This window comes from Vibrio ouci (assembly GCF_004551525.1).
In the GTDB taxonomy this organism is placed as follows: Bacteria; Pseudomonadota; Gammaproteobacteria; order Enterobacterales; family Vibrionaceae; genus Vibrio; species Vibrio ouci.
Genome location: NZ_SATR01000003.1, coordinates 1 through 57,671 on the forward strand (window position 1 = coordinate 1; position 57,671 = coordinate 57,671).

51 protein-coding genes, 1 tRNA gene, 1 rRNA gene and 1 riboswitch (1 of these 54 running past the window's edge) are annotated in these 57,671 nt (G+C 47.0%); of the genes, 30 read left to right on the top strand and 23 right to left on the bottom strand.

The window, feature by feature from the left end; genetic code table 11:
• Window positions 1-24: 24 nt before the first annotated feature.
• The 3 genes from rrf (at window position 25) to ELS82_RS02870 (ending at window position 1,332) form a co-directional block, all read left to right on the top strand.
• Window positions 25-141, top strand: a 5S ribosomal RNA gene (gene rrf, locus ELS82_RS02860).
• A 70-nt stretch (window positions 142-211) separates the two neighbouring features.
• A tRNA-Ser gene (locus ELS82_RS02865) sits at window positions 212-302 on the top strand.
• A gap of 142 nt (window positions 303-444) precedes the next feature.
• Window positions 445-1,332 carry a LysR family transcriptional regulator gene (locus ELS82_RS02870; RefSeq protein ID WP_134834154.1) on the top strand — a complete coding sequence of 296 codons (888 nt, stop codon included), beginning with the start codon at window positions 445-447 and terminating at the stop codon, window positions 1,330-1,332.
• Between the two features lie 73 nt (window positions 1,333-1,405).
• Here ELS82_RS02870 and add read toward each other — a convergent pair whose 3' ends face one another.
• The 6 genes from add to glnA form a co-directional block, all read right to left on the bottom strand.
• Complete coding sequence (add, locus tag ELS82_RS02875; RefSeq protein WP_134834155.1) at window positions 1,406-2,410, bottom strand: adenosine deaminase; 1,005 nt, start codon at window positions 2,408-2,410, stop codon at window positions 1,406-1,408.
• A gap of 98 nt (window positions 2,411-2,508) precedes the next feature.
• Entirely contained in the window at window positions 2,509-5,049 is a 2,541-nt protein-coding gene (gene gepA / locus ELS82_RS02880) for a phosphodiesterase GepA (RefSeq protein WP_134834156.1), read from the bottom strand.
• Between the two features lie 161 nt (window positions 5,050-5,210).
• Window positions 5,211-6,617: a nitrogen regulation protein NR(I) gene (gene glnG / locus ELS82_RS02885; protein WP_134834157.1), complete on the bottom strand. Its 1,407-nt coding sequence runs from the start codon at window positions 6,615-6,617 to the stop codon at window positions 5,211-5,213.
• A 35-nt stretch (window positions 6,618-6,652) separates the two neighbouring features.
• Entirely contained in the window at window positions 6,653-7,699 is a 1,047-nt protein-coding gene (gene glnL / locus ELS82_RS02890) for a nitrogen regulation protein NR(II) (protein WP_053438683.1), read from the bottom strand.
• Between the two features lie 102 nt (window positions 7,700-7,801).
• Window positions 7,802-8,350, bottom strand: coding sequence for a DUF4124 domain-containing protein (locus ELS82_RS02895; RefSeq protein ID WP_134834158.1), 549 nt, complete (start codon window positions 8,348-8,350; stop codon window positions 7,802-7,804).
• Between the two features lie 129 nt (window positions 8,351-8,479).
• Window positions 8,480-9,889 carry a glutamate--ammonia ligase gene (glnA, locus tag ELS82_RS02900; protein ID WP_134834159.1) on the bottom strand — a complete coding sequence of 470 codons (1,410 nt, stop codon included), beginning with the start codon at window positions 9,887-9,889 and terminating at the stop codon, window positions 8,480-8,482.
• 475 nt (window positions 9,890-10,364) lie between these two features.
• Between glnA and typA the strand changes: the two genes are divergently transcribed.
• On the top strand, window positions 10,365-12,194 hold the full coding sequence (typA, locus tag ELS82_RS02905; RefSeq protein ID WP_134834160.1) for a translational GTPase TypA: 1,830 nt from the start codon (window positions 10,365-10,367) through the stop codon (window positions 12,192-12,194).
• Window positions 12,195-12,268: 74 nt separating this feature from the next.
• Here the strand turns inward: typA and ELS82_RS02910 are convergent, their stop codons facing one another.
• Together ELS82_RS02910 and ELS82_RS02915 are read right to left on the bottom strand one after the other, a co-directional pair.
• The gene (locus ELS82_RS02910) at window positions 12,269-12,793 is read right to left on the bottom strand and encodes an AAA family ATPase (RefSeq protein WP_134834161.1); all 525 of its coding nucleotides are present in this window, start codon (window positions 12,791-12,793) and stop codon (window positions 12,269-12,271) included.
• A 9-nt stretch (window positions 12,794-12,802) separates the two neighbouring features.
• Window positions 12,803-13,444 (bottom strand): DUF2959 domain-containing protein, encoded by a 642-nt coding sequence (locus ELS82_RS02915; protein ID WP_053438688.1) that lies wholly within the window; start codon window positions 13,442-13,444, stop codon window positions 12,803-12,805.
• Window positions 13,445-13,506: 62 nt separating this feature from the next.
• Here ELS82_RS02915 and ELS82_RS02920 point away from each other — a divergent pair, with 62 nt between their 5' ends.
• From ELS82_RS02920 to ELS82_RS02930, 3 genes are read left to right on the top strand one after another with little or no spacing between them, the layout of a single operon-like run.
• Window positions 13,507-14,424 carry a virulence factor BrkB family protein gene (locus ELS82_RS02920; protein WP_134834162.1) on the top strand — a complete coding sequence of 306 codons (918 nt, stop codon included), beginning with the start codon at window positions 13,507-13,509 and terminating at the stop codon, window positions 14,422-14,424.
• Window positions 14,396-14,830: a D-aminoacyl-tRNA deacylase gene (gene dtd / locus ELS82_RS02925; RefSeq protein WP_134834163.1), complete on the top strand. Its 435-nt coding sequence runs from the start codon at window positions 14,396-14,398 to the stop codon at window positions 14,828-14,830. Before ELS82_RS02920 ends, dtd begins: the two co-directional genes overlap by 29 nt.
• A 46-nt stretch (window positions 14,831-14,876) precedes the next feature.
• Window positions 14,877-15,812, top strand: coding sequence for a bifunctional GNAT family N-acetyltransferase/hotdog fold thioesterase (locus tag ELS82_RS02930; protein WP_134834164.1), 936 nt, complete (start codon window positions 14,877-14,879; stop codon window positions 15,810-15,812).
• Here the strand turns inward: ELS82_RS02930 and ELS82_RS02935 are convergent.
• The 4 genes from ELS82_RS02935 to hslR all read right to left on the bottom strand — a co-directional run bounded on the left by ELS82_RS02935 (window position 15,770) and on the right by hslR (window position 21,103).
• Window positions 15,770-17,728, bottom strand: coding sequence for an AsmA family protein (locus tag ELS82_RS02935; protein ID WP_134834165.1), 1,959 nt, complete (start codon window positions 17,726-17,728; stop codon window positions 15,770-15,772). The two genes, ELS82_RS02930 and ELS82_RS02935, sit on opposite strands and share 43 nt — an antisense overlap.
• 114 nt (window positions 17,729-17,842) lie before the next feature.
• Window positions 17,843-19,474 carry a phosphoenolpyruvate carboxykinase (ATP) gene (pckA, locus tag ELS82_RS02940; protein WP_134834166.1) on the bottom strand — a complete coding sequence of 544 codons (1,632 nt, stop codon included), beginning with the start codon at window positions 19,472-19,474 and terminating at the stop codon, window positions 17,843-17,845.
• A 337-nt stretch (window positions 19,475-19,811) separates the two neighbouring features.
• On the bottom strand, window positions 19,812-20,687 hold the full coding sequence (hslO, locus tag ELS82_RS02950; RefSeq protein WP_134834167.1) for an Hsp33 family molecular chaperone HslO: 876 nt from the start codon (window positions 20,685-20,687) through the stop codon (window positions 19,812-19,814).
• Between the two features lie 29 nt (window positions 20,688-20,716).
• Entirely contained in the window at window positions 20,717-21,103 is a 387-nt protein-coding gene (gene hslR / locus ELS82_RS02955; RefSeq protein ID WP_134834168.1) for a ribosome-associated heat shock protein Hsp15, read from the bottom strand.
• A gap of 270 nt (window positions 21,104-21,373) precedes the next feature.
• Here hslR and gspC point away from each other — a divergent pair, with 270 nt between their 5' ends.
• Genes gspC through ELS82_RS03015 form a run of 12 tightly spaced genes read left to right on the top strand, consistent with a single transcriptional unit; the run spans window position 21,374 to window position 32,576 of the window.
• Complete coding sequence (gspC, locus tag ELS82_RS02960; RefSeq protein WP_134834169.1) at window positions 21,374-22,270, top strand: type II secretion system protein GspC; 897 nt, start codon at window positions 21,374-21,376, stop codon at window positions 22,268-22,270.
• A 39-nt stretch (window positions 22,271-22,309) separates the two neighbouring features.
• Window positions 22,310-24,337: a type II secretion system secretin GspD gene (gene gspD / locus ELS82_RS02965; RefSeq protein ID WP_134834170.1), complete on the top strand. Its 2,028-nt coding sequence runs from the start codon at window positions 22,310-22,312 to the stop codon at window positions 24,335-24,337.
• Window positions 24,337-25,827, top strand: coding sequence for a type II secretion system ATPase GspE (gspE, locus tag ELS82_RS02970; RefSeq protein WP_134834171.1), 1,491 nt, complete (start codon window positions 24,337-24,339; stop codon window positions 25,825-25,827). Before gspD ends, gspE begins: the two co-directional genes overlap by 1 nt.
• The gene (gspF, locus tag ELS82_RS02975; protein ID WP_134834172.1) at window positions 25,827-27,053 is read left to right on the top strand and encodes a type II secretion system inner membrane protein GspF; all 1,227 of its coding nucleotides are present in this window, start codon (window positions 25,827-25,829) and stop codon (window positions 27,051-27,053) included. The genes gspE and gspF overlap by 1 nt, the downstream gene beginning before the upstream one ends.
• 37 nt (window positions 27,054-27,090) lie before the next feature.
• Window positions 27,091-27,534 carry a type II secretion system major pseudopilin GspG gene (gene gspG / locus ELS82_RS02980; RefSeq protein WP_134834173.1) on the top strand — a complete coding sequence of 148 codons (444 nt, stop codon included), beginning with the start codon at window positions 27,091-27,093 and terminating at the stop codon, window positions 27,532-27,534.
• A 24-nt stretch (window positions 27,535-27,558) separates the two neighbouring features.
• Complete coding sequence (gene gspH, locus ELS82_RS02985) at window positions 27,559-28,143, top strand: type II secretion system minor pseudopilin GspH (RefSeq protein ID WP_167489208.1); 585 nt, start codon at window positions 27,559-27,561, stop codon at window positions 28,141-28,143.
• Entirely contained in the window at window positions 28,130-28,486 is a 357-nt protein-coding gene (gspI, locus tag ELS82_RS02990) for a type II secretion system minor pseudopilin GspI (RefSeq protein ID WP_053438700.1), read from the top strand. The genes gspH and gspI overlap by 14 nt, the downstream gene beginning before the upstream one ends.
• Window positions 28,473-29,123 carry a type II secretion system minor pseudopilin GspJ gene (gspJ, locus tag ELS82_RS02995; protein ID WP_134834175.1) on the top strand — a complete coding sequence of 217 codons (651 nt, stop codon included), beginning with the start codon at window positions 28,473-28,475 and terminating at the stop codon, window positions 29,121-29,123. Before gspI ends, gspJ begins: the two co-directional genes overlap by 14 nt.
• Entirely contained in the window at window positions 29,116-30,129 is a 1,014-nt protein-coding gene (gspK, locus tag ELS82_RS03000; RefSeq protein ID WP_134834307.1) for a type II secretion system minor pseudopilin GspK, read from the top strand. Before gspJ ends, gspK begins: the two co-directional genes overlap by 8 nt.
• A complete protein-coding gene (gene gspL, locus ELS82_RS03005) occupies window positions 30,095-31,306 on the top strand; it encodes a type II secretion system protein GspL (RefSeq protein ID WP_134834176.1) in 1,212 nt (403 codons plus the stop codon). The genes gspK and gspL overlap by 35 nt, the downstream gene beginning before the upstream one ends.
• A 9-nt stretch (window positions 31,307-31,315) precedes the next feature.
• On the top strand, window positions 31,316-31,807 hold the full coding sequence (locus ELS82_RS03010; RefSeq protein WP_134834177.1) for a type II secretion system protein M: 492 nt from the start codon (window positions 31,316-31,318) through the stop codon (window positions 31,805-31,807).
• 4 nt (window positions 31,808-31,811) lie between these two features.
• On the top strand, window positions 31,812-32,576 hold the full coding sequence (locus ELS82_RS03015; RefSeq protein ID WP_134834178.1) for a type II secretion system protein N: 765 nt from the start codon (window positions 31,812-31,814) through the stop codon (window positions 32,574-32,576).
• A 61-nt stretch (window positions 32,577-32,637) separates the two neighbouring features.
• On the opposite strand, the gene envZ is transcribed toward ELS82_RS03015, so the two are convergent.
• Window positions 32,638-33,945 (bottom strand): two-component system sensor histidine kinase EnvZ, encoded by a 1,308-nt coding sequence (gene envZ / locus ELS82_RS03020; protein ID WP_134834179.1) that lies wholly within the window; start codon window positions 33,943-33,945, stop codon window positions 32,638-32,640.
• Between the two features lie 81 nt (window positions 33,946-34,026).
• A complete protein-coding gene (gene ompR / locus ELS82_RS03025; RefSeq protein ID WP_004410902.1) occupies window positions 34,027-34,746 on the bottom strand; it encodes an osmolarity response regulator transcription factor OmpR in 720 nt (239 codons plus the stop codon).
• Between the two features lie 175 nt (window positions 34,747-34,921).
• Between ompR and greB the strand changes: the two genes are divergently transcribed.
• Window positions 34,922-35,398: a transcription elongation factor GreB gene (greB, locus tag ELS82_RS03030; protein ID WP_134834180.1), complete on the top strand. Its 477-nt coding sequence runs from the start codon at window positions 34,922-34,924 to the stop codon at window positions 35,396-35,398.
• Between the two features lie 65 nt (window positions 35,399-35,463).
• Here greB and ELS82_RS03035 read toward each other — a convergent pair whose 3' ends face one another.
• Window positions 35,464-37,335: a putative ATP-dependent zinc protease gene (locus tag ELS82_RS03035; RefSeq protein ID WP_134834181.1), complete on the bottom strand. Its 1,872-nt coding sequence runs from the start codon at window positions 37,333-37,335 to the stop codon at window positions 35,464-35,466.
• A 271-nt stretch (window positions 37,336-37,606) separates the two neighbouring features.
• Between ELS82_RS03035 and ELS82_RS03040 the strand changes: the two genes are divergently transcribed.
• The gene (locus ELS82_RS03040; RefSeq protein WP_134834182.1) at window positions 37,607-39,928 is read left to right on the top strand and encodes a Tex family protein; all 2,322 of its coding nucleotides are present in this window, start codon (window positions 37,607-37,609) and stop codon (window positions 39,926-39,928) included.
• Window positions 39,929-40,025: 97 nt separating this feature from the next.
• On the opposite strand, the gene ELS82_RS03045 is transcribed toward ELS82_RS03040, so the two are convergent.
• Together ELS82_RS03045 and bioH are read right to left on the bottom strand one after the other, a co-directional pair.
• A complete protein-coding gene (locus ELS82_RS03045; protein WP_004410896.1) occupies window positions 40,026-40,496 on the bottom strand; it encodes a hypothetical protein in 471 nt (156 codons plus the stop codon).
• A gap of 125 nt (window positions 40,497-40,621) precedes the next feature.
• Window positions 40,622-41,413 (bottom strand): pimeloyl-ACP methyl ester esterase BioH, encoded by a 792-nt coding sequence (gene bioH / locus ELS82_RS03050; RefSeq protein WP_134834183.1) that lies wholly within the window; start codon window positions 41,411-41,413, stop codon window positions 40,622-40,624.
• 57 nt (window positions 41,414-41,470) lie between these two features.
• Between bioH and ELS82_RS03055 the strand changes: the two genes are divergently transcribed.
• The 4 genes from ELS82_RS03055 (at window position 41,471) to cysQ (ending at window position 44,396) form a co-directional block, all read left to right on the top strand.
• Complete coding sequence (locus ELS82_RS03055; RefSeq protein WP_134834184.1) at window positions 41,471-42,169, top strand: phosphoribosyltransferase family protein; 699 nt, start codon at window positions 41,471-41,473, stop codon at window positions 42,167-42,169.
• 86 nt (window positions 42,170-42,255) lie between these two features.
• The gene (nfuA, locus tag ELS82_RS03060) at window positions 42,256-42,843 is read left to right on the top strand and encodes a Fe-S biogenesis protein NfuA (protein WP_053438711.1); all 588 of its coding nucleotides are present in this window, start codon (window positions 42,256-42,258) and stop codon (window positions 42,841-42,843) included.
• 122 nt (window positions 42,844-42,965) lie between these two features.
• Entirely contained in the window at window positions 42,966-43,511 is a 546-nt protein-coding gene (nudE, locus tag ELS82_RS03065) for an ADP compounds hydrolase NudE (protein ID WP_004410889.1), read from the top strand.
• Between the two features lie 57 nt (window positions 43,512-43,568).
• Complete coding sequence (gene cysQ / locus ELS82_RS03070) at window positions 43,569-44,396, top strand: 3'(2'),5'-bisphosphate nucleotidase CysQ (RefSeq protein WP_053438712.1); 828 nt, start codon at window positions 43,569-43,571, stop codon at window positions 44,394-44,396.
• A gap of 191 nt (window positions 44,397-44,587) precedes the next feature.
• Here cysQ and recG read toward each other — a convergent pair whose 3' ends face one another.
• The 5 genes from recG to gmk all read right to left on the bottom strand — a co-directional run bounded on the left by recG (window position 44,588) and on the right by gmk (window position 51,036).
• Window positions 44,588-46,666 carry an ATP-dependent DNA helicase RecG gene (recG, locus tag ELS82_RS03075; protein WP_134834185.1) on the bottom strand — a complete coding sequence of 693 codons (2,079 nt, stop codon included), beginning with the start codon at window positions 46,664-46,666 and terminating at the stop codon, window positions 44,588-44,590.
• A gap of 453 nt (window positions 46,667-47,119) precedes the next feature.
• Window positions 47,120-47,803: a tRNA (guanosine(18)-2'-O)-methyltransferase TrmH gene (trmH, locus tag ELS82_RS03085; protein ID WP_134834187.1), complete on the bottom strand. Its 684-nt coding sequence runs from the start codon at window positions 47,801-47,803 to the stop codon at window positions 47,120-47,122.
• A 74-nt stretch (window positions 47,804-47,877) separates the two neighbouring features.
• A complete protein-coding gene (gene spoT, locus ELS82_RS03090) occupies window positions 47,878-50,004 on the bottom strand; it encodes a bifunctional GTP diphosphokinase/guanosine-3',5'-bis pyrophosphate 3'-pyrophosphohydrolase (RefSeq protein WP_134834188.1) in 2,127 nt (708 codons plus the stop codon).
• A gap of 39 nt (window positions 50,005-50,043) precedes the next feature.
• Entirely contained in the window at window positions 50,044-50,316 is a 273-nt protein-coding gene (gene rpoZ / locus ELS82_RS03095; protein ID WP_004410883.1) for a DNA-directed RNA polymerase subunit omega, read from the bottom strand.
• A 96-nt stretch (window positions 50,317-50,412) separates the two neighbouring features.
• Window positions 50,413-51,036, bottom strand: a complete 624-nt coding sequence (gene gmk, locus ELS82_RS03100; RefSeq protein WP_053438716.1) for a guanylate kinase — start codon at window positions 51,034-51,036, stop codon at window positions 50,413-50,415.
• Between the two features lie 287 nt (window positions 51,037-51,323).
• Window positions 51,324-51,423, top strand: a riboswitch (purine riboswitch).
• A gap of 66 nt (window positions 51,424-51,489) precedes the next feature.
• Here gmk and ELS82_RS03105 point away from each other — a divergent pair.
• The 3 genes from ELS82_RS03105 (at window position 51,490) to ELS82_RS03120 (ending at window position 55,059) form a co-directional block, all read left to right on the top strand.
• Window positions 51,490-52,860 (top strand): NCS2 family permease, encoded by a 1,371-nt coding sequence (locus ELS82_RS03105; protein WP_134834189.1) that lies wholly within the window; start codon window positions 51,490-51,492, stop codon window positions 52,858-52,860.
• Between the two features lie 111 nt (window positions 52,861-52,971).
• Entirely contained in the window at window positions 52,972-53,397 is a 426-nt protein-coding gene (locus ELS82_RS03110) for a phosphate-starvation-inducible protein PsiE (protein WP_134834190.1), read from the top strand.
• A gap of 708 nt (window positions 53,398-54,105) precedes the next feature.
• Window positions 54,106-55,059 (top strand): DMT family transporter, encoded by a 954-nt coding sequence (locus ELS82_RS03120; protein WP_134834192.1) that lies wholly within the window; start codon window positions 54,106-54,108, stop codon window positions 55,057-55,059.
• A 63-nt stretch (window positions 55,060-55,122) separates the two neighbouring features.
• Here ELS82_RS03120 and ELS82_RS03125 read toward each other — a convergent pair whose 3' ends face one another.
• A complete protein-coding gene (locus ELS82_RS03125; protein WP_134834193.1) occupies window positions 55,123-55,989 on the bottom strand; it encodes a YicC/YloC family endoribonuclease in 867 nt (288 codons plus the stop codon).
• 142 nt (window positions 55,990-56,131) lie between these two features.
• On the opposite strand from ELS82_RS03125, the gene rph reads away from it, so the two are divergent.
• Together rph and pyrE are read left to right on the top strand one after the other, a co-directional pair.
• Entirely contained in the window at window positions 56,132-56,848 is a 717-nt protein-coding gene (rph, locus tag ELS82_RS03130; protein ID WP_004410877.1) for a ribonuclease PH, read from the top strand.
• Between the two features lie 216 nt (window positions 56,849-57,064).
• A protein-coding gene (pyrE, locus tag ELS82_RS03135; RefSeq protein ID WP_005472617.1) for an orotate phosphoribosyltransferase crosses the window boundary here: on the top strand, window positions 57,065-57,671 show its 5' portion. It continues 35 nt past the right edge of the window; the window shows 607 of its 642 coding nt (coding positions 1-607); the start codon lies at window positions 57,065-57,067; its stop codon lies off the right edge, out of view.

Consider the following 57,671-nt stretch of genomic DNA (forward strand, 5'->3'; position numbering starts at 1 on the left):
CAGCTTTCCGAATTAAAGAATTTGCTTGGCGACCATAGCGATTTGGACCCACCTGATTTCCATGCCGAACTCAGAAGTGAAACGAATTAGCGCCGATGGTAGTGTGGGGTTTCCCCATGTGAGAGTAGGACATCGCCAGGCTTTAAATATTGTTACCCGTGTAAACGTGTAACCACATCATCAGTGTACTAATCTGACGATGACAATTTGTGGAGAGATGGCTGAGTGGTTGAAAGCACCGGTCTTGAAAACCGGCATACGTTAATAGCGTATCTAGGGTTCAAATCCCTATCTCTCCGCCACATTGAAAAGCCTCGCTAGAAATAGCGAGGCTTTTTTCATTGTTTAAGCCCGTTGCTCACGCAACGGGCTTTTTGCGTTTTATGGCTAAGCTTTATACCGATCTTTGGTATGCTATAGAAAACACGTCAAATGCAGTTGCCGATGATTAATAACGTAAACCTCGCCGATATTCGCTCTTTTGTGTTAATTGCCCAGCTTGGTAACTTCACTAAGGCTGCGGAATCACTTAACGTCTCTCGCTCTCATGTCTCGCGCCAGATCTCTGCCTTGGAATCTCGTATGGGAGTGAGTTTAGTCACCCGTACAACCCGATCATTGAAATTAACCTACGCTGGGGAGCGCTTCTATAAGCAATGTGAGTCAGCACTGATGCAGGTTGAGCAAGCTTTGTTAGCCGCGGTTGATGATACAGAGCAGGTACAAGGTCATATTCGCATCAATAGTGTTGGCGGGCCTTTAGGAGAGGATGTCGTTGCCAATTATGTCGGCCAGTTTATGCGCCAACATCAGGATATTACCGTCGAGATAGATTTCTCTAGCCCGCGAATCGACTTGATTGAAGATCAGTTTGATATCGCTTTCCGCATGGGAAAACTCGAAGACGCAAACTTTATTGGTCGCCACCTAAGTGATATTGAAATGGTGACCCTAGCCAGTCCCGATTACTTGGCGACTTCTGGTGAACCAGAGCACCCGAAACAACTGTTAGAGCACCGAGTTTTGCGCGGTTCAGTAACTCGTTGGAGTTACCAGCATCAGGCAGATGAGAGTCGTTATGAAGTTTCGGTATCAGCACATCTAGTATGCAAGAATGGGCGGGCGCTCGTTGCTGGCGCCTTGCAGGGCAATGGTATTATCCGTGTACCTGCGATGTATTGTATGAATGAAATTGAGCAAGGCTCTTTAGTGCCAATTATGCGTAATTGGAAAGTTGAGTCGGTCCCTTTTTATGCCATTTATCATCGCGACAAGTATCAGCCTAAACGGCTAAAAGCGTTTATTGACTTCATGCAGCAGCAATTTAAGTAAACCTAGTTTAAGCGCGCGTAGCGGGTACAAAAAAGCCGACAACAATGTGTCGGCTTTGGTATGTAAGGCTAAATTAAACGCGATTTGAAACCTTGTCTTTTAGCGCTTGTTTTTCTGCGTCTGAGATGAACGCTAGTTCAAGGCCATTGATTTGCGCTTGGCGAATTTGCTCTTGAGATAGACCTGCTTGAGGTGCAGCAACTTCATATTCGTAAGGAAGCTCAATACCTTCAACCGCTGGATCATCAGTGTTTAGGCAGGCTAGAACGCCGTGCTCAAGGAACTGCTTCAGAGGGTGGTTGGTTAGTGACTCAACCGTGCTAGTTTGGAAGTTAGATGTCAGACATGACTCAATACCAATGCGGTTTGCCGCTAGGTAGTCCATTAGCTTAGGATCATGGATAGCTTTAACACCGTGACCGATACGTGTTGCACCAAGCTCTTGGATAGCTTGCCACATACTTTCTGCACCAGCCGCTTCACCAGCGTGTACTGTTACATTAAGGCCTGCGTCTTTTACTTGCGCGAAGTGCTTAACGAAGCGATCGCCTGGTTGACCCAGTTCATTACCCGCTAGGTCAACAGCGACAATGTGATCTTTCTGAGTCAGGATTGCATCTAGCTCTTGCTGACATGCATCTGTACCAAATGTACGGCTCATGATGCCGATTAGGTTCGCCTTGATGCCAAAGTCACGCATACCAGCTTGAACGCCATCTACAACCGCTTCAACTACGCCTGCTACTGGAAGCTTGTGTTTCATCGCCATGTAGTATGGAGAAAAACGCAGCTCAGCATAATCGATTTGAGCGTTAAGTGCGTCTTCAACGTTTTCGTAAGCAACGCGGCGACAAGCGTCGAGGTCACCCAGTACAGCAACACCCCAGTCTAACTTTGAAAGGAACGCAACAAGTGATGGCTCCGCTTCAACGATTTGAACGTGCGGAGTAAGAGACTCGACATCGTAAGCGGGTAGAGCAACACCAAACTTCTGACCTAGTTCTAGGATTGTTTTTGTGCGGATATTACCATCAAGGTGACGGTGCAAATCAGTGAGAGGAAGATTTTTGGTTATCATTATCGTCGTTCCAATTAAATGAATTGAGCTAAGTATAAGAATCAAAGACAGAAGTGTCAGTAGATTAAGAGCATAAAACCAACCATATATGTTGGTTTTTATTTCATGTTAACCAAATCTGTTGGCCATTCATCGAATGGGACTGGCCGGCTATACAGAAATCCTTGCCCTTGTTGGCAGTTGAGTTGAGTTAGCATTTGCGCTTGCTCTGACGTTTCGATACCTTCTGCCACTAAGGTTACTTTCATGCCCCGCGTCATGTTAATGATGGCAGCGACAATTGAAGTATCTAACTCTTGAGGTGAGAGTTTATCAACAAAGGTACGATCGATCTTGATGCAGTCAAATGGCAGCTTATGTAAATACGCCAGTGAGCTATAACCAGTACCAAAGTCATCAATGGCAATGTGAACACCTAAATCCCTGATTGCCTGCATGTTTTGTAAGGTCACAGGATCGTTATCAACAATGCGTGACTCAGTGATCTCTAAGGTTAGATTGGTTGGATTCAAGGTTGATTGAGTGAGTATTTTTTGCAAGGTTGAGATGAAATCTGGCTGTGAAAGTTGATTCACCGACACGTTGACGTGCATGTGGAAATCAGAGTTCCACTTACCTGCTCTAATACCTCGTACCGTGTCATTACACGCTTGCAGTAGAATTTGTTCTCCAACCGCCTCGATTAAGCCACTCTCTTCTGCTATTGGGATGAATTCTAATGGCGAAATCAGCCCAGACGATGGCGACAACCAACGTGCAAGCGCTTCAGCACCAATTACCTCGCCACTACTGAGGTCAATTAGAGGCTGGTAGAAGGGGACAAATTCTTTATGTTCAATCGCGTCTTTAATTTTCGCGACCATCAAGGTGCGTTTACGCGAAATGTCTGCCATTTCAGGACGATAGAAGCTGATATTCGACAGTTCTCTTTTGGCATTGCTAAGAGCGATACTGCCATTACGTAGCCATAACGTCATATTGAAATCCGGGCCACTCTCGACCACGCCAATAGATACACTGATGACGACATTGTCTTGCCCCATGATAAAAGGGGAAGCAAACACTTGATGAATACGGTTGGCCGCTAGCACCAGATCTTGCTCAGTTTGCTTTTTCGATGTGTAGATGGCGAATTCATCACCGCCTATTCTGGCTAGATAGTGATCTTCAGAATATATGGAATGTAACCGCTGAGAGATGTTGATGAGTAGCTGGTCACCTTTGTAATGACCTAGACTGTCATTGATATCACGAAACTTTTTGATACCGACTAGCATCAAAGAGCCATTGAGGGCTGGCAGCTTATCACAGCTATCAATAAGGCCTTCTCGGCTATATAGCTTAGTCAGAGAATCATAAAGCAACTGGGAACGCAGTGCGCGGAATGAGGCTTTGAGGTTATTGGCCATTTCATTGAACGCATACACTAACATGGTTGTTTCGTAGATATTGCCGGGCTGGGGCATGGTACTTTCCCAGTCCCCTTTAGCTAGATGTTTTGCTGCACTAGCGGTTGAAGTGATCGGTGCTACGACCCTGTTGAAAGCAAATAAGCCCAACGCAATACCAATCAGACTGGCGATGATACCAATGATCCAACTGTCTCTTTGGCTTTCTGGGAGTTTACCGAGCAAGTCAGATTCTGAAATCGCAACACCGATATACCACTTAAGGCCATGTTCATCCACATAGGGAGTTAAATGGTTAAAGTAGCGCTGATTATTTATTTCAAGAGCGAAGCGTTGGAAGCCATCTTGGGAGTAAAGCCCATTGGCTTGAGAATATTTAGCATTGGCTTTTACGATCGGGTTCGCGCTTTCGGTTGCTAGGAGGCGCTCGCCTTTTTTGCTGAAAGGTGTTCCCCAAGAAATAACGGTGCCATTAGTTGAATGAGCAACCAATCTTTTCTTGTCGTCCACAAGGTAAATAACAGCATTGGTCTGCAGCTGTTGGTCTTTTAGAAATAAATTGAAGGTGTCAATTTTGACGTCTGTGACAACCACTCCTTGAAAGTCTTGGTCATAAAATACTGGGGTCAGGGCTGATAGGGTAATTTCTTGTCTTTCATCTGCGTTGGTGTAGATCGATGACCACATAGGCGTGAGACTTTTGGCCACAGGCGCATACCAAGGGCGAATACGAGGGTCATAGCCATTGATTACAGAACGTATATCTTGGCTGATAGTCTGGCCACGATAAATCACCAACTGCTGCTCGGTTCGGTCATCTTGAACCATTAAGGTGTAAGCTTTGTTCGGCTCTTTCCTAAAGCCAATATACTCAGCACCCTCGCCACCATAGCCAATAACGTCTAATTGAGGGATAGAATCATAGAGTGAGCGAAATGAAGTCAGGAAGTAACGTTCAATGTCACTGGTATCTCCCCGTTGGTAGAGGCGATTGAAACTGATTGAGTGGCTCAGTGCTAGGCTTGCTTGAAAGGGTTCATTAAGAAAGCGATTTAATTCAAGGGTGACGTTAGCTGTTAAAGCGGATAATTGCTTATCACTAATATCAACGACCATCTCTTCATAGCTATGCTTCTGGACAGTCACTATTACCCCGATAGTAATGATGAAGATCATTACAAAAGGCAGTACTACCGCAGTTCTTAGCGTGATTTGTGTAGTCGCTGACATAAATAGTTTTCTATTATTACCGTATTTAGTATTGTATCTTTTATGGTAAATGCAAGCGAGGCTTTTGGTCAAAAAATAGGTAACCTCGCTCTAACTATAAATAGAATAGAGTAAATATTACCTATTAGTGCTAACGAACTTGGTTGGTGCTGAGTGAGTTGCTAATTAGTAAGCTCCTTTAGCTTGCGCGTTAGCGTGTTGCGCCCCCAACCTAAAACCTTTGCTGCATCCTGTTTATGGCCATTGGTATGTTCTAATGCCGCTTCCAAAAGTATACGTTCAAATTCAGGAAGTGCGTAAGAGAGAAGCTCCGTATCGCCCTGAGTGAGTGAATTTCTCGCCCAGCTTGCCAGTTGTTGCTGCCATGTGCCTGATACTGCTTGCTCTCCGATGGCCTTTTCTTCGAAAAGTTCAGGAGGGAGATCGCTTGGCAATACCTCCGTTCCGCTCGCCATAACAGTTAGCCAACGGCAGATATTTTCTAGTTGGCGAACGTTACCTGGCCAATTGAGCTGAGTCAGTTTGTCTGCTGTCGATGGGTGGAGCGTTTTAACATCAACCCCTAACTCTTCTGCTGCAAGGGCCAAGAAATGTAATGCTAGCTTTTCAACGTCCTGTTTACGCTCGCGTAATGCGGGGATCTGAATACGAATCACATTTAGCCGGTGAAATAGGTCTTCGCGAAAGTCACCTTTGTGCACCAACTGCTCAAGATTTTGGTGAGTTGCCGCTACGATTCGCACATCGACTTTGATCGGCGAATGGCCGCCAACACGATAAAACTGTCCATCGGCGAGTACCCTTAGCAGACGAGTTTGAATATCCAGTGGCATATCGCCTATTTCGTCTAAGAAAAGTGTGCCGCCATTAGCCTGCTCAAAACGCCCCTGTCTAACACTGTTAGCCCCAGTAAATGCCCCTTTCTCATGGCCAAAAAGCTCAGATTCGATTAAATCCTTGGGGATTGCCGCCATATTGAGTGCAATAAAGGGTTTGCTGGCTCTTGGGCTATGGCGGTGCAAGGCATGGGCGACCAGTTCTTTACCGGTGCCGGATTCACCATTAATCAGTACCGAGATAGAAGAGCGTGAAAGCCTGCCAATGGCACGAAACACTTCCTGCATTGCTGGCGCTTCACCAATAATCTCGGGAGGGGTGTAGTCCTCTTCCGCTAATGAGGCTTGATCTTGCTTTTGCTCTTGGCTGTGAGCAATTGCGCGTTCGACCAGCGTCAGTGTCTCATCAACATCAAATGGCTTAGGTAGGTATTCAAATGCACCTTTTTGATAGGCGTTTACCGCTGCATCAAGATCGGAGTGCGCCGTCATGATAATCACCGGCAGTTCAGGAGAGCGATCGTTGACTTGTTTTAACAGCTCCAAGCCATCCATTCCCGGCATGCGAATATCAGAGACGAGTACATCAGGAGTTTCACGTTCGAGCGCCATCAGCACGCTTTCTGCATCCGAGAAGGTCTCGCATTTAATGTTGGCCGAAGAGAGTGTTTTCTCCATCACCCAGCGAATGGAGCTGTCGTCATCAACAACCCAAACATACCCTTTACTCATAGTCTCTTCCTTCCAGCAATGCCAATAACGTCAAATTAAATCGGTAAATATATTGTGAATGTTGTTCTACCAGGCCAGCTCTCGACATCGATCTTACCTTGGTGTTGGTCGATAAGGTTTTGGGCGATGGATAAACCTAGCCCTGTGCCACCTTCTCGCCCACTGACCATTGGGTAGAAAAGGGTATCTTGTAGATCGGCGGGAATGCCTGGCCCGTTATCGATGATTTCGATACGTGCGGCGAGTTTGCAACGCTGACCGTGGATATTGGCTTGATGCACCGTTCTGGTGCGAATGGTGATTTGGCCATTATCTTGAGCTCGCAAAATTTGTCCGGCGTTACTTACAATGTTGAGCAGCGCCTGCTCAATTTGCGCCGCATCCATTAAGATTTCAGGCAAACTTGGATCGTAGTCCCGCTCAATTTCGATGCTTTGATTGGCTTCCAAGTCGACCAGCTGGCGAACTTTCTCTAAGATTAGATGCAAGTTTTCCTGCTTCTTCTGCCCAGGTTTTTGTGGGCCTAGCAATCGGTCGACTAAAGCTCGGAGACGATCAGCTTGCTCGATAATGATTTGGGTATATTCAGTGAGGCTAGGATCTGGCAGTGTTCTTTCCAGCAACTGAGCGGCACCTCTTAAGCCACCCAGCGGGTTTTTTATTTCATGCGCTAAACCACGGACCAACAATTTGGCCGCTTGTTGTTGCGCATGTTGGTTGAGCTCTTGGCTAAGGCGACGCTGCTGACCGATTTTTCGCATTTCGACCAACAGCATTAACTCTTTATTCCACTCTATCGGGCTGACCGTGACCTCAAGCATCAGTGGCTTACCATCGACGACAAAAGTCACGTCACTGTCTGTAATGCTTTGCCCGCTTTGTAACGGCTGAGAAAGTAAAGCGAGGTCCATAGAGGCGTGTTGAATTAGGTGCGACAGTGGGTGCTCAGTAATTCGCTTGGCGCTTTGAGAGAAAAGCTGTTCTGCCGCTGGATTGGCATACTTCACCTGCAACGATTCGTTCATGATCAAAATCGAAGTGACTTGGTGATTTAAAATAATATCGTTTAGATCGCTATCCACTGCCTTTCCCTATCCTTGAATTCCTTTGCACTAAGTTGGTGCAAGTCATTTTTCAAGTATGGCGCATTCAACAAGAGAACTGAAGTGAAATAGTGAGATGCCTCAAGCTTTCGGGGCTATCGGCACGGGTTTCACTGTTGAGCGTTGTAAATGCACCGTAATAGCTTGAGACGATGCAATAAGCTTGCCGTTCCTAACTACTTGAATAACCAATGAGTGTGAGCCACGGTCGATGTTTTTTAACTGCCAATTCGGGTTTGTTGTCGCTGCACCATATTTTTCGCCATTGAGGGTTAATTGCAGCTGCTCTCCTGCTACCAACTCACGACTTAACACTGCTTGTACCGTGATTGCACCATTATTGTTTCTTAGCGCTTCATCGTTGTTAGGGGCGGTGATGGTGACCGATAGGGGCTTAGGAGTGGCTATTTGAGTGTGAAGTGCTTGTACTTCTGCTTGTTGATAGGGTTCTAACTTAGGAAGAGCGGGCTGTTCAAGGTTGGGTAACTCGATAGCTTGAGCCTGATTATGATTTGGCGCATCGTCAAAATGCAAGGTGCCGTCTTGGTCGGTCCAAGTGTAGATGGTTTGGCCGTTTGATAGCGCACTAAACAGTAGCGCGATGACGCCCAAGAAACTGGTGACTTGCATTGTTCGCCCTCATGTTGTGATGGCAACATACTAGCAGCGGCGCTTTTACTTAGGGCAATAGAAAAGGCTCGCCTGCGAGGCGAGCCTTAAATTCATGCAACACGATCGAATGTTAGCAATGAAAGTCGATTATACAGAGTAGTAAAGTTCGAACTCTAGTGGGTGAGTTGTCATGTTTACTTTCTCTACATCTTCAGATTTCAGACCGATGTATGAATCGATGAAGTCGTCAGAGAATACACCGCCAGCTGTTAGGAACTCACGGTCAGCATCTAGTTCTTCTAGAGCGTCTTTTAGTGAGTAAGCCACTGTTGGGATCTCTGCAGCTTCTTCAGCTGGTAGATCGTAAAGGTCTTTATCCATTGCTTCGCCTGGGTGGATCTTGTTCTTAATACCGTCAAGACCAGCCATTAGCATTGCTGCGAAACATAGGTATGGGTTAGCCGCTGGGTCACCGAAACGAACTTCGATACGACGCGCTTTCGGGCTTGGTACCACTGGGATACGGATAGAAGCAGAACGGTTACGTGCTGAGTAAGCAAGCATAACAGGTGCTTCAAAGCCTGGTACAAGACGCTTGTACGAGTTAGTTGATGGGTTAGCAAATGCGTTGATTGCGCGAGCGTGCTTGATGATACCACCGATGTAGTACAGAGCCATTTCAGATAGGCCGCCGTACTTGTCACCAGCAAATAGGTTAACGCCATCTTTTGCTAGAGATTGGTGAACGTGCATACCAGAGCCGTTATCACCAACTAGTGGTTTAGGCATGAATGTCGCAGTCTTACCAAACGCGTGAGCAACGTTGTGTACAACGTACTTGTAGATTTGGATTTCATCCGCTTTAGTCGTTAGAGTGTTAAAGCGAGTCGCGATTTCGTTCTGACCTGCAGTTGCAACTTCGTGGTGGTGCGCTTCAACAACAAGACCCATCTCTTCCATGATTAGACACATTGCAGAGCGGATGTCTTGTGAAGAGTCAACTGGTGCTACTGGGAAGTAACCACCTTTAACGCCTGGACGGTGACCTTTGTTACCTTCTTCGTAGTCAGAACCTGTGTTCCAAGCTGCTTCCACGTCGTCAATCTTGAAGAAAGAACCAGACATGTCAGTTGCGAACTTAACGTCGTCAAATAGGAAGAACTCTGGCTCAGGACCGATAAGTACTGTGTCAGCAACACCAGTAGAGCGCATGAAGTCTTCAGCGCGCTTAGCGATAGAGCGTGGGTCACGGTCATAACCTTGCATAGTAGCAGGTTCAAGGATGTCACAACGGATGTTTAGCGTTGCATCTTCTGTGAATGGGTCAAGAACCGCTGATGATGCGTCAGGCATCATTACCATGTCTGACTCGTTGATGCCTTTCCAGCCAGCAACAGAAGAACCATCGAACATCTTACCTTCTTCGAAGAAGTCTGCGTCAACTTGGTGAGAAGGTATAGAGATATGCTGCTCTTTACCTTTAGTATCAGTAAAGCGTAGGTCAACAAACTTAACTTCGTTTTCTTGGATCAGCGATAGAACGTTTTCTACTGACATCTTGGATAACCTCCAGTGTTATTAATTCGGTATTAGCGTGATTTGAAATAAATCCAGCATTGATTAATTTCATTTATATCGTATTAATCGATGCTGATTTTACTAAAGCCAAAACCGTGCCAAAAAATTATTCCATTAATTTTCAATAAATTAGCGGGCTAAGTGTGAAAGTGGTGCACTATTTTGCACCAAAATGATCTTGAGTTGCACTGTAATGGTGCATTGGTGTGGTTGTGCACCAATAGTAAACAAAATCGATTCCATTCAGCCGAGTTTTGCCCTTGATGTCAATGAGGATTTCTCCTTACTCGGAGGCAGCTTGCGTTTCATCAATAAATTATCTTCGCAAAAGTAGCGAATCAGATCACATATTTCTGGGTTTTTCGCTAGAATCTGGTACATTATGGCCGTTTTTTTAATCAAATAAGTTTGCCGAGATTTTCGGCGAGCTACTTATATCGAGCGAATCAAATCCATGGCTACTCCACAGATTGATAATTTAAGAAATATCGCGATCATCGCGCACGTTGACCACGGTAAAACAACACTGGTTGATAAACTACTACAACAATCAGGTACTTTAGAGTCTCGCGGCGAAGCTGAAGAGCGAGTCATGGACTCAAACGACATCGAAAAAGAGCGTGGTATTACCATTCTTGCTAAGAACACAGCAATTAACTGGAATGATTACCGCATCAACATCGTAGATACTCCGGGACACGCGGACTTCGGTGGTGAAGTTGAGCGTATCATGTCTATGGTTGACTCTGTGCTACTTATCGTTGACGCAGTTGATGGTCCAATGCCACAAACGCGTTTCGTAACGCAGAAAGCATTTGCTCACGGTCTTAAGCCTATCGTTGTAATCAACAAGATTGACCGCCCTGGCGCTCGTCCTGACTGGGTTATGGATCAAGTATTCGACCTATTCGACAACCTAGGTGCAACTGACGAACAGCTAGACTTTAAAGTAGTTTACGCTTCAGCACTAAACGGTTGGGCTTCTCTAGAAGAAGGCGAAACTGGCGAGAACATGGAACCACTATTCCAAACTATCGTTGATGTTGTTGATGCACCAAATGTTGACCTTGATGGTCCACTACAGATGCAAGTTTCTCAGCTAGACTACAGCTCTTACGTTGGTGTTATCGGTGTTGCTCGTGTAACTCGTGGTAACGTTAAACCAAACCAACAAGTAACGGTTATCGGCGCTGACGGTAAGACTCGTAACGGTAAAGTAGGCACAGTAATGGGCTACCTAGGTCTTGAACGTCACGAAGTTGCTGAAGCGAATGCGGGTGACATCATCGCGATCACAGGTCTTGGTGAGCTGAAAATCTCTGACACTATTTGTGCACAAAACGCTGTAGAAGCACTACCTGCACTGTCTGTAGATGAGCCAACAGTAACAATGACGTTCCAAGTAAACACTTCTCCGTTTGCGGGTAAAGAAGGTAAGTTCGTAACGTCTCGTAACATCCTTGAGCGTCTAGAAAAAGAACTTGTTCACAACGTAGCACTACGTGTTGAGCAAACAGACGATCCAGACAAATTCCGCGTATCAGGCCGTGGTGAACTTCACCTATCAATCCTGATCGAAAATATGCGCCGTGAAGGCTTCGAGCTTGCTGTATCTCGTCCAGAAGTAATCATCAAAGAAGAAGATGGTCAACTAATGGAACCGTTTGAAACAGTAACGATTGACGTTCTTGAAGAGCACCAAGGCGGCATCATGGAAAACATCGGCCTACGTAAAGGTGAGCTGAAAGATATGGCACCAGATGGTAAAGGCCGTGTTCGCATGGACTTCGATATGCCTTCTCGTGGTCTTATCGGTTTCCAAACTGAGTTCATGACGCTAACGTCTGGTTCTGGTCTTCTATACCATACGTTTGATCACTACGGTCCACACAAAGGTGGCCAGATTGGTCAGCGTATCAACGGTGTTCTAATTGCGAACGCTGCAGGTAAAGCACTGACTAACGCACTGTTTAACCTTCAAGAACGTGGTCGTCTATTTATCGGTCACGGTGTAGAAGTTTACGAAGGTATGATCATCGGTATTCACAGCCGTGATAACGACCTAACAGTAAACGCACTGAAAGGTAAGCAGCTAACTAACGTTCGTGCATCAGGTACTGATGACGCACAGGTTCTTACTCCGCCAATCAAGCACACGCTTGAGCAAGCTCTAGAGTTCATCGATGAAGACGAACTAGTAGAAGTAACGCCTGAAAGCATCCGTATCCGTAAGAAATTCCTAACGGAAAGCGATCGTAAGCGTGAAGCGCGTAACGCTAAATAATTTTAGCGCCTAGATAAAAAAGCCCCGAGTAGTGATACTGCTCGGGGCTTTTGTTATTTAAGGGACTATTTTTGCTAGAGTTCGAGAGCCAGCTCGATAAAGCGAACGCGCTCTTCTAGCGACATAAACGGTACTTCAACCACCTCAAAGCCGAGCTGTTGATAAACGTCGACTAAGGCATTGTGAATCGCTATAGCGCCTTCAAATGGGTAAGGTCTCACTTCATCTTGAACATAGATGCTGCGCTCTGGGCGACAGAAAAAAGCTTGTCGATGATAGCCTTTGCTTTCAGCCTGGTAGCGAGGTTCTATTTCTAATCCTGCTTGCTGTAAATAACCACAGATATCAGGAATCGCCCGATCGAGAAACGCCACCTCATGTTGGCTGGCTTGCTGCTTCTGCTCAGTCATCGCAGCAAGGCATAAGCGAGCAAACCCTGGCAGATCAAGCCAAGGTAAGACGCCGTTAGTCAATTGGCTTTGCTCTTCAATCAACTGACGGGAAGATTCAGCAAAGGTCTGATAGCTATTGGCGCTGAGCGCATCGATCAGCGTGGTCTTGCCTGCACCTGGTCCGCCAGTGATGATGATAGGTTGCATTGATTTGGCTTACTTCTGATTTAAGCGATCTAAGAACTTATCAGATTCTGCAATCGCCGCGTTCATCTGCTTAATTGCGTATTGAATGTCTTGCTCAAGGTTAGTGAACTCACCTTGAAGTGCGCCAATTGCGCTAGCATTGAGGTTATGCTTCAAGTAGAGCGTATTATCGCGCAAGGTGTTCAATACTGGCGTCATCTTGTCTTCAGCGCGCTTCATCGCTGATAGCATGGTTTTGTATGAACGCTGCGTCTCTTTTAGCTTTTGCTCGCTCGCACGGCGTAGTGAGCTACTGGTGTAGAGTTCCAGTTCATCTTGCCACTCGGAAAATAGAGCATCTGAGACATCTTCAATCGCGGCAATACGATCGCTAACGTCTTGGGCTGCTTTCTCACTATCTTGATACTTGTCGTTGATCTGGTTATAAACCGTTTCAAGTTCACCACCGTCAAAGTTGGTCAGTGCGGAAAGAGCTTCAAGGGCGCTAGTAAATTCTTGCTGTGCGTCCTGTTGTGACTCTTTGGCGTCCTCAACGCGATCCACCATAATGTCGCGTTTGTGGTAGCCTACTTGTTCCATCGCAGAGTAATAGGCTGATTGACATCCTGTCAGGGTGAAAATAGACAATACAATAGCCAGTAAGTACGGCATGATGGGTTCCTTTCCTTTAGAATTAGAATGTTAGGATGACTGAGTTGATAGGGAGATACAAGTTGAAAATCGAGTCATTGGTCAAACAGAGTCTGTTATTTGGGCGCTATCTATTGAGCCGAATGGGCCATGATAGAGTCAACGTAAATGCTGGCTATCTGGCCTACATCACTTTGCTCTCGATTGTCCCAATGCTGACGGTTTTACTGTCGGTGCTGTCTTCATTTGCCATTTTTGAAAATGCCGGCGATGCAATTCAAGATTTTGTCATTACTCATTTTGTGCCAGCGGCGGGAGATGCGGTAAAAGGGGCGTTGCTCGAGTTTGTCTCCAACACCGGCAAAATGAGCGCTGTTGGTGGTGGTTTTCTTTTTGTTGCTGCGCTGATGTTGATCTCCAACATCGATAAAAACCTCAACTATATTTGGCGGGTTCAGCAAAAACGCCGCGCGGTATTTTCCTTTTCGATGTATTGGATGGTGTTAACGCTCGGCCCAATTCTAGTGGGTGCGAGTATTGCGGCCACCTCGTATGTTACATCACTAAAAATTCTCGAGAGCGAAGCGGTGTCTGGGGTATATAACCTGCTGCTACGCTGGCTACCATTTTTGTTGTCACTGTTTGCGTTTGTCGGGCTATACCTGTTGGTGCCAAATAAAAAGGTGCGCATTTCGCATGCCTTAATTGGTGCGATTGTCGCAGCGCTGTTATTCGAAGCAAGTAAGAAAGGCTTCGCTGCCTACATTACTCAGTTCCCATCTTATCAATTGATTTACGGTGCCTTAGCGGCGATTCCAATCTTATTTGTGTGGGTCTATCTATGTTGGTTGATTGTGCTGGTGGGGGCTGAAGTCACGGCTGCGCTGGGGGAAAGGGAACAGTGGTGCGAGTGCGAAGAAATGGTACACTCTGCGGAAAGTTTAACAACACAGCAAGTAGAAGGAAAAGGCAGTGATCGCACTGATTCAGAGAGTAAGTGAAGCAGCAGTTCGTGTAGATGGTGAAGTGGTTGGCGAGATCGACCAAGGTCTACTGGTACTGTTGGGCGTTGAGAAGGACGATGATGAAGCGAAAGCAAAGCGTCTGATGGAACGTGTCACTACTTATCGTGTATTCGGTGATGAAGAAGGCAAGATGAACCTCAACGTTAAACAGGTTGAAGGGAAAGTGCTGGTTGTCTCTCAATTTACGCTGCCAGCGGATACTAAGAAAGGTACGCGCGCAGGGTTCTCTCGTGGCGCCCATCCGGCGGATGCTGAGCGCTTATATGAGTACTTTGCTGACCGTTGTGCTGAAGTGTTACCGACTCAACGTGGCCGCTTTGCCGCGGATATGAAAGTCTCTTTGGTCAATGATGGCCCCGTGACCTTCTGGTTGCAAGTATAATTACAAGGCTAGTAGAGAGGTTCACACCTCTAGAAAAAGGATTTACATGTTTAAGCTGATTACGCCGAAGACAGAAAAACAACTCAACAAGTACTATCACTTCCGTTGGCAAATGCTGAGGGAGCCGTGGCGCATGCCGATCGGCTCAGAGCGTGATGAGTACGATCCGATGGGGCTGCATCGGATGATTGTTGATGGACGCGGCCGACCAATGGCGATAGGTCGCTTATACATTACCCCTGACAGTGAAGGCCAAATCCGTTTTATGGCGGTAAAAGGTAACCGACGCAGTAAGGGTATGGGATCATTAGTGCTTGTTGCGCTCGAGTCGTTAGCTCGTCAAGAAGGTGCTAAGCGCTTGGTGTGTAACGCCCGTGAGGACGCGATTTCATTTTATGAGAAGAATGGTTTTGAGCGTCGCGGCGAATTAACCGATGAACGTGGCCCAGTAAGACACCAGCAGATGGTCAAGCAACTTGACCCAATGGCCAATGTACTGCGCAAACCTGAGTGGTGTACCGAGCTACAAGAGCGTTGGGAGCATCAAATTCCTATCAGTGACAAGATGGGGATTAAGATTAACCAGTATACCGGTTATCAATTTGAGTGCTGTGCACAGCTCAATCCCAACCTCAATCCACACAATACTATGTTTGCCGGCTCTGCTTTCACCCTTGCTACGTTAACGGGTTGGGGGATGACTTGGCTATTGATGAAAGAGCGTAACCTAAGTGGTGATATTGTATTGGCAGATAGCCAGATTCGTTATCGCCAACCGGTTACCCAAAACCCAGTTGCATCGACCTCTTTAGACGGTATCAGTGGTGACTTGGATCGCTTAGCATCGGGGCGTAAAGCACGGATTGTTATCCATGTAACCATCTACAGTGGCGATCAAGCTGCGGTCGAGTTTATCGGCACTTATATGCTGATCCCAGATTATAAAGTGGTACTCGGTCCTGACTCGGGCTCAGAATCCTGATCATCCTCTACCTGTGGCGCTTTAGGCTCAGTATGCTTTGGAGTGTCACAGGTTTCTTTAATCACATTTTCCCCATTAATTAGATCGGACCAAAGTTGTAAGCAAGGTTGCTCAGATTTGAGTAGCAGAGTCGCAAACTGAGGCTTGGTTAGATCCATTTCCCCAGCGAGTTGGGTTGCCCCTTTGCTTGAGTGAACGGCAATACGTCCGCGATCTGCTTTGATTTGAATCTCATCAAGGTCAAGCTTTTGCTTATAGCTCTGCTCTCCATCGATGCTTTTCGCTTCAAGACTTGCTTGGCGCAGGTAGGCGGTTACCTTTCCAGAAAAGCTGTGTGACAGCATCGAGTAGTCGCCAGATAAACCATTTAACTCAACTTCAACTTCGGCCGCGCCAGAAAGTGCAAAAGGTAAATAGTGTTGCAGGTGGTATTGGTCGAGGGGAAGACCATCGGCATGAATGGAAAATTGCCAAGGCGCACTGACACTGTTTCTATCCCATGTCCCATTCGCTTCAATATAGCCCTGCTCTAGGGGTATAAAGGCGCGCTCCAAGGTTAACTTACGTTGGTTGGCAAAAGCACTCACATGCGCTTGAGTGGTTAACAGTTTATCAATACTGGCTGAATTAGCGCTAAGTTCTAACCGCCCCTCGAATAAGCCCAATTCATTTTGCTCGATTAGCGTAAGGTCACTTCCTTCTATGGTCAGCCCAGAGACTTGCCAATAAGGTTTATGTTCAACTTGAATCAATTGAGTGTTGTTGACCTCTAGAGAAGCAATAGAAAGGCGCTGTAATGGAGAGAGTATCTCGCGGATAGTAGGAGCTAGCTGCTCAGTATCTTCTAACCATTTCACACCGGTAATCAATAATTGGTCGAGTGCGACCTGCTTCGGTGTCAGCTTACCTTGTAGCTGCACTCGTCCTTGCTTGAAGTCACTGTCGAACTCATCGATGCTAATTTGATCATGAGTTAAGGTCACTTTTGCTCGCGGAGAAAACACCGCTAAGCTCGGATGGCGAATACTGTCAGCATTAAACGAGGCATAACCTTGCTGTTGTTGCCATAACGGCTTATCGAGTGAGAGAGCTTCAATCGAGGCATCGAGATGTTTGAATTGCCACAAACCGTAAGAAAACGAGCTATTGAGAATATCGAGACTATTGATGTGATAGATCGGCAGATTGAAGTTAGCCAATGTGGTGAGCAAGGGGCTGATTTGCTGCGACTCGGAGAGCGATAGCTTGTCAATCGTGAAATTAATCAGTGACCAGCCTTGTGGATATTGCTCTGCTTGGCCTGAGATGTTCGCGCCGCGCCAATTGAAGGAGCTGCCAAAGATGGTGCTGTCTTGATTCTGGTAGCGCATATCCACTAAGAGATTGTCTAATGCTTCGCCATGCATGTAGAGCTGCTGCGCGGATAGTTGAATATCTCCGAAAGGTAGTTGTTGATCTTCAGTTTGCCACTTTGGTTGCTCGATTTGGAGATTGACGCCGCGTGCTGACCAGCGCGGACCACTAATATCGGTCTCTTTTAGTGCTAGCTGGTGGAGGCTCAACTGTGACAGTAGTGCCGATTGGTTATGTTTGAGGTTGAGAGTTGCGCCCTCAATCAATATTGAGTCAAAGGCGAGCTTACCGTTTTGCCAAGGTTGTTGGCTTAGCCATAAGGTCAGTTTAGGCAACGATGTACTCGCTTCATCTTGGCCGATAACAACATCTTCAAGGGTTATTTGCAGCGGAGGCGTATAACTCGCTTTGTTGGCTGTCACTTGGTATGGGGTGAGCTGATTAAGCAGCGTATTGACGACTTGTGTAGCGTAGCGCGTCTGCATCACCGTATACAGGCCAACAGTAGCCAGAGCGATAATGCCGACAATAATCAGCGTGAGCAGCAAGAGTGCTTTCTTCACAGTAACCCACATTCCTATAGTGAACAGTGTTACTAGCTTGGAACACTTTTTCATTACAAGCAACAAAAAGCCCCTCGAAAGAGGGGCTTAGCTAAACATTTACCGTCGATATCACTAATCTAGCTGAGGACCTGCTGCAACCAGTGATTTACCTTCGTCATTGTCAGTGTACTTATCAAAGTTGTTGATAAAGCGGCTTGCGAGATCTTTCGCCTTGCTTTCCCACTGTAGCGGGTCAGTGTAGGTATCACGTGGATCTAAGATGCTAGAGTCAACATCATGCAGCGCCGTTGGTACTTCAAGATTGAAGATAGGAATGTGTTTGGTTTCAGCTTGCTCGATTGAACCATCTAGGATCGCATCGATGATGCCGCGCGTATCTTGGATTGAAATACGTTTACCGCTGCCATTCCAGCCAGTGTTTACTAGGTAAGCTTCTGCACCAGCGGCTTCCATACGTTTCACCAGTACTTCTGCGTACTTCGTTGGGTGTAGCGTTAAGAACGCTGCGCCAAAACAAGCAGAGAAGGTTGGCGTTGGCTCTGTAATACCACGCTCAGTACCTGCTAGTTTAGCGGTAAAGCCAGATAGGAAGTGGTACTTAGTTTGCTCAGGCGTTAGCTTAGATACCGGTGGTAGAACGCCAAATGCATCAGCAGAAAGGAAGATCACCTTGTTGGCATGACCAGCCTTTGATACTGGCTTAACGATGTTTTCAATATGCTCGATTGGGTAAGAAACACGGGTGTTTTCAGTTTTTGAACCGTCATCGAAGTCGATTGAACCGTCAGGGCGAACCGTTACGTTCTCTAGTAGTGCATCACGACGAATTGCGTTGTAGATGTCTGGCTCAGCTTCTTTTGACAGCTTGATGGTTTTCGCGTAACAACCGCCTTCAAAGTTGAACACGCCGTCGTCATCCCAGCCGTGCTCATCATCGCCGATAAGCTCGCGTTTAGGATCGGTCGATAGCGTAGTCTTACCTGTGCCAGAAAGGCCAAAGAAGATTGCCACATCACCGTTTTCTTTACACTTGTTGGCACTACAGTGCATAGAAGCAATGTCTTTCAGAGGAAGGAAGTAGTTCATCATTGCGAACATGCCTTTCTTCATCTCACCGCCGTACCAAGTGCCGCCAATCAATTGCATGCGTTCAGTAAGGTTAAATACAGTGAAGTTTTCCGAGTTTAGGTCGTGCTCTTCCCATTTCTGGTTAGTACACTTAGCACCGTTCATTACCACGAAGTCAGGTTCGAAAGTCGTTAGCTCTTCTTCGCTTGGGCGAATGAACATGTTTTTCACAAAGTGCGCTTGCCACGCCACTTCAGTGATCACACGAATGCTAAGACGAGTATCAGGGTTTGCCCCACAGTAACCGTCGATAACAAATACACGTTTAGCTGAAAGTTGCTCTGTTACTTGCGCCTTCAGATCATTCCATACAGCTTGGTCGATAGGTTTGTTATCGTTTTTCACTGTATCCGACGTCCACCACATATGTTCTTCAGTGGTTGCGTCTTTAACGATGTATTTATCTTTTGGTGAGCGACCAGTAAAAATACCGGTATCAACTGCGACAGCACCTAGCTCAGTTACGACGCCTTTTTCGTAGCCTTCCAGATCAGCGCGAGTCTCTTCTTCGAACAACATTTCGTAGCTAGGGTTACGAATAACCTCTTTTACGTTATGAAGCCCGTGTTTGGTAAGATCAATTGTTGCAGCCTTAGTATGTTCCATAACGGTCATAGGTGCTCCTTATCGGAATATTTTGTAGGGATTTTGTAATAATTTTTTAATTTTTATCTGCTCACCATGCTAGCAATGGGCCTCTTAGAAAACAGGGATATAGCTCAAAAATTATCCGTAATTTTCTTGGGGTTTTAAGCGACTCATCACATATTGGTACGGTTAGTTTATCGTGTGCGCAAAGCTTTGCGCTAGGGCAAAAGTATTATTATTTGTCTAAAATTAACAGGTTGTTTTATTACGGGGGAGGCTAGGTAATACGGGGCTTTGATCACAAAAAGGCCAGCGTGTGCTGGCCTTTTGAAAGGTAAATTACAGGCTTGCTATGCCATAAAAATTAATGCAGCTTATTTTCGCCTGAAGTTGCGTGTGAAAACAGCTCTTCTACGTCCGCCGAGTTGAACGAATAGTTCGTGCCGCAGTAATCACAATGTAAAGAAATTGAACCAATCTCTGCCAAAATGTCATTTACTTCCGCGCGATCGATAGTCACGATTGCTGCGCCACTACGCTCACGAGAACAGCCACAGAAGAACTCAACAGGTTGAGGATCAAACAGGCGTACTTTTTCTTGGTTGTAGAGACGGTAAAGTAGTTTGCTTGCTTCTAAGCTAAACAGCTCTTCATTTTTAACCGTATTGGTCAGCTGTTCTAGGTGCTCAAAATCATCTGGTGAACCAGTGCCATCAGGAACCACTTGAATCAGCATACCAGCAGCGTGAACTTTGCCTTCGTGCTCACCAGTACGTAGCCATAGGCGAGTTTTAAGCTGTTCAGAGTTAGCGAAGTAGCCCTCTAGAACCTCAGCTAAGTTATCGCCTTCCAGTGCAACGATACCTTGGTAACGTTCGCCTTTCTTAGGATCGATAGTGATCACTAAGTAGCCTTTACCCATCATGTCGTGGATTGTCGCGTCATCGGCGATGTCACCCTCAAAACGAGCAACACCACGGATCTTCTGGTCGTGATCGCCATTAATTACCGCGAGAGATACCGGGCCATCACCTTGCAGCTGCATAGTGATCGAACCTTCGAACTTTAATGTCGCGGTTAGTAGAGTTGTTGATACCAATAGCTCACCTAGCAGCTTCTGTAGTGCTGCAGGGTATTCCTTGCTTGAAATAATTTGCTGGTAAGCTTCATCCAACTGTACCAACTCACCACGTACTGAAAGGTCTTCAAATAAGTAGCGATTCAAAACATTGCTTGCCATGTGGCGATTCCTCGTAAATCTGGTAGAGCTTATTGGTGTTTAAATTTAATGATGTCGCGGCGCTGCTTCTTGTCAGGGCGGCGATCTGGGCTCGGGTTATGTGCATGAAGTTTACGCTGCGCTGCGTTTTCTTCGCGTTTGCTTACACTCTCAGCGGTTTCTGAGTAGAGCAGTTGCGCTTCCGGAGCCCCGCGTCGCTGGTCAGAGATTGTTTCAATCACCACGATTTTTTCTTCGTGGCCTTGTCTTAGAGTGATCACTGCACCAAGTTCGACCGCTTTGCTAGGTTTACTGCGCTGGCCATTATAATGGACTTTACCACCATCGACCATGTTTCGAGCGATGGAACGAGTCTTGTAAAAACGCGCTGCCCATAGCCACTTATCGAGTCTTACTGCTTCGGTTTGGGAACCCATTGTGCCTTGTACCCTCTAAGGTAATGAATCTTTGATTCCAAATAGATGCTGTAACAATGGTGATGGATGTAGCATTTTTCAAGCGAGATCAAAAAAAAAGGGCATAGTGAAATTGAGTAAGTGGTGTTTGACGTTTAGCTTGTTTCATAGTCTGATACAATGATCAGCTAAGTTAATTAATAGGTAACCAATACCGACCAGTGTGTTGGAGTGGCCATCGGCCAGCTTAATGATGTAACGAATGGATCAGACTAACAGTAAGGATAGTGAGTGAAGCAAAACAGTGCCCAAGCACTATATAAGCTCAGCGAATCGTTAAAGGAACCGCACGTTCAGCAGCGCGCTAGCTATACCATTATGATTGCATTACTGGCGATCAGCGCGTGGATTATTGGTCAAATGATTTGGCAACCATGGAGCTCTCCGTCGGTATCTCAATGGCGCCCGGTCAACGTGACCCAAGGTAGCAGTGAGTCCGCCGCAGGTATCGATATCTCAGAACTGCAGAATAGTCATTTGTTTGGTGAGCTAAATCAGACCGCGCCTGTTGTGGAGCAACCTAAGCTGCAAGATGCGCCTAAGAGCCTTCTCAATGTAGTCTTGGTTGGTACTGTGACCAGTTCTGCTCCAGAAAAAAGCCTAGCGGTGATCGCCAATCGTGGTCGTCAGGCGACTTATGGCATTAATGAGGCGATCGAAGGTACTCGGGCGAAACTAGTTCAAGTTCAGTCTGATCGCGTGATCATTGATAACTCTGGACGCAATGAAACAGTGATGCTGGAAGGCTTGAAGTACAGCAAACCTGAAGCTGCACCTAAGAGTAAAGCAGAAACAAGCTCGACTCGCAGCCAAGTGCCGGCAGAAGCTTTAGAGAAGATTCGCCAAGAGATTCGTCAAGACAGTTCAAAGATTTTCCAGTACGTGCGTATGTCGCAAATAAAGAAAGATGGCGACGTAGTGGGATATCGCTTGTCACCAGGCAAAGATAAAGCGCTGTTCGAGTCAGTTGGTTTGCAGCAAGGTGATATTGCCGTGTCAATTAACGGCTTAGATTTAAAAGATCCCTCGGTAATGAGTGAAATCTTTAAGAATTTGTCTCAACTAACTGAATTAACGCTGACAGTAGAACGTAATGGTCAGCCGCATGAGATATACATTGAATTATAAGAGTGTCGCACACAGTGGCAGTCGTTCGAGGAGTAAAGTGTGAACCATTGGCTTAAAAAGAGCGTATGGCTTTTAGCAGGAAGCTTATTGACGTCCCCGACTATGGTGGCGGCTAATGACTTTAGTGCCAGCTTTAAAGGCACAGACATTCAAGAGTTCATTAATATCGTTGGTCGTAACCTAGAAAAGACCATCATTGTTGACCCATCGGTGCGTGGTAAAGTCGACGTACGTAGCTACGATATGCTGACGGAAGAGCAGTACTACAGCTTCTTCCTTAATGTATTAGAAGTGTATGGTTTTGCTGTGGTTGAAATGGACAACGGCATTCTCAAAGTTATTAAGTCGAAAGACGCTAAAACTTCAGCGGTACCTGTAGTGGGTGATGGCTCCATAAGTGGTGATGAAGTTGTCACGCGCGTTGTTGCCGTACGTAATGTTTCGGTGCGTGAGCTTTCGCCGCTACTACGACAGCTAAACGACAATGCCGGCGCGGGTAACGTGGTGCACTACGACCCAGCTAACATTATCTTGATTACTGGTCGTGCTGCGGTGGTCAACCGTCTTGCTGACATTATTAAACGTGTTGACCAAGCGGGTGATAAAGAGATTGAAGTGGTTGAGCTTGATAATGCCTCAGCGGCTGAAATGGTACGTATCGTTGAAGCGTTGAATAAAACCACTGATACCAAAAATACCCCGGCCTTTCTCCAGCCTAAACTGGTTGCTGATGATCGCACTAACTCGATCTTGATCTCGGGCGACCCTCAAGTTCGTCAGCGTCTGCGCCGCTTGATCCAGCAGCTAGATGTTGAGATGGCTTCAAAAGGTAACAACCGCGTGGTTTACCTTAAATATGCCAAAGCAGAAGAGCTGGTCGAAGTTTTAAAAGGGGTTTCGGATAACCTGCAAGCTGAGAAATCAGCCGGTGGCAAAAACTCTAACTCGGCTCAACGTGGCGATGTTGTGATTGCCGCTCACCCGGGTACCAATGCACTCGTTCTAACAGCGCCGCCAGATATTATGAATGCGCTGCAAGATGTGATTGCTCAGCTAGATATTCGCCGCGCGCAAGTGTTGATTGAAGCCTTGATTGTTGAAATGGCAGAAGGCGATGGCGTTAACCTTGGCGTTCAGTGGGGCAACCTAGAAACTGGTGCGATGATTCAGTACAGCAATACCGGAGCGTCGATTGGTCAGGTCATGGTAGGTTTAGAAGAGGCCAAAGATACTACCACTACTAAAGCTGTGTATGATTCTGATGGTAATTTCTTGCGTAATGAGGACACTACTGAAAAAGGCGATTACTCGACGCTCGCGTCAGCATTGGGTAGTGTGAACGGCGCCGCGCTGAGCATTGCGATGGGCGACTGGACAGCACTGATCAGCGCGGTATCGACTGATTCAAACTCCAACATTCTATCTTCACCAAGTATTACCGTCATGGACAATGGCGAAGCCTCGTTCATTGTTGGTGAAGAAGTGCCGGTGTTAACGGGTTCAACCTCGGGCTCTAACAACGAAAATCCATTCCAGACTGTCGATCGTAAAGAGGTCGGTATCAAGCTGAAAGTGGTACCGCAAATCAACGAAGGTAACTCAGTTCAGCTGAATATTGAGCAGGAAGTATCTAACGTACTGGGCGCCAATGGTGCCGTCGATGTCCGTTTTGCTAAGCGCCAACTTAATACCTCTGTGATGGTTGAAGATGGTCAGATGATTGTCTTGGGTGGTTTGATTGATGAACGCGCGCTAGAGAGTGAGTCGAAAGTGCCAATTTTGGGTGACATCCCATATTTAGGTCATCTATTTAAGTCGACCAGTACCCAAGTAGAGAAAAAGAACCTGATGGTATTTATCAAGCCAACCATTATTCGTGATGGTATGACGGCGGATGGTATCACCCAGCGTAAATACAACTTTATTCGTGCTGAGCAACTCTACAAGGCAGATCAAGGTCTTAAGTTGATGGATGATGCACATATTCCGGTGCTACCAAAATTTGGTGAGGAAATTCGTCACCCGGTAGAGATTCAAGCTTTCCTTGACCAGATGGATAGCCAGTAATGGATGTAGCAGTTACGCCGGATTTTAAGCGTTTACCGTTTAGCTTTGCCAATCGCTTCAAGCTGGTTCTTGAACAAGGCGAGCAAGGCTTAGTGTTGTTCTATGTTGCGCCTATTTGTGTCGATGCCTTACGTGAAGTGAGCCGAGTTTGCGCTCAGCCGTTTACGCTGCAAGAAATCACTAAAGAGGCATTTGATAGCAAACTGACCGAAGCGTATCAGCGCGACTCTTCAGAGGCTCGTCAACTGATGGAAGACATTGGCGCGGATAGTGATGACTTCTTCTCTTTGGCAGAAGACTTACCGCAAGATGAAGATCTGCTTGAGTCGGAAGATGATGCGCCGATCATCAAATTGATTAACGCCATGCTTGGTGAGGCAATCAAAGAAGGTGCGTCAGATATCCATATCGAAACCTTTGAGAAGAGCCTTGCGATTCGCTTCCGCGTTGATGGCGTGCTGCGTGATGTATTGTCGCCAAGTCGTAAGCTGGCGCCGCTACTGGTCTCGCGCGTCAAAGTCATGGCTAAGATGGATATTGCAGAAAAGCGCGTGCCACAGGATGGACGTATCTCATTACGTATTGGTGGCCGAGCGGTAGATGTGCGTGTTTCGACTATGCCTTCTTCCCATGGCGAGCGCGTGGTAATGCGTCTGCTGGATAAGAATGCGACTCGCCTCGATCTGCACAGTTTGGGGATGACGGAAGTTAACCATAACGCTTTCCGTCAGATGATTCAGCGCCCTCACGGCATTATCTTAGTGACCGGTCCAACCGGTTCAGGTAAATCGACCACCTTATATGCTGGCCTAACTGAAATTAACAGTAACGAGCGCAATATCCTCACGGTTGAAGATCCGATTGAATTCGATATTGATGGTATCGGCCAAACTCAGGTTAACCCTAAGGTAGATATGACCTTTGCCCGTGGCCTGCGCGCGATACTGCGTCAAGATCCTGATGTGGTAATGGTCGGTGAGATTCGTGACTTAGAAACAGCGCAAATCGGTGTTCAAGCCTCTTTGACTGGCCACTTAGTGATGTCGACTCTGCATACCAATACTGCGGTCGGTGCGATTACTCGTCTGCGCGATATGGGTATTGAGCCATTTCTAATTTCCTCTTCTCTGCTAGGTGTGTTGGCGCAGCGACTGGTTCGTACTCTATGTCCAGACTGTAAAGAGCCGCATGAAGCGGACAAAGAGACCAAGAAGTTGTTTGGTCTGAAGAAGAAAGATGAGCTGACTTTGTATCGTGCTTGTGGCTGTGAAGCGTGTAACTTTAAAGGTTACCGCGGTCGTACTGGCATTCATGAATTACTGGTGGTCGATGAAGAAGTGCAAGAGCTGATTCATAGTGAGGCGGGAGAGCAGGCGGTCGAGAAAAGCATTCGCGAGCGTACGCCAAGCATCCGTCAAGATGGCTTAGATAAAGTGCGCCAAGGTGTGACTTCACTTGAAGAAGTGATGCGAGTGACCAAGGAAGGCTAATGGCAGCATTTGAATACAAAGCACTCGATGCACAAGGCAAAAATAAGAAAGGCGTGATTGAGGGCGATAATGCTCGTCAGGTTCGCGCCAGACTTAAAGAACAGGGACTGATTCCTGTTGAAGTGACCGAAACTCGCCAGAAAGCGAAAAAGCAAAGCAGTAGCCCGGCGACGTTTCAGTTTAAACGTGGTTTAAGCACCCCTGATTTAGCGCTAATTACCCGACAGCTATCAACGTTAGTTCAATCGGGTATGCCGCTGGAAGAGTGTTTAAAAGCGGTCTCAGAGCAATCGGAAAAGCCGCGTATTCGTACCATGCTGTTAGCAGTGCGCTCTAAAGTCACAGAAGGCTACACCTTAGCTGACAGCTTGGCGGACTTTCCTCATATCTTCGACGAGCTATTCCGCTCAATGGTTTCGGCGGGGGAAAAGTCTGGTCACCTTGATTCAGTGTTAGAGCGTTTGGCCGATTACGCTGAGAATCGTCAGAAGCTGCGTTCTAAATTACAGCAAGCGATGATCTATCCAGTTGTGTTGGTTGTGTTTGCGGTGTGTATTGTTGCCTTCTTATTGGCGGCGGTGGTACCCAAAATCGTTGGTCAGTTTGTCCAAATGGGCCAAGAACTGCCGCAATCGACTCAGTTCCTATTAGCGTCGAGCGAGTTTATTCAAAACTGGGGTATACAGCTGTTAATCGCCATCTTTGTCCTGATTTACTTGGTCAAATTTGCCCTCAGTAAACCAAATATCCGGCTGAGTTGGGATCGTAAAGTTATCTCATTGCCTCTGATTGGCAAGATAGCCCGTGGCCTAAATACCTCGCGATTTGCTCGTACTTTGTCTATCTGTACGTCGAGCGCGATTCCAATTTTGGAAGGAATGCGCGTTGCTGTCGATGTTATGTCGAACCATTACGTCAAACAGCAGGTCTTAGTGGCGACTGACAATGTTCGTGAAGGGGCAAGCTTGCGTCGCGCACTTGAACAAACCAAGCTATTTCCTCCTATGATGCTGCATATGATCGCCAGTGGTGAGCAGAGTGGTGAACTAGAGGGAATGTTGACGCGCGCAGCAGATAACCAAGATGCGAACTTTGAATCAACCGTCAATATTGCCTTGGGGATATTTACTCCCGCATTGATTGCGCTTATGGCCGGTTTGGTGCTGTTTATTGTCATGGCGACACTGATGCCAATTTTAGAAATGAATAACTTAATGAGTTCATAACCGTTTTAGCCTAGCTAGAGATTTAGTGGAGAGAGAAATGAACAAAAAAATGAAAAAACAGTCAGGCTTTACCCTATTAGAAGTCATGGTCGTAGTGGTTATCTTGGGTATTTTGGCAAGTTTTGTTGTGCCTAACTTACTGGGTAACAAAGAGAAAGCTGACCAACAAAAAGCGATTACCGATATTGTTGCGTTAGAAAATGCGCTTGATATGTACAAGCTAGACAACAGTGTTTACCCATCAACAGATCAGGGCCTAGATGCGCTAGTGAATAAGCCTTCAAGCCCAGAGCCGCGTAACTACCGTGACGGCGGTTATATCAAACGTCTGCCTAATGACCCGTGGGGCAATGACTACCAATACCTAAGCCCTGGTGATAACGGCAGCGTGGACATTTTCACTTTAGGTGCTGATGGCCAAGAAGGTGGTGAAGGTGCCAATGCCGATATTGGTAACTGGAACATTCAAGATTTTCAGTAAGCAATAGGGCTTTCTCGATTGAAAATGCGCCATCACTCTGGTTTTACGTTGCTTGAGATTTTACTGGTATTAGTACTGGTATCGGTAGCATCAGTAGCGGTTATCTCGACACTCCCTGTTAGTGCAGAAGATGGCGCCAAACAGCAGGCTCAATCACTCTATCATCGGGTTCAGCTTCTCAATGAAGAGGCTATGCTCAGTGGTCGTGATTATGGCCTGCATGTTGATGATAAAAAGTCCGTGTATGAGTTTTTTCATCTTACATCAGAAGGTTGGCAGCGCTTGGATAATGCCAATATTACCAGTCGAACAGAGTTAGAAGATAACTTAGCCTTGAGCTTAGTGTTGGGCGGTAATGTTTGGGCTAATAAAGATCGTCTATTTGAGCCTGGTAGCCTTTTTGATGAAGAGATGTTTGCTGAATATGAGCAAGAAAAGCGTCTTCCTCCGCCACAAGTATTTATTATGTCCAGTGGCGAAGTGACGCCATTTTCTATTGCTATTTACCCACAAAATTTGGATGCAGAGAAAGATGCGTGGCGAATAGTGGCAAAAGAAAATGGCCAGATTTTATTGCTGGCACCGGGAGAGTCAGATGAACAGCAATAAACGTGGTTTTACTTTGCTGGAAGTCTTAGTCGCACTAGCCATTTTCGCTACGGCGGCGATTGCGACGATTCGTTCGGTCAGCCAACATATTAATACCCTTAACTTCCTTGAAGAGAAGACCTTCGCCGCTATGGTGGCCGATAATCAAATGGCCAAGGTGATGCTATCTAATGGCAAGCTGCGTAAGGAAAAAGGCAAAGAAACTTTAGCGGAGAGGGAGTGGTTTTGGAGCGTCGAGCCAGTGTCGACCAGTGGCGATATGCTGCAAGCGTTTGATGTTAAGGTCGCGACCAGTGCCAAAGCGTCACCGATAGTGACGGTAAGAAGTTATGTACCGAAATAAGCGCTCAGGCCAACAAGGCTTTACTTTGATTGAAGTGCTGGTGGCGATAGCTATTTTTGCCAGCTTAAGTGTCGGTGCTTATCAGGTGCTAAATCAAATCCAGCGCAGTAATGAGTTGTCTCTAGAGCGCAGTGAACGCTTGAAATCACTGCAGCGTGCACTGGTATTTATGGATAACGACTTTCGTCAAATGGCTCTGCGCCAATCACGCACCAATGGTGAAGAGGCGTCTGGGCAACTTATCCAATGGCAAGATTACTTACTCGACTCGGATGCTAAAGGCGTGATGTTCGCTCGTTTGGGCTGGCATAACCCGCAGCAGCAGTTTCCTCGTGGTGAGGTAAGTAAGGTCGGCTACCGAATCAAAGACGAGCAACTTGAGCGAGTTTGGTGGCGCTATGTCGATACTCCGGCTGGGCAAGAAGGAGTGGTAATGCCACTACTGGATGGTGTCGAGTCGTTTGAGGTGCGTTTCTACGATGGCAGTCAGTGGAGTGATAGCTGGCAGAAGAGTTATCGCCTGCCACAAGCAGTGACGGTGACTCTAGAGCTGCAAGATTACGGTAAAATCGAACGTATTTATCTAACTACAGGTGGCACGCTTGAAGGTGGCGAGGAGTCGGATAATGATGGTTAAAAAGCAGCGCGGCGTTGCGCTTATCATCATTTTGTTGCTGCTAGCGGTGATGGTCACGATTACCGCCACTATGGCAGATCGCCTATTTGGCCAATTTAAGCGCGCAACCAACCAGATTAATTATCAGCAAGCATACTGGTATAGCTTGGGTGCAGAAGCGTTGGCCAAAGCGGGTATTGAGCAAAGCTATAAAGATTCAGACACGATTAACTTGTCTCAGCCATGGGCACTCGAAGAGCAAACCTATCCACTCGACTTTGGTACCTTGTCGGGTCGTTTAGTTGATAAACAAGCGTGCTTTAACATCAATGCGTTGGCGGATGTTGAAGTGACCGCTGGTTCAGATAAGGCTCCATACTTGGTAGAGGCTTTTCAACATTTACTCGAAGAGCTGGAAGTTGAAAACTACCAAGCAGAAACCATTGCCCAGTCATTGTGGGAGTATGTTGATAGTGACAACGCCGTTAACTCGACCAGTGGTGTCGAAGACAGTTTTTACGAATCGATGTCACCAGCGTATATGACGGCAAATAGCCTACTGGCAGATGGTTCGGAGCTGAGAGCGATCAATCAAGTCTCTGGCGAGGTAATGGAAAAAGTGCGCCCGTATATATGTGCGCTGCCAACGTCTGATTTTCGTCTTAATGTGAACACCTTAAAGCCAGAGCAAGCGGCGCTGTTGGTGGCTCTGTTTCACCCCGCTCTTGGCTTAGATCAGGCCAAACAAGTGTTAAAGAACCGCCCCTTTGATGGTTGGGGCAGTATTGATGATTTTTTAAGTGAAAAAGAGCTCTCTTCAGTCAATAAAGAGCAAAAGAAAGAAGCCAAAGGTTACCTTGCGGTAACGAGTGTTTATTTTGAATTGGATGCTGAATTGCTAGTCGGCGACTCTCGAATGAGAGTGCGTAGCTTGCTATTTAGCGAGAATAAGGAAACTGCGACGGTGATACGCCGTCGCTTCGGAGGTATCGGTGAACGAGTTTCTGATCGTTCGACTGAGCAATAATACGGCGCAAGCTATTCAATGGATAGTTTGGTCACAATCGCAACAAGAGGTGATTGCCAGCGGTGAGTTATCAGACCGTTCAGCATTGCCTGAATTGGCTAACTATGCCCAAGGTCGTCGCACTCTGGTTTTAATCTCGGCGCAAAGCTTAGTGCTGACGGATGTCGAGATTCCTGCCGGTGCGAGTCGTCAGTTCGAATCTATGTTGCCGTATGTATTGGAAGATGATTTAGCCCAAGATGTCGATCAGTTGCACTTCTCAGTGTTAAACAAAGGCCAAGGGCGAGCGCAAGTGTGTGCGATTGACAGGGTTTTCCTTGAGCAATTGCTGAGTGACTTACGCGAGCAAGGCTGTCAGATCCATCAGGTGATGCCTGATGTGTTGGCTCTGCCAGATGTTGAAGGTATTTCAGCGGTAGAACTTGGCGGTCAATGGCTACTTAAAAAGTCACCTTATTCAGGTATGGCGATTGAAAGTGATTGGTTAACGCTGATCGCTCAGTCGGAGTGGGTTAAAAGCGACGAGGACTTTTTACCGCTTACCGCCTATTCGGCGTTGCCCAATCTTGAATTGGCTGAAGATCAGCAGTGGCAAAATGGCGAGCCTAAACTGGTGATGCAATTACTCGCAGAGCAGGCGCTGACTAGCAAACTCAACCTTTTGACCGGTGTATTTAAGCCGAAGTCTTCTTTTAGTCGTCACTGGAAGACATGGCAAAAAGTGGCAAGTGCAGCGGTATTTCTGCTCGCGGTTGTGGTGGTCGATAACGTGCTTAAAGTTCAGCGCTTTGAGGCGCAGGCTTCCGCTTATCGAGCTGAAAGTGAACGCATCTTCCGTCAATCTTTACCGGGTAAAACTAAAATCCCTACGGTGAGTTATCTCAAACGAGAGATGAACCGAGAAGCGGAGCGTTTATCTGGCGGGGCAGATAGCAGTGCACTGCTGAGTTTAATGGTTAAGCTGCCACCACTACTGAAACAGGTCCCTGGGCTAACTTTGACCAGCTTTAAGTATGATGAAGGTCGTAATGAAGTGCGTTTGCAAGCGCAAAGTAAAGACTTCCAGACTTTTGAGAAAGCGGCCGAGTTACTCGGTGGTCGTTTTGCTGTTGAGCAAGGGCAGCTCAATCGTTCTGGCGGTAACGTCAATGGCTCGTTTGTTTTAAAACCACTGTAAGGAGTGAGTATGAAAAATCTATTAGCCTCCCTCCAAACATGGTGGCAGAGTATTTCGCAACGCGAGCAGCGACTTGTGATTGCCTGCACGTTATTAGTTTTAATCGGTGGCCTGTATTGGGGCGTTGTTCAGCCAGTTGTAACCCGAGCGGATAACGCTCAGATGCGCATTCAAAGTGAAAAGCAGTTGCTGGCTTGGGTAAAAGATAAAGCCGATGAGATTGCTGTGCTTAAAGGGCAAGGCGGTAAGAGTGTTTCTGGTTTGCCTATCAACCAAGCGGTGTCATCAAGTGTGCAACGTTTTAAGGTTGAATTGATTCGCGTCCAGCCACGTGGTGATGAATTTCAAGTTTGGGTTGCACCTATGCCATTTAATCAGTTTATGAATTGGGTGGCCTTTTTACAGGAAAACTACGGTATCGGCGTTGTCTTCCTTGACCTTGATAAAGGCGCTCAAGAAGGCATGGTAGAAATCAATCGACTGCAATTTGGCCGAGGGTAGAAGCGTGAAAAAAATCATTCTATCGGGCCTGTTTCTTGGTGGCGTGTTGTCGACCAGTGCCTTGGTTCATCTGCCAGCTCAATTTGTGGTGCAATACGTTCCGTTACCGAACCAACTTAGTTTAGTCGGCGTAGAAGGGACGGTATGGCAAGGCTCAGCTCACCAAGTGACATGGAATGGCCAAAACTACGGTCAATTGAACTGGCAATTGAGCCCAAGCCAGTTATTGGCGGCTAAGCTTGAAGCCAAAGTTCGTTTTGGTCGTGGTAGTGATATTCAACTTCAAGGGCGCGGAGTGGTCGGCTATGCGTCAAGCGGCCCTTATGCCGAGAACGTCATTGCATCAATGCCAGTGACTTCATTGCTCGAAGTGGCGCCTAGTTTACCCGTACCGCTAGATCTTAATGGTCAAGTTGAGCTGAGTTTGCGCTCTTACGCCTATGCTGCGCCGTTCTGTCAGGCCGCGGAAGGCAGTCTGGTTTGGAATACCGATGTGATTGGTTCGCCACTCGCCGAGTTAGCGACAGGGCCGATCGTTGCCCAGTTCAATTGCCAAGACAGCAAGGTTGAGGTGTCTGCCGAGCAGAGTAGTGATCAGGTTGTGAGTAGCGCGAATGTGACGTTAGAGCCAAACCGAAGCTATGTCGCGACGGCGTGGTTTAAGCCACAAAGTGATTTTCCTAGTGAGTTAACGCAGCAATTGAAGTGGTTGCCGAATCAAGCTGACTCGCAAGGTAAGTTCCCATTTACTTACCGCGGTCGTTTATAAATCGCGGCTGTTAGGCATTGTAAGATAGAGAAAAGGGCAGCTACGAATAGCTGCCCTTTTATTATTTACTGGCTGGGAAGCTGATTTGGACTTTTAATCCGCCGCCACTGCGGTTATTGACGATCACTGAGCCATTATGCTGGCTGACGATACGCTTAACGATAGCCAGACCTAATCCAGTCCCTTCACTGCCTCGAGCAGTATCGCCGCGAGTAAAGGGTTCAAACAGTTTGCCAATCTGGCTCTGCTCAATACCTGGGCCGTTATCTTCGATGCAGACCCACACCAGTTTATTGTCAGCGGTGATGCCAGTGCTGACTTTAATCCAGTCATTACCATAGCGAATCGCATTGGTGACTAGGTTGCTGACAGCGCGTTTAATCGCAATTGGGCTACCAATTGTCTCTTTGAGCGGCTGGTGGAGCTCGGTTTCAATCTGAACCTCATAGCCGCCCTCAGACGATGCTACATCATTGGCAATATCATTCAGATCGACGGGAATGAAAGAGTCTTTGTTAACTGGCTTTAGGTAGTCCATAAATTGACTGATGATTTCATTACACTCTTCGGTATCACTGATGATGCCCTCGGCAAGATAACTGTCTTCTGGCGACATCATCTCTGTCGCTAAGCGAATACGCGTTAACGGAGTGCGCAAGTCGTGGCTGATCCCCGCCATCAATAAAGCGCGGTCTTCTTCAAGCGCTTGAATGCCTTTCGACATCTGATTAAACGCGCGAGTCACTGAGCGTATCTCAGAAGGCCCTTTTTCTGGCAGTGGTGGAGGAATCTCGCCGCGGCCTACGCCTTTTGCTGCCTTTTCTAGCGCGATCAGTGGGCGGTTTTGTAAGCGGATAAACAGCCAACCACCGGCAACAATTAATAGTGCCATGATTAAGCTATTGCGAAATAGCGGAGTGAAGTCCTCTTCTTGCAGCTCAGAAAGCGGGATACGTAGCAACGAGTCGGGTAGCGACTCAATCTGCATCCACAGTACATAACTGTCACTGCCCAGCATCATACGCACATCAGTTGGGGAACCGAGCTCATGGGTCATCTCTTCACTCATCAGGTCGATAGTCACCGCATGGTAGTACTCATCTGCCATTGGGCTGTCTTTAGCGTGAATTGTCACCCCAAGCTGCTCTAGAACACGGCGGCGCAGTGGCGCATCCATTTCTAGCTCATCTGCCATGATCTCTGAATCATCCAGCATCAAGTTGATTTCGTGGCCAAGGATCTTATTGAACTGCTGCAAGCTAGGCATTAGAGCGTAGTTGAACACGGCGTAATAAGAGTAAACCTGACTGGCAATCAGTAGGGTCAGGAAGATAAGTATGGATTGAGTAAATGAGCTGCGGATGCGCATAACACCAACCTTGAGCGAGTTACGGTGGTCAAAACAAAGAGTGCGAGACTTGGTCTCGCACTCTATCAGTAGTTGTTTATTTTAGGCTTCTTTACCGTCTGGGACAAAGACGTAACCTAAGCCCCACACGGTTTGAATGTAGCGGGGTTTGCTTGGGTCAACCTCAAGCATGCGGCGTAAGCGAGAGATTTGCACGTCAATCGAGCGCTCCATCGCAGAGTACTCGCGGCCACGTGCCATGTTCATCAATTTGTCACGCGACATAGGTTCGCGCGCATTGGTGACCAGTGCTTTAAGAACCGCAAATTCACCGGAGGTAAGTGGCATCGCTTCATCGTCACGGAACATTTCACGCGTGCCTAGGTTTAAGCGGAAGTCACCAAACTCAACCACAGACTCTTCACTGCTTGGTGCGCCAGGCAGTTCAGTAGTTTGACGGCGCAGTACCGCTTTAATACGAGCCAAAAGCTCACGCGGGTTAAACGGTTTTGGTAGGTAGTCGTCAGCACCCACTTCAAGACCAACGATACGGTCAATCTCATCGCCTTTTGCGGTCAGCATAAGGATAGGAAGAGTGCTGTTTGCATTACGTAGACGGCGACAAATGGATAGGCCATCTTCACCTGGTAGCATTAAGTCTAATACCATCAAGTGGAAAGTCTCACGCGTTAGCAGGCGGTCCATCTGCTCACTGTTAGCGACACTGCGAACTTGGAATCCTTGTTCAGACAAGTAACGTTCTAGTAGTGCACGAAGTCGTGCATCATCATCGACAACTAAGATTTTGTGATTTTCTTGCATGTAATGGTTCCACCTATTGAATAAGCTTACGCAAACTTTGGGTAATGGAATGTTTACTCAATTGCGCAGCTTAAAATGTAACACTGTTCCAGTTCTATTGGCGCAAAGAATTGTTAACGTTTATTTCCTTTTTAGCTAATGTATATCTGAACTTCAATTTAATAGCGTCAGAAATATGAAAACAAACCTAATTACGCGAGAAGGTTATGATCGACTTAAGCAAGAGCTCGATTTTTTGTGGAGAGAAGATCGCCCCGAAGTCACCAAAAAAGTGACTTGGGCGGCGAGCCTTGGCGATCGCAGCGAAAATGCTGACTATCAGTACAATAAGAAGCGTCTGCGTGAGATCGATCGCCGCGTTCGTTACCTGCGCAAGCGCTTAGAGCAGGTCAAAGTAGTCGATTACTCTCCGCAACAAGAGGGCAAGGTCTTCTTTGGTGCTTGGGTTGAGATTGAAAATGAAGATGGCGATACCAAAGCGTTTCGCATTGTTGGGCCGGACGAAATTTATGGTGATGCCAAAGGCTACATTTCGATTGATTCACCAATGGCGCGAGCGTTACTGAAAAAAGAAGTCGATGATGAGTTTAGCGTTAAAACGCCAGAGGGCTTCAAAGAGTGGTTTGTAAACAGTATCCGCTATAGTGAGTAGCGGCGAGGTTACTCATTTAATCGCTAAACAAAAAGTCCCGCATTGAGCGGGACTTTTTTTGTTGGCTATTTTTCGTAGTCTGGTTTGTCAGTGACGATATAGTTGCTGTCACTGGCGACCACCGCACCATATTTAAGGAAATTTTTGCCAAGGATCATGCTGTAATGGAATCGGCTGCGGTCTTGCAAATTGACGCGGATTTTCTTTTCCAAATCGCCAAGCGTGACATGCATTTCAACCACTGGACGCACATTGGCTTTCTCGCCTTGTTTGGCGGTAATCGTCATCGTATCGACTACTTTGCGGGTGAACTTCTCTTCCATCCCGACATCGTTTTGATAGGTAAAGCTGACCATCTGTTGGCCATCTTTTTTGAACATTTTGATGTTTTGCGCATTGATTGAGCTGACATCGGCGCCCGTATCGAGCTTCACTGGGAAGTCTAGCCCTTCAACGGTTGCCACTTCGATATGGCCAGCGGTGAACAGCGGGTAGGCATCAAGTAGGTGATCGGTTCTGGTATTGATCAGCACGCCATCTTTTGACATTTTTTGGCCAATGACAAAGTAGTCTTCCACTTCGTTCTCATCAAGTACATCAATCGCATATGGCATCTCGATATTCTTGCCATACAGGTTGAACGTGCCAAACACGACCGGTCTTATTGAATCACCGACACGCAGCTTTTTATTGATTGGCTTAGAGAACTGCTGCACATCACCTTGCGCATTGGTGAGGTAATAGGTCACCCAATCTTTGCCTTTTTTCTCAAACATCTCGAAGCTGACCACTTTTAGCAGCGGGGTTTTTACCACTAATGATGGTTCAGCTTTGAGTGGAATACCGTCGAGGACGAGATTCTCTTCTCCTGACACCTGCATCGCTTTGGACTTAGTGTTGAATGTTTTCGGAGAGTTACTCAGTAGCGACTTCTTACTGGTATCAATCATAAAACGTTTATTTAAAGTGCCCTTACCAAGGCGAAGCTGAGAGCTGAACTTGCTTCTATCAGTCAGGTAAACCATCCAGTATTGAGGTGTCTCACTGTTGGTATTAACTGGGACAAAGACCAACGGCTTTTCGTCCCCGCCCACATTGAGCATTCTTACTAGTGGCTGGGTCAGTTGGCTTTGTTTGCCGTCATCATCTTCGATAGTAAACGATACTTGCTGATTTTTATCATCGATCTTGATGTTGGTGGCATGCAATGAGCTGTAGTTATTTTGCAGTGAATAACTCACCTTCTGGGTTAGCCCGCCTATATCGACACTCTCTTTCTTGCCGATCAGCTGAGCATTTTTTTGTTCTTGAAGGTAGTCATAGCCTGCGAATACCCAAGCATTATCATCGAGATAGGTTTTACCGACCAAAATCGGCGCCGAAAACTGGTTACGGTTGGTCAGGTTGACGACAGTATCAACGGTTCTTCCGGCAATGGTGATTGGCATTCTGACTGTCGGGCGAAGAATCGGCTTCTCACTGGTTCGGCTACGGATGGCGCTAACATCTTCGAGATCATCCGTAATCTCTATCTCTTCACCTGTGTATGGCTGAGAAATGGTGAAGCTGACTTTTACCTGATAGGGAACAAAGGTATTGGCATCCCACACCGCTTTTGTGCCCCCAAGGTCATCGATGATTGCCCACAGTAACTCATCATCTTTTAATTTTTGGAACTCGGGGTTCGAGCTGCTGACATGGATATTATCGGCATGCATTGAGGTGGTATCAGCGCCGGTATCAATCTTGCCCGCGAACGAGATTCCGTCTAATTCTGGAATATCACTGAGGTAGACACTTTCAACGCGGCCAAGGACCAGTTTATCGTCGAGTTGGTAAATTGGGCTTTGGGTGGTGGCAGCAATAGGTTCTGCCCAAGCAATTGAACTCGCCAATAATGAGCTGGCTAAGGCTACCGCCAATGACATTTTATTCATTAAAATTTTCCGCATCAGTCTAAGAGAGAATTTGGGTGTATAGAAAGAGTAGGCAGTTTCTAATCAAGAAGTCTCGGATTTACCTCTAGTTTTGACACAATTTTGACCAATGTCCTACTGAGCGCCGTAATTTATAGGCTAATTTTCTGCGCTGCGTCGAAAGCATTGCAATATCTGATGGTTACCCCAATATATTGAACATACCCAATAGCTTTGAAGCGCACAGAAGCGAAAGCTGAAAACCCACATATAGAATTAAGAGAACACACGGATGAGCCAAGCTATCTGTAATTTGATTGCTCAAGAGCTAAATGTACGCTCAGAGCAAGTCATTGCTGCTGTAAACCTAATTGATGATGGTAATACGGTGCCATTTATTGCTCGTTACCGTAAAGAAGTGACCGGTGGCCTTGATGATACCCAGCTGCGTAATCTTGATAGCCGCCTCGCGTACCTACGTGAACTCAATGAGCGTCGTCAAACCATTCTGAAATCCATTCAAGAACAAGGCAAACTGACTTCTGAGCTGGAAGCGGAAATCAATCAGGCTGACAGTAAGACTCGCCTAGAAGATTTATACCTACCTTACAAACCTAAGCGTCGAACCAAAGGCCAAATCGCGATTGAAGCAGGTTTAGAGCCTCTGGCTGATAAGTTGTGGAATGAGCCACAAACCGAGCCAGAAAGCGAAGCTGCAAACTATCTTGATGCTGATAAAGGTATTGTGGATACCAAGGCAGCATTAGATGGCGCGCGTGCTATCGTGATGGAGCGCATTGCAGAAGACGCCAACTTGCTGGAGAAGATTCGCCATCACCTTAATCGTAGCGCTGAGCTCGTTGCTCGCGTGGTCGATGGTAAGCAGCAAGAAGGCGAAAAATTTAAAGATTACTTCGAACACAATGAAGCGATCAGCAAAGTGCCGTCTCACCGCGCATTGGCTATGCTGCGTGGTCGTAACGAAGGTTTCTTAACCTTAGCGATGAATGCGGATCCTGAGCAGGAAGAGGGCGCACGTCAGTCTTACTGTGAGACGATTATCAGCGATCACTACGGTATTTCTCTCAGCAGCGCTCCTGCTGATGGCTGGCGTAAGCAGGTTATTAGCTGGGCATGGCGTATCAAGGTTTCTATGCACATGGAAACCGAGCTAATGGGCGCTATGAAAGAGCGTGCTGAAATCGAAGCAATCGAAGTTTTTGCCACTAACCTAAAAGACTTGCTAATGGCTGCGCCAGCGGGTCCTCGTGCAACACTTGGCCTCGATCCAGGTCTACGTACAGGTTCAAAAATTGCAGTGGTGGACTCAACCGGTAAAGTACTGGCGACAGAAACTATCTACCCGCATCCACCGCAGAAACAATATGACAAGTCGGCACAAGTCGTTGACGCCTTGGTGCGTAAGTACGATGTTGATTTGATTGCGATTGGTAACGGTACGGCTTCACGTGAAACCGACAGCTTTGTTGCTGACCTGATCAAACGTGGCAACCTTAAGGTGCAGAAAATCATGGTCAGTGAAGCAGGCGCTTCGGTTTACTCGGCGTCAGAGCTCGCTGCAAAAGAATTCCCTAATCTCGATGTGTCGCTGCGCGGTGCGGTGTCTATCGCACGTCGTCTACAAGACCCATTGGCAGAGCTAGTGAAAATCGACCCGAAATCAATCGGTGTAGGCCAGTATCAACATGACGTGAGCCAATCTATGCTCGCTAAACGCCTTGATGCAGTCGTAGAAGACTGTGTAAACGCGGTAGGTGTGGATGTGAACACCGCTTCGCCTGCACTGTTGACTCGCGTTGCGGGTCTTTCAAGTACCATTGCGCAGAACATTGTTGATTACCGTGATGAGAACGGCCGCTTTGAAGCGCGTACCACGCTGAAAAAAGTTGCTCGCTTAGGGCCAAAAGCGTTTGAGCAGTGTGCTGGCTTCCTACGTATTATGGATGGCAAAAACCCGCTAGATGCGTCATCGGTTCACCCAGAAGCTTATCCAGTCGTGAAAGCTATCGCAGAGAAGAACCATAAAGATGTCAAAGGCTTGATTGGTGATACTCAATTCTTGCGTGGCCTACATGCCGTGGATTACACCGACGAGAGTTTCGGTGTACCTACGGTAACCGACATCATTAAAGAGTTGGATAAGCCGGGCCGTGACCCTCGCCCAGAGTTTAAGACAGCAACCTTTGCTGACGGGGTGAATTCGGTATCAGATCTTGAACCGGGCATGGTACTGGAAGGTGTGGTATCGAACGTGGCGAACTTTGGTGCGTTCGTTGATATCGGTGTTCACCAAGATGGTCTAGTGCATATTTCTGCTCTGACTGACCGCTACGTTTCTGACCCGCGTGAAGTGGTTAAAGCGGGCGATATCGTCAAAGTGAAAGTGATGGAAGTGGACGTGCAGCGTAAACGTATCGGCCTGTCGATGCGCTTAAACGATGAACCAGGACAAGATAACCGTTCTCAGCGCTCAAGTGCACCACGAGGTCAGCAGCGCCAACCGCAAGGCAATCAGCGTCGCCGCGAAGAATCGAATGGCAACAGCGCAATGGGCGGAGCATTTGCTGCCGCATTTGCCAAAGCCAAGCGTTAATCTGCCGTAAATCGGTAAAAAGACAAATCCCCGCAGTAGTAATACTGGCGGGGATTTTTTTGGGTATTACCTTATCGAGCTAATGCAAGATAAGGTACTACAACACCGCAATTACATCAGATGGAGTGTTGGGCACAACTGCATGTCCGTAATGAAACTTTATCACCGTCCTGCGTTTGGCCATCATTCCTTCCGATATCGCCGCATCGATTATGCGCCTCGGCAAGCGAAAGCGCATAGCATAGCCTTTACCTTGATGTTCGCTGTAACTATCGAGTGAAAGCAGTTTAAAAAGCCGTTCGATGGTATCTTCGGCCTGATAGTGAGAAGCGGCAACGACATCCTCCACATCATCCGTCTCATAGCTAGGGTGCTCTGAGGGATCCCATGAAGATTGTTTGCGCCGCTTATCGTCTGCTGTCACTTTTCGTTCGGCGTTGCTCTTGGCTAATGCAATGGTTGGAGCAATTGGCTCACGGACTTTATTGTCGCGTGCCGCTTGTTCCGTTTGCACATTAACCGATGGGGCGATCAGTGGAACGCTTACGTTCGTAGGTGATACGAGCATTGTTTGTCTCCTCACGCCCAACCGTTGGAGCGAACACTCCGTCGGTTAGTATATTTATCGACCAGTAGTGACAAATATTTAGCGCCAGCGACAATTATTTGAATGTGCCTAATAGAAACAAATGCTTAGGCTACAAATTGGCGCACCTTGTGACAAAACTCGTCAAACTCGGTCATAAATGGCGCATGGGAAGAGGCACTAAAGGTATGACTTTCACTCGCTGGTAGCAGGGTGTCGACATCGCTAGCAACCTTAACTGGCACCAAACCATCAAGTCGGCCATAGAGGCGTAGTGTCGGTGTGGTTAAGCGTTCTAATTCCGCTCGATAATCGATATCGGCAAGAAGCTTAAGACCCGCTAACAGTGAATCTGGGTTAGGCGCAGGGCGAGAGAGCACGGCTTTTTTGAGCTGTTTAACATCTTGTCTTGCTGAAGGGCTGCCCATAGCCTGCAGAGCCATAAAGCGCTCGACCGTCAGTTGAAAATCTTCAACCAATTGCTCGGTAAAGTTGCTGAGTACTTCTGATTTGATTCCGCGCCAACGCTTCTCGGCAGCAAACTTTGGTGAGCTCGCTACAGTAATCAGCTTTTGTACTCGCTCTGGGTGATTGAGTGCGATATGAGTTGCCAGTAAGCCGCCCAATGACCAACCAAGCCAAACCGCTTGTTGTGGTGCATCTGCTAAAACCTGACTCGCTAACTGTTCCATATTGGTGAAGCAAGATTGATGGCTATGACCAAAACCAGGGAGATCAACCACATGCACGCGATAGTGTTGGCTAAGAACATCAACAGTTTGCTGCCATACAGCACCATTCATTCCCCAGCCATGGAGTAGGACGATATCGTCGCCGCTGCCTGCTGTGTGCCAAAATAAAGGTTGTGAGTTGCTCTCGCTATGTACCACTTTTTCCATCCTTAAGCGTCAGTTTTGATCGTCACAATGGGCTTTTCCATTGCTGAGATTTTGCTCATGTTACCGCAAAGAGTGATCAAATACATCGCCGACCTGTTGCCACTCAACTGCGAGTTATGCGGCTTAGAGTTAGACCAGCAGCACAATGGATTTTGTTTTGCTTGTCGTAAAACCTTCTCACCGACACCGCGCTGCCAACGTTGTGGTTTGCCCTGTGTGACTGAAACGCCTACGTGTGGTGAGTGCTTGGTTACGCCTCCACCTTGGCGTCGACTTTACTGCGTTGGTGATTATCAACAGCCCCTATCAACCTACGTACATCACTTGAAGTATGAAGGTCAGTTCTGGCACACCCGAAAGCTGGTTGATTTGCTGATCCCCAACATAGATACCCCTGCTGAAGTGGTGACGTCTGTACCACTGCATTGGCGCCGACAGTGGCGTCGAGGCTTCAACCAGAGTGAGCTATTGGCGGCCTCGTTGGCTAAGCAGTTAGGGTGTGAATATCGGCCTATGTTTCGTCGTATCCGTTCGACCAAACAGCAAAAAGGGTTGAATCGGCGTGAGCGGCAGGTGAACTTGAACGGAGCATTTAAGCTGCTTAAAGAGGAAAGCCCTTATCGTCACGTCGCAATTATTGATGATGTTGTGACGACAGGCAGTACGGTGCAGCATTTATGCAAATTACTGCTTGATAGTGGCGTAAAAAGTGTCGATATTTACTGCATTTGCCGTACTCCAGACGTAGTAACTTAGCTGAATTTGATCAAAACGCTAGACCTCTAAATTTTCAGGAGTAAAATGGACAACAAATAGCCTACAAAATTACTCAGGTATTCGTCGTGTCAAATTCTATTACTATTACAGAAAACGCCCAATCTCATTTTGCTAACCTATTGGGTCAGCAGCCAGAAGGCACTAACATTCGCGTATTCGTGGTAAACCCAGGCACTCAAAACGCAGAGTGTGGTGTATCTTACTGCCCAACTGAAGCAGTAGAATCTACGGATACAGAACTTAAGTTTGAAGGTTTTTCAGCGTTTATTGATGAACTAAGCTTACCTTTCCTTGAAGACGCAGAGATCGACTTTGTGACGGATAAGATGGGTTCTCAACTTACGCTAAAAGCGCCAAACGCGAAAATGCGTAAAGTTTCTGATGATGCACCTCTTGTTGAGCGCGTAGAGTACGTGATTCAAACTCAGGTGAACCCTCAATTAGCGGGCCACGGTGGTCACGTAAACCTAGTTGAAATCACAGCAGAAGGCGTTGCTATCGTAGCCTTTGGTGGTGGTTGTAACGGTTGTTCTATGGTTGATGTAACTCTTAAAGAAGGCATCGAGAAAGAGCTTCTACAACAGTTCGAAGGTGAGCTATCAGCGGTACGTGACGCAACAGAACACGATCGCGGTGAGCACTCTTACTACTAAGACATTGCTCTAAATTGAATCAAATCGAGAGGGTTGGCAGCGATGCCAACCCTTTTTTTGTTTTCAAACTCATAAAATTTCTCATATATTAGGAACTTCAACTTTCGTATAGGAGCAAGCTTGTGGCTAAACGTACTCCACCAGAAATTCTAGATAAACAGACAGTTGCACAATCACGACTGTTCGCGATTGAAGCGCTGGATCTGCGTTTTAGCAATGGTGAGGAACGAACCTATGAGCGCATGAAGCCAAGCGGTCGTAATGCGGTGATGATGGTACCAATCACAGCTCAAGGCGATATTCTGTTAGTCCGTGAATATGCCGCGGGCACGGAGCGCTATGAATTAGGTTTTCCTAAAGGGTTGATTGACCCGGGGGAGACGCCAGAGCAGGCTGCAGTACGAGAGTTGAAAGAAGAAATAGGCCAAGGTTCGAATAAGCTGACACCGCTAAAAGAAGTGGTTTTAGCGCCGTCTTATTTCTCGAGTAAAATGACCCTATTCATCGCCGAAGATCTATACTCAGAAAAACTAGAAGGTGATGAACCTGAACCATTAGATGTGGTTCGTTGGCCGTTGGCGCAAGCTGAAGAACTGCTGACGCACCTCGATTTTAGTGAAGCGCGCAGTATTACCGCGCTATTACTCGCTCTACGCATTTTAAAATAATAATTATCGACCTTGCCTTGAGCAAAGGAGTTTAAGCGAGAGCGCAAAGGAATTTTTATGCCAATAACAGAAGATTTGTCTCACCATTTACCGTCCGTGATTGAAATTGCTCGCAGCGCCGGGCAGCTTATTCTCGATATTTACGAGAAAAAAGAGTACGAAGAGTTTACCAAAAGTGACGAAACCCCAGTCACCAGCGCAGATATTGCGGCGCATAAACTGATTACTGAGAAGCTATCGGACCTGACGCCGGATATTCCCGTACTATCGGAAGAAGCTGCGGACATTAGTTTAGATAAACGTTCACAGTGGGATCGCTACTGGCTCGTTGACCCACTTGATGGAACCCAAGAATTTATTGCTCGTAGTGGGGATTTTGCCACCATTATTGCTCTGATTGAGAACAATAAACCGGTGATGGGCGTGGTATACGGCCCTGTCTCTGGGGTGACCTATTACGCCTATCACGGCAAAGGCGCTTGGAAAATTCCAGATCTAAGCGAAAGTGTTCGTATCAAGACCCATCAACATGATGGCCCTAAGAGCCCGATAGCGATGGCCATCAGCCGTCGCCAAGATATCAATCGTATCACCGGCCGTATGAGCAGCGCTTGGAACTATGATTTAGTACCACTTGGCTCTGCTGCATTGAAAGCGTGTCTGGTTGCCGAAGGGGCGGTCGATTGTTACTTACGCCTAGGACCGACGGGGGAATGGGATACCGCTGCGACGCAATGTATTGTTGAAGAAGCGGGCGGACGCATCTTGAGTACTCAACTAGAGCCGCTTTCATACAACGAGCGTGATACGTTGGAAAACCCGAACTTTATTGTATTGGGTGATGAGAACTTACCGTGGGATGAAATCCTGCAGGTGAAGGACTAGTTAATCTAGATAGTCACTCCATAGAGTGACGAAGGAGCGAGTAGGGAGTCTTTGTCAGCTTTCTACTTGCTTTAAGAGATCCCAACTCGTTGGTTCCTCACTCTTGAAGATGGCGTAGTTAAACATGTCATTCCATAGAACGACGAAGGAGTGAGTAGGGAATCTCTCAAAAAATTCTGCTTTCTTCCCGCTTAAGCTTTCGAATAGACATCCCTATCGCCAAGCCATCGATCAATAATCGCGACAGCATTATCAGGATAGTTATCATGAATATGACGAGCGATGCGCTGAACTTCCGGAATTAAGCGCTGATCTCGTACTAAGTCGGCAATCTTAAAATCGGCCATGCCCGTTTGTTTTGTTCCGAGCAACTCACCTGGGCCACGGATCTCTAAATCACGCTGAGCAATCACAAAGCCATCATTACTTTCACGCAGCACACCTAAGCGTTTTTGTGCGGTTTTCGATAGCGGAGAGTGATAGAGCAACACACAGTGACTAGCAACACTGCCTCGGCCAACGCGGCCACGCAACTGGTGCAGTTGAGCTAAACCTAGGCGCTCGGGGTTTTCAATGATCATTAAGCTTGAGTTTGGTACGTCCACACCGACTTCAATCACGGTAGTGGCAACCAGAAGGTGCAGCTTATTGTCTTTGAAATCCTGCATTACTGCTTGTTTCTCGGCAGGCTTCATACGGCCATGGACTAAACCAATTTTTACATCGGGCAGTTTGCGTTGCAGCTCTTCTGCGGTATCGGCAGCGGCTTGCGCTTCGAGTACTTCAGACTCATCAATTAAGGTACATACCCAGTAAGCTTGTTTGCCTTCGTTCAGACAAGCGTTGCGTACTCGTTCGACAATATCCTCGCGCTTAGTATCTGGAATAGCGACGGTTTGAATCGGCGTTCTTCCCGGTGGTAGCTCATCGATTACCGAAGTTTCAAGGTCAGCATAGGCAGTCATTGCCAGAGTGCGCGGGATCGGTGTTGCTGTCATGATTAGCTGATGCGGGTAAGCGCCTTGCTTTTCACCTTTCTCACGTAGCTCTAAGCGCTGGTGGACGCCAAAGCGGTGCTGCTCATCAATAATCACTAATGCTAAGTGGTGGAACTCTACATGCTCTTGGAATAGGGCGTGGGTACCGACCACCATTTGTGCTTCACCACTGGCAATCTTAGCCAATTCGGTTTCTTTCGCTTTGCCTTTGAGCTTGCCTGCTAACCAGCCGACTTTAATGCCCATTGGCTCCAGCCAGTGGGCAAAGTTGATTGCGTGCTGCTCGGCCAGCAGTTCGGTTGGTGCCATCAAAGCAACTTGGTAGCTATGCTCGAGTGCACGTAGCGCGGCTAAAGCAGCAACCAAGGTTTTTCCTGAGCCGACATCGCCTTGAACTAAGCGCATCATAGGGTGAGGCTTTTCTAAGTCTTGCTCGATCTCTTGTACCACCCGTGCTTGGGCATTGGTCGGCGAAAACGGCAGTTGGCTGAGTAGCTGCTGTTTTAGGTTATCGCGCCTTGCTAAAGGCAGTGCAGCGTCCTGTTGCCCTTTGCTACGAACCGAGAGCATGGATAAGTTCTGCGCAAGTAACTCTTCCATAATCAGGCGTATCTGTGCTGGGTGCTTACCTTCATCAAACTGTTCTAAGTCGATGTTTGGCGGTGGGCGATGAATGGTATGCAGAGCCTGAGCAAGCGTCGTTTGCTGATCATAAAGCCCACTTGGCAGCAGCTCTTGTACAGCGGCTTTATCGAGTAACTCTAGTGCTTGGTCGGTTAGGTTACGCAGAGTCACTTGGCGCAGCCCATCCGTGGTTGGATAAACTGGGGTTAATGTCTGTTCGACATCGGCTTTTTGGTTCGGAGCATAGAACTTATAGTCAGGATGGACGATCTCTAAACCGTAGCCACCACGCTTAATTTCACCATAAGCATGGACGGTTTTACCTTCGGCAAAGTTGTTTTTCATCCCCGCAGTGAAGTTGAAAAAACGCAGTGTGATGGTGCCGTTGCCATCGCTAATTTTGACCGCAAGCATTTTGCGTTTGCCAAATAGGGTGTCAACACTCATCACCTTGCCTTGCACTGCAGCCCATAGTCCGGCGTGCAGCTTGGCGATGGGATAGATGCGAGTGCGGTCTTCATAACGAAGGGGTAGGTGAAACAGTAAGTCTTGAGCGGTAACAAGCCCAACTTTCGCTAGTTTCTCGGCCACTTTGGCGCCGACGCCGGTCAATGACGTTAAAGGAATAGCAGAGAGTAGCTGGGACATAAAAAAGCTCGATAAGTCATTCTATAAGTTAGTAATAGTTAACCATCGGGCTGTGTTTTTGTACAGGAAAAAATGAAGGGCGAAGAGCGGGCTGCGCCCTGCGAGAACGCTTCGCTTCGGGAACGGACTTCGTCCTTCGAGAGAAGGCTGAGGTCATATATCGTCATTCCCTAGACTGACGAAGGAAGGAGTAGGGAATCTCATTAAGTTTACGACTCACTTTAAGAGCTCCCCAACTCACTCATTCTTCGTTCTTGAGGATGACAGCTTAATTTATTTGAAACAAAAAGGGTTGACACGCAATGCCAACCCTTACAAGACTTCTCGCTTCTCGCTTCTCGCTTCTCGCTTCTCGCTTCTCGCTTCTCGCTTCTCGCTTCTCGCTTCTCGCTTCTCGCTTCTCGCTTCTCGCTTCTCGCTTCTCGCTTCTCGCTTCTCGCTTCTCGCTTCTCGCTACTTCTTCTGCATTTCTGCCCACCAAGCATCGTCTGCAACGATCTGGCCCTGGTCATCAAGTTGTGGGTAAGCCATACCTTTACGCTTAGCTACTTTAGCGAGCACAGGGTGGCCACGTTCAAAGAGCAGGCGGTGAATGGTTTCTTCTGGTACTGAGCTGACTTCGTTATCGTACATGCCAGCCGCTTCACGTTGACGCTGGGCTTCATACAGAATAACTGCACTGGCTACCGATACGTTGAGTGATTGAACCATGCCAACCATAGGTACGATGATGTCTTGATCGGCTAGCTGTTTAGCTTTTTCCGAAGCGCCGACTTTTTCGCTGCCTAGAATGATTGCGGTTGGCTTAGTGTAGTCAATTTCACGAAAATCGACTGCAGTATCAGACAGGTTGGTTACCAATACCTGCATGCCTTGCGCTTTCAGCTCAGTGATCGCCTCTTCAATGCTGTCGTGAGTCTCTACATCGACCCAGTTACGTGCGCCCGCTGATGTGTGGCTTAGGGTACGCATCTCATTTGGCCATACCGCATGAATTTTATGGATGCCGGTTGCATCAGCGGTACGAATCACAGCAGAAACGTTGTTTGGCTTATGGACTTCTTCAAGACACAGCGTTAGGTCTGCTTGACGCGCTTTAAGCACTTGTTGGATTCGGTTGTAACGTTCTAAATTCATAACTCTTTCTTACTTACAAAAATGTCCCTGAAACCTGAGGCTTCAAGGACATTTAGATTCAACTATTCAGTCGATTAGTTCTTGCGACGGCGTACTTTGAGCGTATGTGGCATTGCCTTAATCTTACGCATAATGCCCGCAAGGTGAACACGATCTTTGGTCGTTAGCAGTACCGTCACTGTGTATAGGCGACCATCACGCTCTTCGGTTGAAAGGCCGTGAATGTTTGAGCCTGTCTTAGAGATTACATTGGTCAGTTCTGCTAGCGCACCTTGACGGTTTTGTACGTCAACGGTCACTTCAGTAATGAACTCTTTATCGTAATCTTCCGACCACTCAACTGCCATGTACTTATCTGGTTCTTTTTGGTAACCACGCACGTTCGGACACATCTCGCGGTGAACCACTAAGCCGCGGCCTGGTGATACGTGAGCAATAATGTGATCGTCTGGAATCGGGTGACAACAGTTGGCAAACGTCAGCAAGATACCTTCCGCACCACGGATAGGCAGTTTCTTCTTGTTGCTGTCGGTTTCGCTTGAGCCTTCCACTTCGGTTAGCTCATCAGCATCACCTAATAGGCGGCGAGCAATGACGATACTCATCAGTTCACCTAGGCCGATATCAGCCAGCAGGTCATCAATCGAGTCGATCTTAAGATCGCTTAATACATGATTGATGTTTTCTTCACTGATGTCAGAAAGTGACAATTCACCCAGTGCATGATTGAGCAAGCGGCGACCTAGTGTAATCGACTCTTCGCGGCGCATGGTTTTCAGAACCTGACGGATCTTAGTACGAGCACGTGAAGTCACGACATAGTTGAGCCATGCTGCATTCGGGCGTGCACCCGGCGCACTGATGATCTCAATGGTTTGGCCATTCTTGAGTGATTTACTTAGCGGGTATGGGTTGCGATCAACACGCGCACCGACACAGGTATTACCGACATCGGTATGTACAGCGTAAGCAAAGTCTACTGCTGTTGCCCCTACTGGTAGCTCAACGATGCGGCCTTTTGGCGTGAAGACGTAAATCTCATCTGGGAACAGATCCGATTTAACGTTCTCGATGAACTCAAATGAGTTGCCGGCACTTTGTTGTAGCTCAAGTAGGCTTTGCATCCAGCGCTGTGCTTTCACCTGAGCAGTGGTGCCTGTGCGCTCGCCAGTGCCTTTATATGACCAGTGAGCCGCGACACCCTTGTCCGCCATTTGATCCATATCTTCAGTACGGATCTGAACTTCAACAGGGACACCATGAGGGCCGACCATTGAAGTGTGAATAGATTGATAGCCGTTCGCTTTTGGTACCGCAATGTAGTCTTTCATGCGACCTGGACGCGGCTTGTACAAGCTATGCACTTGACCAAGCACTCGGTAACAGGTGTCAGCATCATCAACCACGACGCGGAAAGCGTAGATATCCATGATGGTGTGGAAACGCTGTTCTTTGGTCTTCATCTTGTTGTAGATGGAGAACAGATTCTTTTCTCGACCAAATACGCGAGCTTTTAGACCCACTTCTTCAAGTCGGCCTTCAATCTCATCATGAATGCGTTGAATCATCTCCTTACGGTTACCACGCGCAGCTTTCACTACCTCTTTAAGAACGCGGTAGCGGTTCGGGTAGAGCGCTTCAAAACCAAGCTCTTCCAGCTCTGTTTTGATGTTGTGGATACCAAGGCGGTGCGCCAGTGGAGAGTAGATCTCTAACGTCTCGCGGGCAATACGGCGCTTTTTATCTGGGCGTAGAGCACCCAGCGTGCGCATATTGTGAGTACGGTCTGCGAGTTTGATTAGAATAACGCGGATGTCTTGCACCATGGCAAGAACCATCTTACGGAAGTTTTCTGCCTGAGCTTCCTTGCGATCACGAAACTTAAGCTTATCAAGCTTAGAAACGCCATCCACAAGTTCTGCAACCGTATTACCAAATTGAGCTTCAAGCTCTTCTTTGGTTACTTCAGTGTCTTCTATGACGTCATGCAGAAGGGCTGCTTGTAGAGTCTCAATATCTAGGCGCATTTCGGCCAAGATGCGAGCTACAGCAACAGGGTGGATGATATAAGGTTCGCCGCTAGAGCGGGTTTGCCCTTCATGGGCGTCTTTCGCTACCACATAAGATTGACGCAGAGCCTCAATTTGAGGCTCTGTTAGGTATTCTTGGGCAACGTCTTTAAGGCTATCGAATAGATACAAACTTTAGGCCCGGAAGATAGTTGTAAAAGAGAGGGCTAATTAACGGCTGTGAGCGATGCTGCTTACAGCTGCTAGTTCAGCGGCTTCTTGCTCTTGCTGCTCTTGACGCTCACGTGCATCAAGGATCTCTTTAGTGATAAGACCTTCTTCGATCTCGCGTAGAGCGATAACCGTTTGCTTATCATTCTCCTCTGGCACTAGTGAGTCTTTGCCACCAGTTTGCATTTGACGAGCGCGGCGTGCCGCAATTAGAACTAGGTCGAAACGGTTGCCTACTTTTTCAACAGCGTCTTGAACAGTTACGCGTGCCATGAGAACTCCAAATTAGTTAACTAAAATTTTGAATGACGAGAAATTATACAGGCTGACAGTTCCTAGTGTCTAGGATCTGTTTGCCATTCGACTAATTTACTCAGCTAAAAGCGCGTCAAGCATGCCTTTATATTTAGCAGCTTGCTTGTCTTGCTTCAATCTTTCTGCGCGGATGATGGCCTTAAAGTCCATTAATGCAGTATCGAAATCATCATTGACGATCACGTAGTCGTACTCACTGTAGTGTGAGATTTCAGACTTCGCTTCTGCCATGCGTTTCGCGATAACAGCGTCGCTATCCTGACCACGAGCGTTAAGGCGACGCTCTAGCTCACCGTTTGACGGTGGTAGGATAAATAGGCTTTGTGCTTGCGGCATCTGTTCACGGATTTGACGAGCGCCTTGCCAGTCAATATCTAGGAACACATCGATCCCTTTATCTAGGTTATTTTCAATCCAAACACGAGAGGTACCGTAGTAGTTACCGAACACTTCTGCGTACTCTAGGAACTCATTTTTTTCAATCAGCTCTTCGAAGTGCTCTTTCTGTACGAAGTGGTAGTGGACACCATCTTGCTCACCCGGGCGCATGCCACGAGTAGTGTGAGATACCGACACTTTCATCGCGTAGGTTGGATTTGTTTCTAGCATTGCAGAAATCAGACTAGATTTTCCAGCACCGCTTGGTGCAGATACGATATATAGAGTGCCTTTACCCATAGGGACGATCTCACATTTGGTTTGATAACGGCCAGCAGCAAGGCTGACATATATAAAGATAGCACTGACCGGATTGACTCACCGAAGTGGTGAAATTTAGGCCAGAAAAATGGAGGCGAAGAGTAGCATAAATCGCCTATTTAGGACAATAAGATTGATTAACTCTGATTATTAGTCAAATTGTCGCTTGGTGTCGTTCACACAAGCCTTCAAATTTGACCTTGTCCGAGTACTGTTTTGTGGATTTGATCAAATAATCGTTGAGTTTTTGTTCTACTTCCTTACAATCCGCGCAAACGATTAAATGCTGTATATATCTAGAGTGATGGTCTAGATGTCTCTACCACTGAGCCTATCTTAGTGACTACAGTTTTTAAGTGCTGAGACTCCAAATATCACCGCTTACAGCATTTCATCTCATTTACCTTCCATCTTAATTGTATAGGTTTCACTGTGAGTCTCGATTCAACGCTAAAGGCGCAAAATCAAGCAGGTCTTTTAGATTCTGTATTTAAAATTACTGAACGTAAAACAACCCTAGGTACTGAGCTATATGCTGGCTTTATTACCTTTTTAGCTATGAGCTATATTCTGGCGGTCAACCCTGCAATCTTGGGTGGTATCCCTGGAATGGATAAAGGCGCGGTGTTTACTGCCACGGCGCTGGCGGCAGCGATTGCGACTTTTATTATGGGAGTGTGGGGTAACTACCCAGTGATGCTTGCTCCTGGGATGAGCATGAATGGCTTCTTTAAAGGGATGCTATTAAGCGGCTCAGTAGCTTTGCTCTGGAATGAAGCGTTGTTTGGTATCTTCCTTTCTGGTGTTGTCTACTTATTGCTGTCGTTAACTAACATCCGCAAATCGCTGATTGAATCGATTCCTGAAGACTTAAAGAATGCCATTACCGTTTCGCTTGGTCTGTTCATCGCTTTCTTAGGTCTGAAGAATGCTGGCATCATCGTCGATAACAAGTTTGTCCTTGTCGGTATGGGCAACATTGCTGAACCACAAGTGATTATCGCTTACATCAGTATCTTTATCGCGCTTGGTTGTATGGTGCGTGATATCAAGCTGGCGACCTTTATCTCATTTGTTAGTGCGATTGGCCTAACGCTGATTGCTGATATGGTGATGGGCACATCTAATGCGCCAATTCCTGAGCAAATCGTGACGGCGCCGCCAAGTATGGCGAGTACCTTCGGTGCGATTTTTGACTTCTCAAGCTTAACTGCAGATAAGATGTTTGATTTGCTGTTTGTGGTGGTGATTTTCCTGATTGTCGATTTCTTTGATGGCATGAGCACCATTGTCGGTGTTGGCCGTGATGCGGGTATCATCGATAAAGACGGTAAAGTGCCAAACGCACGTTCTGCACTCGTTGCGGATGCGGGCGGTACAGTGATTGGCTCGGTGCTCGGTACCACCTCAATTACTGCATTCTCGGAATCGGGTATTGCGTCTTCTCAAGGTGCGAAGACTGGTCTTGCAGCCGTTGTAGTATCAGGCCTATTCCTTGTATCGCTATTCCTATATCCACTGTTTTCTATCTTCTCGGCGGCAATGGTTGCGCCAGCGATGGTCGTGGTGGGTATCTACATGATTGGCCGCTTAGGTCAGATTAACTGGGATAAGAAAGAGTCTCGCATTGCAGCCTTCTTTACCATCATGTTTACCGTGCTGAGCTTCTCGCCAGCGAATGGTATGGCGATGGGCTTTATCAGCTATGCATTCAGCATGGTTGTGGCAGGTAAGGGCAAACAAGTTCACCCAATCATCTATGCACTGTCTGCGGTATTCCTAGCTTACCTGTTACTACTATAGAAATTGACGCTAGAGAGCGGTTATCGACTAAAGAGTGATGACCGCTCGCTTCCTTGTCATACATCTCGTGGTAAACTGGGTGCTCATTAGTTTTTATCACGGATAGGGATTATGCCTTCCAATCTGCCTAAATCTTTCAGCAAGCCGTTTCTTAAAATTTTCCACGCATTAGAGGCTGTGCTGCTGGTTGCGATAACTCTTGCGACCCTGTTTGCGATGGTCGAAGAGTTTGTTCATGTCTTTACTGAAAAGCGTGTCCTGCTGACCGATATCCTGCTGATGTTTATCTACCTCGAAGTGCTGGCGATGGTTAAGCAGTTCGTGATGAACGGTAAAATTCCAGTTCGCTACCCTATCTATATTGCCATGATGGCGATCGCTCGTTATATCACCTTAGGGATGAAAGAGTTGGATGCGGTGCTGGTCGTTTGGCTTTCGGTGGCGGCGTTAATTTTGGCGGTAGCGACCATGGTGATTCGAATTGGTCATCATTATTGGCCTTATATTGATAACAGTACCGCCGAGAAAGATGAGTAGGGTTATCTGTGGGGCAGTATGAGGTAAAGAAGTGTAAAGTCTTATCAAATCATATTGTTATTTTCTGTTTAGCCGATTATCTTTTCAGCAACCCTTTTTGTGATGAGAGTGTGTGATGCAGCTTCGCTATACATCCACAATTTGTTTTTTGCTAAGCGCATTGCTATCCGTTGTGCTGTTCAGTAGTGCAGCTCAGGCGGACGTCTCATCTCATCATGTTTCTCCTCATCACACTTCTAACTCTGTCATGCAGAAGATAGAGTTTGGTGGATGCGGTTTAGAATCAGCAACTCCAACGACAGAGGTTGGTTGTTGCGACCCCGGCGGTACCTGTTTCGAGAAACAGTGCTGCTCTCATATAAACGTCTCAAACATTGCACTCGTTGAGACGAATGTTCGTTCCTATAGTTCCCCTTTCCGTTATGCGCTCGCAGTCAGTGCCCCTATTAGTTACACCAGTGTAGAGATCCAATCTCTATACCGACCTCCAATAGCCTAATTCTTATTTCTCGCGATTTATCGCACCACTATTCACACAACTTGCTTGTGTGCCTTTGATATCGGTGTAAGTAGCTTAGCTATTTACGCCATCCTGTGATGGGAATAAGAATATGAAATTTGAAATGATTTATGGCACGAGTATCCGTGCTGCTTCTGCTGTTTGCTTATCGACATTAACCTCGTTTTCTTTGATTCAAGGAGGTCGTTATGCCGCATAAATATCTAACGACTTTTTTGTTTGTCTCGGTATGCCTTATTTGGGGTACGACTTGGTTAGCAATGGAGGTTGCGGTAGCGACTGTGCCGCCGATTTTTGCTACGGGACTGAGGTTCTTGATTGCTTCGCCGCTGCTGGTTTTACTAGCGATCAAGCTGAAACAGCCGTTGTTATTCCCGAAAGGAAAGCAATTTTGGATGTTTGTTGTCGCTATCTTCTATTTTGCGATCCCATTTACCTTGATGATTTTTGGTGAGCAGTACATCTCATCAGGTTTGGCTTCGATTATTTTTGCCAATATGCCGATTGCGGTGATGGTGACATCGAGTCTGTTTTTGGGCTTGCGTCTGAGTAAGTTACAAATAGCCGGTCTATTGGTTGCGGTATTAAGCTTGGCACTGATTTTAGCGACAGAAATGACATTAGGTGGCGAAGACTACTTACTTGGTTCATTGGCTCTTGGTGGCGCCGTTGCTATTCATTCTGTGATGTATGTGTTTGTGGAAAAGTACTGCCGCAGTACGCCAGTTTTGACCTATAACGCCATCCCAAGTTTGATTGCCTCTGTGTGCTTGTTGTCGGTTTCATTGTGGCTAGAGCAACCACAGATTGCGGCATTTTCAGTAGACTCAATGGCGGCAGTGGCCTATTTGGGTGTTTTCGCAAGTGTCGGTGGTATTGTGGCCTACTTTAAGCTCGGCCAGGTGTCGACGCCGTTTACTGCCTCTATCTGTTTTCTCTTTTTCCCATTGATTGCTTTAAGTCTGTCTAGCTGGGTGGCGGGAAACAGTTTTTCGATGACATCTCTGCTTTTGATGGTGCCACTACTGCTCGGTATTTTGGTGACCAAAGTGGAACCGTCTTTGTGGCGCAGGCTTGGTTTTTGGCGCGCAAAACCACAGCCGGTGCTGTGTGCTCAATGTGCGAAACGACTTAGCGTCTAGTTAGGCTGTAGATATAAAAAAGCCCCGCTGTTAATAGCGGGGCTTTTATTTCAATTGAATTGATTATTCAATGTTTTGGATCTGCTCACGCATCTGTTCAATCAGAACTTTAAGCTCTACACCAGACGCTGTGATGTCTGTGCTGATGGACTTAGAGGCTAGCGTGTTCGATTCACGGTTAAACTCTTGCATCATAAAGTCTAGACGGCGGCCACAAGCGCCCCCTTTCTTCAGGATGTTAGTTGCTTCTTTTACGTGCGAGTCTAGGCGATCGAGTTCTTCCGCTACGTCAGATTTTTGCGCCAGTAGGATCAGCTCTTGTTCTACGCGTGAAGAATCAAGCTCAATTTTCACCTCTTCAAACTTCGAGAACAGACGCTCACGTTGCCATTCTAGAATCTCAGGCATACGCGCACGCACTTTAACCACTTCTTCTGTGATGGCATCTAAGCGCTGTACGATAAGCGCTTTCATGTTTTCACCTTCACGGCCACGCGCTTCAATAAACTCGCTTACAGCTTCATCGAATGCACCTAGCAGGTCTTTGTTTACTGCATCCATATCTTGCTCAGACGTTTCCATTACACCCGGCCAGTTCATAACTTGGAATGGGTTTAGGCGGCTTTCTTCGCCAGTCATCTGCATTACTTGGTTTGCCGCATTAATCACTTGCTGTGCTAGGCTTTCGTTGATGCTTAGCTCGCCTTTTGCCGCTGGGTTCGCTTCAAAGCGCAACGCACATTCAACTTTACCGCGCGCTAGGCGCTTACGGAAACGCTCACGCAGCACTGGTTCTAGGCCACGGAACTGTTCTGGCAGGCGGAAGTAGGTTTCAAGGTAGCGTTGGTTAACACTACGAATTTCCCATACGGCACTGCCCCAATCGCCTTTCACTTCTTTACGTGCGTAGGCTGTCATACTGTAGATCATCGAATTTTCCTGTTTAATCATCTTTGAAAATAACGCGAGGCAATAGTAGCACAAATCTCGGATGGATAGCTTTGTAGAGCAAACTTCGCTATAATCCTGCTCCAACCAAAAACGTCTCCCCCTTCATATAAGGTAGATGCCCATGCGTCCAAACGATCGCAAGGCGGACCAAGTTCGCCCAATCAAAATTACTCGTAACTACACAGCTTATGCAGAAGGTTCTGTATTGGTTGAATTCGGCAATACAAAAGTACTTTGTAATGCGACCGTTGAAGAGAACGTTCCACGCTGGCTAAAAGGCCAGGGTAAGGGCTGGGTAACGGCTGAATACGGCATGCTGCCACGTTCAACGCATTCACGTATGCGTCGTGAAGCGGCAAGTGGTAAGCAAGGTGGTCGTACGATGGAAATCCAACGTCTGATTGCTCGTAGCTTACGCGCAGTGGTTGACCTAGAAGCGATGGGCGAAATCATGGTGACAGTAGACTGTGATGTAATCCAAGCGGATGGCGGTACGCGCACTGCGTCTATCTCTGGTGCGAGCGTTGCAATGGCAGATGCATTCCAACACTTAGTTGAAAAGGGCAAGCTAAAAGCGAACCCAATGAAAGGCCACGTAGCAGCTGTTTCTGTGGGCATTCTTGGTGAAGACATTCTGTGTGACCTTGAATACACAGAAGATTCAGCAGCCGATACCGATATGAACGTAGTGATGACCGAAGATGGTCGCATGATTGAAGTTCAAGGTACGGCAGAGGGCGAACCGTTCACCCACGCTGAGCTGATGAAGTTGTTGGAGTCGGCGACCAAAGGTATTACCGAGATCGTAGCGGCGCAGAAGGCGGCGTTAGAAAATTAATTTAGATAGCTTCCATTTGGAAGCTATTTTTTTATTTTCGTCATAGATAGCATTGCAGCGTTGTTAACTGCACTCTTTCCCCCTAATCACATAGGTTCCCTATGCTCATAGGGCTGAAAGCGCTTGTTGCCTAGCTGCCAAGCCATCTATTTAGAAAATGTTTCTTTATGTTATGAACCGTCTAGAAAACTAGACCTTTTATTTAGAGAGAAAGTAATGAAAGCATACCAGCGTGAATTTATTGAGTTTGCACTAGAGAAAGAAGTCCTAAAATTTGGCGAGTTTACTTTAAAGTCTGGCCGTAAGAGCCCGTACTTCTTTAACGCTGGTCTTTTCAATACTGGTCGTGACTTAGCGCGCCTAGGTCGTTTCTACGCAGCTGCGCTAGCGGATTCTGGCATTGAGTTCGACGTACTATTTGGCCCTGCGTACAAAGGTATTCCAATCGCGACTACTACAGCGGTTGCACTTGCCGATCACCACGATGTAGATACGCCTTACTGCTTTAACCGTAAAGAAGCAAAAGATCATGGCGAAGGTGGCAACCTAGTAGGTAGCGCACTTGAAGGTCGTATCATGCTGGTGGACGATGTAATCACTGCGGGCACGGCAATCCGTGAGTCAATGGAAATCATCCAAGCAAACGGCGCCGACCTAGCGGGTGTGTTGGTTGCAATCGACCGCCAAGAGAAAGGTAAAGGTGAGCTGTCAGCAATCCAAGAAGTTGAGCGTGACTTTGGCTGTGCAATCATTTCAATTGTTAGCCTGACTGACCTAGTGACTTTCTTAGAAGAGAAAGGTACTGACGCAGAGCACCTAGAAG

Excerpts from the sequence above, each read along its gene's own strand:
- ELS82_RS02870 (WP_134834154.1), top strand. The coding sequence starts at position 445 with ATGATTAATAACGTAAACCTCGCCGATATTCGCTCTTTTGTGTTAATT.
- add (WP_134834155.1), bottom strand. The coding sequence starts at position 2,410 with ATGATAACCAAAAATCTTCCTCTCACTGATTTGCACCGTCACCTTGAT.
- gepA (WP_134834156.1), bottom strand. The coding sequence starts at position 5,049 with ATGTCAGCGACTACACAAATCACGCTAAGAACTGCGGTAGTACTGCCT.
- glnG (WP_134834157.1), bottom strand. The coding sequence starts at position 6,617 with ATGAGTAAAGGGTATGTTTGGGTTGTTGATGACGACAGCTCCATTCGC.
- ELS82_RS02895 (WP_134834158.1), bottom strand. The coding sequence starts at position 8,350 with ATGCAAGTCACCAGTTTCTTGGGCGTCATCGCGCTACTGTTTAGTGCG.
- glnA (WP_134834159.1), bottom strand. The coding sequence starts at position 9,889 with ATGTCAGTAGAAAACGTTCTATCGCTGATCCAAGAAAACGAAGTTAAG.
- typA (WP_134834160.1), top strand. The coding sequence starts at position 10,365 with ATGGCTACTCCACAGATTGATAATTTAAGAAATATCGCGATCATCGCG.
- ELS82_RS02910 (WP_134834161.1), bottom strand. The coding sequence starts at position 12,793 with ATGCAACCTATCATCATCACTGGCGGACCAGGTGCAGGCAAGACCACG.
- ELS82_RS02915 (WP_053438688.1), bottom strand. The coding sequence starts at position 13,444 with ATGCCGTACTTACTGGCTATTGTATTGTCTATTTTCACCCTGACAGGA.
- ELS82_RS02930 (WP_134834164.1), top strand. The coding sequence starts at position 14,877 with ATGTTTAAGCTGATTACGCCGAAGACAGAAAAACAACTCAACAAGTAC.
- pckA (WP_134834166.1), bottom strand. The coding sequence starts at position 19,474 with ATGACCGTTATGGAACATACTAAGGCTGCAACAATTGATCTTACCAAA.
- hslO (WP_134834167.1), bottom strand. The coding sequence starts at position 20,687 with ATGGCAAGCAATGTTTTGAATCGCTACTTATTTGAAGACCTTTCAGTA.
- hslR (WP_134834168.1), bottom strand. The coding sequence starts at position 21,103 with ATGGGTTCCCAAACCGAAGCAGTAAGACTCGATAAGTGGCTATGGGCA.
- gspE (WP_134834171.1), top strand. The coding sequence starts at position 24,337 with ATGGATGTAGCAGTTACGCCGGATTTTAAGCGTTTACCGTTTAGCTTT.
- gspF (WP_134834172.1), top strand. The coding sequence starts at position 25,827 with ATGGCAGCATTTGAATACAAAGCACTCGATGCACAAGGCAAAAATAAG.
- gspG (WP_134834173.1), top strand. The coding sequence starts at position 27,091 with ATGAACAAAAAAATGAAAAAACAGTCAGGCTTTACCCTATTAGAAGTC.
- gspH (WP_167489208.1), top strand. The coding sequence starts at position 27,559 with ATGCGCCATCACTCTGGTTTTACGTTGCTTGAGATTTTACTGGTATTA.
- gspI (WP_053438700.1), top strand. The coding sequence starts at position 28,130 with ATGAACAGCAATAAACGTGGTTTTACTTTGCTGGAAGTCTTAGTCGCA.
- gspJ (WP_134834175.1), top strand. The coding sequence starts at position 28,473 with ATGTACCGAAATAAGCGCTCAGGCCAACAAGGCTTTACTTTGATTGAA.
- gspK (WP_134834307.1), top strand. The coding sequence starts at position 29,116 with ATGGTTAAAAAGCAGCGCGGCGTTGCGCTTATCATCATTTTGTTGCTG.
- ELS82_RS03010 (WP_134834177.1), top strand. The coding sequence starts at position 31,316 with ATGAAAAATCTATTAGCCTCCCTCCAAACATGGTGGCAGAGTATTTCG.
- envZ (WP_134834179.1), bottom strand. The coding sequence starts at position 33,945 with ATGCGCATCCGCAGCTCATTTACTCAATCCATACTTATCTTCCTGACC.
- ompR (WP_004410902.1), bottom strand. The coding sequence starts at position 34,746 with ATGCAAGAAAATCACAAAATCTTAGTTGTCGATGATGATGCACGACTT.
- greB (WP_134834180.1), top strand. The coding sequence starts at position 34,922 with ATGAAAACAAACCTAATTACGCGAGAAGGTTATGATCGACTTAAGCAA.
- ELS82_RS03035 (WP_134834181.1), bottom strand. The coding sequence starts at position 37,335 with ATGAATAAAATGTCATTGGCGGTAGCCTTAGCCAGCTCATTATTGGCG.
- ELS82_RS03040 (WP_134834182.1), top strand. The coding sequence starts at position 37,607 with ATGAGCCAAGCTATCTGTAATTTGATTGCTCAAGAGCTAAATGTACGC.
- ELS82_RS03045 (WP_004410896.1), bottom strand. The coding sequence starts at position 40,496 with ATGCTCGTATCACCTACGAACGTAAGCGTTCCACTGATCGCCCCATCG.
- bioH (WP_134834183.1), bottom strand. The coding sequence starts at position 41,413 with ATGGAAAAAGTGGTACATAGCGAGAGCAACTCACAACCTTTATTTTGG.
- ELS82_RS03055 (WP_134834184.1), top strand. The coding sequence starts at position 41,471 with ATGTTACCGCAAAGAGTGATCAAATACATCGCCGACCTGTTGCCACTC.
- cysQ (WP_053438712.1), top strand. The coding sequence starts at position 43,569 with ATGCCAATAACAGAAGATTTGTCTCACCATTTACCGTCCGTGATTGAA.
- recG (WP_134834185.1), bottom strand. The coding sequence starts at position 46,666 with ATGTCCCAGCTACTCTCTGCTATTCCTTTAACGTCATTGACCGGCGTC.
- trmH (WP_134834187.1), bottom strand. The coding sequence starts at position 47,803 with ATGAATTTAGAACGTTACAACCGAATCCAACAAGTGCTTAAAGCGCGT.
- rpoZ (WP_004410883.1), bottom strand. The coding sequence starts at position 50,316 with ATGGCACGCGTAACTGTTCAAGACGCTGTTGAAAAAGTAGGCAACCGT.
- gmk (WP_053438716.1), bottom strand. The coding sequence starts at position 51,036 with ATGGGTAAAGGCACTCTATATATCGTATCTGCACCAAGCGGTGCTGGA.
- ELS82_RS03110 (WP_134834190.1), top strand. The coding sequence starts at position 52,972 with ATGCCTTCCAATCTGCCTAAATCTTTCAGCAAGCCGTTTCTTAAAATT.
- ELS82_RS03120 (WP_134834192.1), top strand. The coding sequence starts at position 54,106 with ATGCCGCATAAATATCTAACGACTTTTTTGTTTGTCTCGGTATGCCTT.
- ELS82_RS03125 (WP_134834193.1), bottom strand. The coding sequence starts at position 55,989 with ATGATCTACAGTATGACAGCCTACGCACGTAAAGAAGTGAAAGGCGAT.
- rph (WP_004410877.1), top strand. The coding sequence starts at position 56,132 with ATGCGTCCAAACGATCGCAAGGCGGACCAAGTTCGCCCAATCAAAATT.